Annotated in this window: 60 protein-coding genes and 1 pseudogene (1 of these 61 running past the window's edge); 8 read left to right on the forward strand and 53 right to left on the reverse strand. The window is 35.0% G+C overall.

Annotation, left to right across the window (positions count from 1 at the left end; all coding sequences use genetic code 11):
- From LDX58_RS17185 to LDX58_RS17250, 14 genes are all read right to left on the reverse strand, one after another.
- Positions 1 to 742, reverse strand: a 742-nt coding sequence (locus LDX58_RS17185; RefSeq protein ID WP_227938052.1) for an IS110 family transposase, incomplete at its 3' end; no start/stop codon positions are given.
- Between the two features lie 1003 nt (positions 743 to 1745).
- Positions 1746 to 2549 carry a DUF707 domain-containing protein gene (locus tag LDX58_RS17190; protein WP_227938053.1) on the reverse strand — a complete coding sequence of 268 codons (804 nt, stop codon included), beginning with the start codon at positions 2547 to 2549 and terminating at the stop codon, positions 1746 to 1748.
- A gap of 56 nt (positions 2550 to 2605) precedes the next feature.
- Positions 2606 to 3391 (reverse strand): glucose-1-phosphate cytidylyltransferase, encoded by a 786-nt coding sequence (gene rfbF / locus LDX58_RS17195; protein WP_227938054.1) that lies wholly within the window; start codon positions 3389 to 3391, stop codon positions 2606 to 2608.
- Between the two features lie 317 nt (positions 3392 to 3708).
- Positions 3709 to 4617, reverse strand: coding sequence for an NAD-dependent epimerase/dehydratase family protein (locus LDX58_RS17200; protein ID WP_227938055.1), 909 nt, complete (start codon positions 4615 to 4617; stop codon positions 3709 to 3711).
- An 11-nt stretch (positions 4618 to 4628) separates the two neighbouring features.
- Positions 4629 to 5153 (reverse strand): dTDP-4-dehydrorhamnose 3,5-epimerase family protein, encoded by a 525-nt coding sequence (locus LDX58_RS17205; RefSeq protein WP_227938056.1) that lies wholly within the window; start codon positions 5151 to 5153, stop codon positions 4629 to 4631.
- 43 nt (positions 5154 to 5196) lie between these two features.
- On the reverse strand, positions 5197 to 6267 hold the full coding sequence (gene rfbG / locus LDX58_RS17210; protein ID WP_227938057.1) for a CDP-glucose 4,6-dehydratase: 1071 nt from the start codon (positions 6265 to 6267) through the stop codon (positions 5197 to 5199).
- Between the two features lie 521 nt (positions 6268 to 6788).
- Positions 6789 to 8075, reverse strand: coding sequence for a glycosyltransferase family 2 protein (locus LDX58_RS17215; protein ID WP_227938058.1), 1287 nt, complete (start codon positions 8073 to 8075; stop codon positions 6789 to 6791).
- A 23-nt stretch (positions 8076 to 8098) separates the two neighbouring features.
- Complete coding sequence (locus LDX58_RS17220; protein ID WP_227938059.1) at positions 8099 to 8554, reverse strand: dTDP-4-dehydrorhamnose 3,5-epimerase family protein; 456 nt, start codon at positions 8552 to 8554, stop codon at positions 8099 to 8101.
- A complete protein-coding gene (rfbD, locus tag LDX58_RS17225) occupies positions 8547 to 9398 on the reverse strand; it encodes a dTDP-4-dehydrorhamnose reductase (RefSeq protein ID WP_227938060.1) in 852 nt (283 codons plus the stop codon). The genes LDX58_RS17220 and rfbD overlap by 8 nt, the downstream gene beginning before the upstream one ends.
- Before the next feature lie 11 nt (positions 9399 to 9409).
- A complete protein-coding gene (gene rfbB / locus LDX58_RS17230; protein WP_227938061.1) occupies positions 9410 to 10372 on the reverse strand; it encodes a dTDP-glucose 4,6-dehydratase in 963 nt (320 codons plus the stop codon).
- The gene (locus LDX58_RS17235) at positions 10369 to 11112 is read right to left on the reverse strand and encodes a sugar phosphate nucleotidyltransferase (protein WP_227938062.1); all 744 of its coding nucleotides are present in this window, start codon (positions 11110 to 11112) and stop codon (positions 10369 to 10371) included. Before LDX58_RS17235 ends, rfbB begins: the two co-directional genes overlap by 4 nt.
- A 33-nt stretch (positions 11113 to 11145) precedes the next feature.
- Entirely contained in the window at positions 11146 to 11496 is a 351-nt protein-coding gene (locus LDX58_RS17240) for a DUF1360 domain-containing protein (RefSeq protein WP_227938063.1), read from the reverse strand.
- Positions 11497 to 11820: 324 nt separating this feature from the next.
- On the reverse strand, positions 11821 to 12339 hold the full coding sequence (locus tag LDX58_RS17245) for a YonV C-terminus-related protein (RefSeq protein WP_227938064.1): 519 nt from the start codon (positions 12337 to 12339) through the stop codon (positions 11821 to 11823).
- A gap of 81 nt (positions 12340 to 12420) precedes the next feature.
- A complete protein-coding gene (locus LDX58_RS17250) occupies positions 12421 to 13080 on the reverse strand; it encodes a YonV family putative phage-derived protein (RefSeq protein ID WP_227938065.1) in 660 nt (219 codons plus the stop codon).
- Between the two features lie 751 nt (positions 13081 to 13831).
- On the opposite strand from LDX58_RS17250, the gene LDX58_RS17255 reads away from it, so the two are divergent.
- Positions 13832 to 14740, forward strand: coding sequence for a mechanosensitive ion channel family protein (locus tag LDX58_RS17255; RefSeq protein ID WP_227938066.1), 909 nt, complete (start codon positions 13832 to 13834; stop codon positions 14738 to 14740).
- Positions 14741 to 15559: 819 nt separating this feature from the next.
- On the opposite strand, the gene LDX58_RS17260 is transcribed toward LDX58_RS17255, so the two are convergent.
- From LDX58_RS17260 to LDX58_RS17315, 12 genes and pseudogenes are all read right to left on the reverse strand, one after another.
- On the reverse strand, positions 15560 to 16327 hold the full coding sequence (locus tag LDX58_RS17260; protein WP_227938067.1) for an NUDIX domain-containing protein: 768 nt from the start codon (positions 16325 to 16327) through the stop codon (positions 15560 to 15562).
- A gap of 130 nt (positions 16328 to 16457) precedes the next feature.
- A pseudogene (locus tag LDX58_RS17265) lies at positions 16458 to 16969 on the reverse strand (DUF3900 domain-containing protein).
- A gap of 33 nt (positions 16970 to 17002) precedes the next feature.
- Positions 17003 to 17431 carry a CotY/CotZ family spore coat protein gene (locus LDX58_RS17270; RefSeq protein WP_227938068.1) on the reverse strand — a complete coding sequence of 143 codons (429 nt, stop codon included), beginning with the start codon at positions 17429 to 17431 and terminating at the stop codon, positions 17003 to 17005.
- A gap of 24 nt (positions 17432 to 17455) precedes the next feature.
- The gene (locus LDX58_RS17275) at positions 17456 to 18472 is read right to left on the reverse strand and encodes a YheC/YheD family protein (protein ID WP_227938069.1); all 1017 of its coding nucleotides are present in this window, start codon (positions 18470 to 18472) and stop codon (positions 17456 to 17458) included.
- A gap of 3 nt (positions 18473 to 18475) precedes the next feature.
- On the reverse strand, positions 18476 to 19714 hold the full coding sequence (locus tag LDX58_RS17280; RefSeq protein ID WP_227938070.1) for an ATP-grasp domain-containing protein: 1239 nt from the start codon (positions 19712 to 19714) through the stop codon (positions 18476 to 18478).
- A gap of 924 nt (positions 19715 to 20638) precedes the next feature.
- Entirely contained in the window at positions 20639 to 21250 is a 612-nt protein-coding gene (locus LDX58_RS17285) for a hypothetical protein (RefSeq protein WP_227938071.1), read from the reverse strand.
- Between the two features lie 184 nt (positions 21251 to 21434).
- Entirely contained in the window at positions 21435 to 22574 is a 1140-nt protein-coding gene (locus LDX58_RS17290; RefSeq protein WP_227938072.1) for a hypothetical protein, read from the reverse strand.
- 569 nt (positions 22575 to 23143) lie between these two features.
- Entirely contained in the window at positions 23144 to 24157 is a 1014-nt protein-coding gene (locus LDX58_RS17295; RefSeq protein ID WP_227938073.1) for a YheC/YheD family endospore coat-associated protein, read from the reverse strand.
- Positions 24158 to 24186: 29 nt separating this feature from the next.
- Positions 24187 to 24525: a hypothetical protein gene (locus LDX58_RS17300; protein ID WP_227938074.1), complete on the reverse strand. Its 339-nt coding sequence runs from the start codon at positions 24523 to 24525 to the stop codon at positions 24187 to 24189.
- A 608-nt stretch (positions 24526 to 25133) separates the two neighbouring features.
- On the reverse strand, positions 25134 to 25796 hold the full coding sequence (locus LDX58_RS17305) for a hypothetical protein (protein WP_227938075.1): 663 nt from the start codon (positions 25794 to 25796) through the stop codon (positions 25134 to 25136).
- Positions 25797 to 25992: 196 nt separating this feature from the next.
- Complete coding sequence (locus LDX58_RS17310; RefSeq protein WP_227938076.1) at positions 25993 to 26604, reverse strand: hypothetical protein; 612 nt, start codon at positions 26602 to 26604, stop codon at positions 25993 to 25995.
- Between the two features lie 359 nt (positions 26605 to 26963).
- Positions 26964 to 27089 carry a DUF3900 domain-containing protein gene (locus LDX58_RS17315; RefSeq protein WP_372459236.1) on the reverse strand — a complete coding sequence of 42 codons (126 nt, stop codon included), beginning with the start codon at positions 27087 to 27089 and terminating at the stop codon, positions 26964 to 26966.
- Between the two features lie 202 nt (positions 27090 to 27291).
- On the opposite strand from LDX58_RS17315, the gene LDX58_RS17320 reads away from it, so the two are divergent.
- Positions 27292 to 28263, forward strand: a complete 972-nt coding sequence (locus LDX58_RS17320) for a cation diffusion facilitator family transporter (RefSeq protein ID WP_227938077.1) — start codon at positions 27292 to 27294, stop codon at positions 28261 to 28263.
- Positions 28264 to 28330: 67 nt separating this feature from the next.
- Here LDX58_RS17320 and LDX58_RS17325 read toward each other — a convergent pair whose 3' ends face one another.
- The 4 genes from LDX58_RS17325 to LDX58_RS17340 form a co-directional block, all read right to left on the reverse strand.
- Positions 28331 to 29386, reverse strand: coding sequence for a DUF3900 domain-containing protein (locus LDX58_RS17325; protein WP_227938078.1), 1056 nt, complete (start codon positions 29384 to 29386; stop codon positions 28331 to 28333).
- Positions 29387 to 29637: 251 nt separating this feature from the next.
- Positions 29638 to 30333, reverse strand: a complete 696-nt coding sequence (gene pssA / locus LDX58_RS17330; protein ID WP_227938152.1) for a CDP-diacylglycerol--serine O-phosphatidyltransferase — start codon at positions 30331 to 30333, stop codon at positions 29638 to 29640.
- A gap of 452 nt (positions 30334 to 30785) precedes the next feature.
- Positions 30786 to 30935, reverse strand: a complete 150-nt coding sequence (locus LDX58_RS17335) for a hypothetical protein (protein ID WP_227938079.1) — start codon at positions 30933 to 30935, stop codon at positions 30786 to 30788.
- A 28-nt stretch (positions 30936 to 30963) separates the two neighbouring features.
- The gene (locus tag LDX58_RS17340) at positions 30964 to 31110 is read right to left on the reverse strand and encodes a hypothetical protein (protein WP_227938080.1); all 147 of its coding nucleotides are present in this window, start codon (positions 31108 to 31110) and stop codon (positions 30964 to 30966) included.
- A gap of 113 nt (positions 31111 to 31223) precedes the next feature.
- On the opposite strand from LDX58_RS17340, the gene LDX58_RS17345 reads away from it, so the two are divergent.
- Positions 31224 to 31649, forward strand: coding sequence for a CBS domain-containing protein (locus tag LDX58_RS17345; protein ID WP_289623514.1), 426 nt, complete (start codon positions 31224 to 31226; stop codon positions 31647 to 31649).
- A 147-nt stretch (positions 31650 to 31796) separates the two neighbouring features.
- Here LDX58_RS17345 and LDX58_RS17350 read toward each other — a convergent pair whose 3' ends face one another.
- Both LDX58_RS17350 and LDX58_RS17355 read right to left on the reverse strand, forming a co-directional pair.
- The gene (locus tag LDX58_RS17350) at positions 31797 to 32000 is read right to left on the reverse strand and encodes an alpha/beta-type small acid-soluble spore protein (RefSeq protein WP_227938081.1); all 204 of its coding nucleotides are present in this window, start codon (positions 31998 to 32000) and stop codon (positions 31797 to 31799) included.
- 265 nt (positions 32001 to 32265) lie between these two features.
- Positions 32266 to 32469, reverse strand: coding sequence for a hypothetical protein (locus tag LDX58_RS17355; RefSeq protein WP_227938082.1), 204 nt, complete (start codon positions 32467 to 32469; stop codon positions 32266 to 32268).
- A gap of 321 nt (positions 32470 to 32790) precedes the next feature.
- Here LDX58_RS17355 and LDX58_RS17360 point away from each other — a divergent pair, with 321 nt between their 5' ends.
- Positions 32791 to 34026, forward strand: a complete 1236-nt coding sequence (locus tag LDX58_RS17360; RefSeq protein ID WP_227938083.1) for an MFS transporter — start codon at positions 32791 to 32793, stop codon at positions 34024 to 34026.
- Between the two features lie 147 nt (positions 34027 to 34173).
- Here LDX58_RS17360 and LDX58_RS17365 read toward each other — a convergent pair whose 3' ends face one another.
- The 4 genes from LDX58_RS17365 to LDX58_RS17380 all read right to left on the reverse strand — a co-directional run bounded on the left by LDX58_RS17365 (position 34174) and on the right by LDX58_RS17380 (position 38817).
- Positions 34174 to 34317: a small, acid-soluble spore protein, alpha/beta type gene (locus tag LDX58_RS17365; protein ID WP_227938154.1), complete on the reverse strand. Its 144-nt coding sequence runs from the start codon at positions 34315 to 34317 to the stop codon at positions 34174 to 34176.
- A 38-nt stretch (positions 34318 to 34355) separates the two neighbouring features.
- On the reverse strand, positions 34356 to 35267 hold the full coding sequence (locus tag LDX58_RS17370; RefSeq protein ID WP_227938155.1) for a 5'-3' exonuclease: 912 nt from the start codon (positions 35265 to 35267) through the stop codon (positions 34356 to 34358).
- Between the two features lie 448 nt (positions 35268 to 35715).
- Positions 35716 to 37200, reverse strand: coding sequence for a glucose-6-phosphate dehydrogenase (zwf, locus tag LDX58_RS17375; protein WP_227938084.1), 1485 nt, complete (start codon positions 37198 to 37200; stop codon positions 35716 to 35718).
- A 912-nt stretch (positions 37201 to 38112) separates the two neighbouring features.
- A complete protein-coding gene (locus LDX58_RS17380; protein WP_227938085.1) occupies positions 38113 to 38817 on the reverse strand; it encodes a class I SAM-dependent methyltransferase in 705 nt (234 codons plus the stop codon).
- Positions 38818 to 38988: 171 nt separating this feature from the next.
- Here LDX58_RS17380 and LDX58_RS17385 point away from each other — a divergent pair, with 171 nt between their 5' ends.
- Entirely contained in the window at positions 38989 to 39237 is a 249-nt protein-coding gene (locus LDX58_RS17385) for a hypothetical protein (protein WP_227938086.1), read from the forward strand.
- Positions 39238 to 39299: 62 nt separating this feature from the next.
- Here LDX58_RS17385 and LDX58_RS26800 read toward each other — a convergent pair whose 3' ends face one another.
- The 6 genes from LDX58_RS26800 to helD form a co-directional block, all read right to left on the reverse strand.
- Positions 39300 to 39446, reverse strand: a complete 147-nt coding sequence (locus LDX58_RS26800) for a YjcZ family sporulation protein (RefSeq protein ID WP_372459233.1) — start codon at positions 39444 to 39446, stop codon at positions 39300 to 39302.
- Positions 39447 to 39753: 307 nt separating this feature from the next.
- Positions 39754 to 40449 (reverse strand): MgtC/SapB family protein, encoded by a 696-nt coding sequence (locus tag LDX58_RS17395; protein WP_227938156.1) that lies wholly within the window; start codon positions 40447 to 40449, stop codon positions 39754 to 39756.
- Positions 40450 to 40554: 105 nt separating this feature from the next.
- Positions 40555 to 41181 (reverse strand): CAP domain-containing protein, encoded by a 627-nt coding sequence (locus tag LDX58_RS17400; protein ID WP_227938087.1) that lies wholly within the window; start codon positions 41179 to 41181, stop codon positions 40555 to 40557.
- 119 nt (positions 41182 to 41300) lie between these two features.
- On the reverse strand, positions 41301 to 41891 hold the full coding sequence (locus LDX58_RS17405) for a class I SAM-dependent methyltransferase (protein WP_227938088.1): 591 nt from the start codon (positions 41889 to 41891) through the stop codon (positions 41301 to 41303).
- A gap of 72 nt (positions 41892 to 41963) precedes the next feature.
- Complete coding sequence (locus LDX58_RS17410) at positions 41964 to 42794, reverse strand: aldo/keto reductase (protein ID WP_227938089.1); 831 nt, start codon at positions 42792 to 42794, stop codon at positions 41964 to 41966.
- A gap of 71 nt (positions 42795 to 42865) precedes the next feature.
- Positions 42866 to 45181, reverse strand: coding sequence for an RNA polymerase recycling motor HelD (gene helD / locus LDX58_RS17415; RefSeq protein ID WP_227938090.1), 2316 nt, complete (start codon positions 45179 to 45181; stop codon positions 42866 to 42868).
- Positions 45182 to 45328: 147 nt separating this feature from the next.
- Here helD and LDX58_RS17420 point away from each other — a divergent pair, with 147 nt between their 5' ends.
- Both LDX58_RS17420 and LDX58_RS17425 read left to right on the forward strand, forming a co-directional pair.
- Entirely contained in the window at positions 45329 to 45592 is a 264-nt protein-coding gene (locus LDX58_RS17420; RefSeq protein ID WP_227938091.1) for a DUF2524 family protein, read from the forward strand.
- A 149-nt stretch (positions 45593 to 45741) separates the two neighbouring features.
- On the forward strand, positions 45742 to 46146 hold the full coding sequence (locus tag LDX58_RS17425) for a hypothetical protein (RefSeq protein ID WP_227938092.1): 405 nt from the start codon (positions 45742 to 45744) through the stop codon (positions 46144 to 46146).
- An 88-nt stretch (positions 46147 to 46234) separates the two neighbouring features.
- On the opposite strand, the gene LDX58_RS17430 is transcribed toward LDX58_RS17425, so the two are convergent.
- The 9 genes from LDX58_RS17430 to LDX58_RS17470 all read right to left on the reverse strand — a co-directional run bounded on the left by LDX58_RS17430 (position 46235) and on the right by LDX58_RS17470 (position 54317).
- Positions 46235 to 46843: an alpha/beta hydrolase gene (locus LDX58_RS17430; RefSeq protein ID WP_227938093.1), complete on the reverse strand. Its 609-nt coding sequence runs from the start codon at positions 46841 to 46843 to the stop codon at positions 46235 to 46237.
- Positions 46844 to 46852: 9 nt separating this feature from the next.
- Positions 46853 to 47833 carry a ring-cleaving dioxygenase gene (locus LDX58_RS17435; RefSeq protein WP_227938094.1) on the reverse strand — a complete coding sequence of 327 codons (981 nt, stop codon included), beginning with the start codon at positions 47831 to 47833 and terminating at the stop codon, positions 46853 to 46855.
- A gap of 3 nt (positions 47834 to 47836) precedes the next feature.
- Positions 47837 to 48280 carry a MarR family winged helix-turn-helix transcriptional regulator gene (locus LDX58_RS17440; protein ID WP_227938157.1) on the reverse strand — a complete coding sequence of 148 codons (444 nt, stop codon included), beginning with the start codon at positions 48278 to 48280 and terminating at the stop codon, positions 47837 to 47839.
- Between the two features lie 388 nt (positions 48281 to 48668).
- Complete coding sequence (locus LDX58_RS17445; RefSeq protein ID WP_227938095.1) at positions 48669 to 49457, reverse strand: HAD family hydrolase; 789 nt, start codon at positions 49455 to 49457, stop codon at positions 48669 to 48671.
- 74 nt (positions 49458 to 49531) lie between these two features.
- Complete coding sequence (locus LDX58_RS17450) at positions 49532 to 51481, reverse strand: ATP-dependent DNA helicase (RefSeq protein WP_227938096.1); 1950 nt, start codon at positions 51479 to 51481, stop codon at positions 49532 to 49534.
- Between the two features lie 184 nt (positions 51482 to 51665).
- Entirely contained in the window at positions 51666 to 51923 is a 258-nt protein-coding gene (locus tag LDX58_RS17455; protein WP_227938097.1) for a YciI family protein, read from the reverse strand.
- 27 nt (positions 51924 to 51950) lie between these two features.
- Entirely contained in the window at positions 51951 to 52367 is a 417-nt protein-coding gene (locus tag LDX58_RS17460; protein WP_227938098.1) for a CBS domain-containing protein, read from the reverse strand.
- A 131-nt stretch (positions 52368 to 52498) separates the two neighbouring features.
- Positions 52499 to 52753, reverse strand: a complete 255-nt coding sequence (locus LDX58_RS17465) for a sigma-G-dependent sporulation-specific acid-soluble spore protein CsgA (protein WP_227938099.1) — start codon at positions 52751 to 52753, stop codon at positions 52499 to 52501.
- 190 nt (positions 52754 to 52943) lie between these two features.
- Complete coding sequence (locus tag LDX58_RS17470; protein WP_227938100.1) at positions 52944 to 54317, reverse strand: MFS transporter; 1374 nt, start codon at positions 54315 to 54317, stop codon at positions 52944 to 52946.
- A gap of 391 nt (positions 54318 to 54708) precedes the next feature.
- Here LDX58_RS17470 and LDX58_RS17475 point away from each other — a divergent pair, with 391 nt between their 5' ends.
- Positions 54709 to 55710: a DoxX family membrane protein gene (locus LDX58_RS17475; protein WP_227938101.1), complete on the forward strand. Its 1002-nt coding sequence runs from the start codon at positions 54709 to 54711 to the stop codon at positions 55708 to 55710.
- Positions 55711 to 56163: 453 nt separating this feature from the next.
- On the opposite strand, the gene LDX58_RS17480 is transcribed toward LDX58_RS17475, so the two are convergent.
- Both LDX58_RS17480 and LDX58_RS17485 read right to left on the reverse strand, forming a co-directional pair.
- Positions 56164 to 57234 carry a branched-chain amino acid aminotransferase gene (locus tag LDX58_RS17480; protein ID WP_227938102.1) on the reverse strand — a complete coding sequence of 357 codons (1071 nt, stop codon included), beginning with the start codon at positions 57232 to 57234 and terminating at the stop codon, positions 56164 to 56166.
- Positions 57235 to 57363: 129 nt separating this feature from the next.
- On the reverse strand, positions 57364 to 57671 hold the 3' portion of the coding sequence (locus LDX58_RS17485) for a hypothetical protein (RefSeq protein ID WP_227938103.1). It continues 187 nt past the right edge of the window; 308 of the gene's 495 nt are visible here — the last part of the coding sequence; its start codon lies beyond the right edge, outside the window — the gene reads right to left on this strand; it ends in the stop codon at positions 57364 to 57366.

Consider the following 57671-nt stretch of genomic DNA (forward strand, 5'->3'; position numbering starts at 1 on the left):
AACCCTCACGGATTCCAATTGAAACACTAGCTGCCTTCTTTAATTCTATTATTCTACTTATGCCCACTGCACGTTTCACAGCTTTTCTTAGATGAGTTAATATCTCTCGATCAGGGAGTTGAACTAACTCATGTGGTAGTAGATTTAGCTTTAATATTTGAAGAGCTGACTGCCCTTCCCAATCCTTAAACACTGTTAAGAATTCAGGAAAATATCGATCAATCCAATTGTGAATTTGTCCTTGTACTACTTGGAGATCAACGGATAATAGATCACGTATTTTTCTTGCGATTCGTAGATCAGCATATACTCCCTCTGGAATATTAGGTTCAGCGTATCTTCCGTCTTTCACTAATTGAGCAATAACCTTAGCGTCTTTCACATCATTTTTTGTGGGGGAATTATCATCTAATTCCTTCGTCTTCTTAACATGCATTGGATTAACAACGACAAGCTTAAGATTAAGTTCTTTAAGATAATGAGCTAAATTAAGCCAGTAGTGACCAGTAGGTTCAACACCGACAATTACTTTATTCATATCTTGTTGACCCTGAATCTCTCTAATCCATTCAACAAATACATCAAAACTATCTTTCGTATTTTCAAAGTGTAAAGGTTTTCCAAACTCCAAACCTCTGAAGTCTTGAGCACGAGCTACGTGCTTGAATTTCGCAATATCAACACCTATAATGAGTGTTTGAGAAGTAATTTGAGCAATTTTATTATTTTGGTTATAATTCATTTGAAGGCCTCCTGGTTTATATAATTTGTCCTTTCGCTGGCCAGCTTCGGACATTTATATCATACCAAGAGGTTATTTTTTTGTTCAAACTCCATTTTTTATCATTACAGGAATGCTCCCATTGATGATACCCGTTCCCAGTGTTTTACTGCATACTGTTCAACGCTTTGACATTGAGCAGATAACAATCTTTCTATTGCCAGCTGTATGAATTGACCATGCCTTCTAAATATACGAAGTCACTAACTGCTCTCCTGGTGTCATGATTAAATCCTTCTGCTCTTTACTGCCTTGAGGTCTTCCTTTAGGGTCGACCGGTCAGTATACGTTAAAAAGCTTTGGGATGGCATCCTTAAAGGTGATATCTTAGTGTATTATGATGATTTTTAGCTTGATTTGTCACAGTACATAGCGATGCAGGATTATATTCTTCGTTGAGATTATAAGTACCAGTATTAATTAATTAGAAATCCCTGAATTCATCAAAGGAGATATTTTTTTACGAACGATGAATTATAAGATAAGGTGTCCCAATTGCTTACGCTAATCCAGTGCATCGCCATAAAGAAGACCCAAGAAAATCCCCCCAAAAAAGAAACAAAATTCTCAGTTCCGTAATGCTATTCACCGTATGAAGGAGAAGCATCTTGTATTCACCTTTATTGCCCGCTCCTAAATTATTTATAACAAAGAAAAAGAAATTAGTACAAAATTGAGACGCTACTCCACGATGGTAAAGGTAACCGTTGCATAATTATGATACACCTTGAGATGGACCATTTCTTTTTACGACCAAGACTTATAACCTATTTTTTAAGTCAATTGTAAGATTGGTACATCTTAATCAGTATTAAAAAGAGAAACTAGTTTATTGGAAGAGTTCCCGGTATTACGTGGAAATAGCATGGTTCTTATTAACAACACAATTAATGTAAGGTATGTATAGCTGTCTTAATGTACTTAGTTCCATGATTAAGACAGCCTATTTTCTTGATACATCAACTTAGGGTAACCGACCATCATGATCTGAAAAGAAAAAATTTTTATATTTATTCCTTTTTTTTTCAGATAACATGACTGTACCATATATATTAGTATCAAAAGGTGTTACAACGTCATATTCTTGACAAAGTCGTTGTAATTCTTGATATGGGTCAACTGCCCCAATATCTTTATATATCGTTCCCCCACCTACAGGCCTAGTATGGGTTACAGGAACCTTGTCAATAACAGCTATCCTATCTTTCGGATACCCTAATATTTTTGGCCATATAGAGTCAAGTCCCCAACCTGATATGCTTTTATTAAATGTCGGCCAGAGTAATTGTAACGCTTCTCTTGAGAAAATCGGTACCATAACTTCAACCCAATTCGTATAACGCAAGGTATAACCATAATTTTCTAGTGTAATCCCATGCGAGTAATAAGAATCTCTTGTTAATGCTGGTTGCGCTAACGCTAAATTATGACTCATAAATATATGGAACATTTTATTTATAGCTGAACAATTTGTTCTAATATCATCATCTGGCATCCAGATTGCATCGTACTTTAAGATACTTTCTCCCCATTGTTCCATTATTTTATAAAATCTTGGCCATTTTGAATCTTTGGCTTCTGTATAGAAATCACAATCGCCTCGATAATCATTACTACCATCTCCATAATACTCAAGATATAAATCAAATATTTTGTATTCGTTTGGTTGTAACCACTCCTTATGAAGGGAGTTATCACCTACTCTTGCCATTACTAAAAAACGTTTGTCTCCTTTATTTCTAAAAGGATTTTCACCAAGTCCATTCATCTTATTCACCCCTAATATTCTCTTTTTACTCCACTGAACAAAGCGTTTATTTGAACTTACTGCTTTTCATTTTGGACCCAAGTTGCATTACCAGAATTCCATAGATCATCAAGGTACTTTTTGTCTCTTAATGTATCCATTGGGTACCAAAATCCCGAATGTTTAAAGGCCATTAATTGTCCATCTTTTGCAAGATTTTCTAATGGTTCTCTTTCGAAAATGGTTTCGTCACCATTACATATATAGTTAAATATATCTGGCTGCAATACAAAAAAACCAGCATTGATCCAGCCGCCATCTCCTTTTACTTTTTCTTGAAACTTCTTCACTGTCTGATTTTCTGATAAAGCCAATGCTCCAAATCTACCTTGTGGCTGAGTCGTCGTTAAAGTAGCAAGCTGCCCGTGTTCTTGATGAAACTTTACTAACTTTTTAATGTTAATATCACCGACACCATCACCATAAGTGAGCATGAATGTTTCATCACCTATATATTTCTGAATTTTTTTAATCCTGCCACCAGTCAACGTATTTAAACCTGTTTCAACTAAAGTTACTTTCCAAGGTTCTGTGGAATGATTGTGGATGGTACATTTATTATCTTTCGAAAAATCAAACGTTACATCAGAATGATAAAGAAGATAATTCGCAAAATATTCTTTAATCACATGACTTTTATACCCTAAACAAATAATAAAATCATTATAGCCGTACCTAGAATATAGTTGCATAATGTGCCATAAAATCGGTTTATCACCTATCTCAATCATTGGTTTAGGTTTTTGTTGCGTTTCTTCACTAATTCTTGTTCCAAACCCCCCTGCTAAAATTACAACTTTCAAATTAATTCCCTCCCATATCATTTAAAGCTTTTCGTGTTGTAAATTATTAACATGACTACTCAAAGCTAATGCAGCTAATGCAGCTACCACTACTATTCCTTTATAAATTATTTTATTAATAAAACTTAAATATGTTTGGACGAAACCTCTATAAATTAAAAAATCACCAAAAATAACTTTCATCAATCAGAAAGGTTAAGGTGCTTTTATTAATCAAAGTCGGTTTTCTACCAAAGTTAAACATTTTCTTGTTAAAAAATAACACCCCCAATGTTTAGAAGGTGTTGTCTTACAATATAGTCATATTATTAGTTTCGCTAGTTATTATATGTTTCTATCAGTTTTTGTAATCCTTTGACTAATGGCGTTTTTGCCCTCCACCCTAGTAATTCAATGTTTTTACTTATTGGAGCAACAGCGTACATGATATCGAACTTTCGATATGGTTTTGCTCCCCAGTGAATATTTGCTTTCTTATTAGTAATTGTTTCAATATAATTAGTTAGTTCTTTAATACTTGTACCTATCCCCGTTCCTAAGTGTAAGTCAAGACTATAATTGGTAAATTGGGATAATGTATTAATATTATTCAAAATTGTTATAAAAAAGTCTACTACATCATCAATATAAATTAAATCTAAAATTTGCTCACCAGCGGTCATATGAATACTTGAAGGAGAATCAAGAGCTTCTAGGAGATAATGAAATACTTTTTTTCTCGTATCATTTTCTCCATAGATGGTATAAGGAATTACGTTAATAACATTAAAACCAATTATTTTTTTATAATAATCTAATATACTCCTAAAGGCCGTTTTAGTGGCTGCATATAAATAAGCACTTTCAAGATTACCATCACTGTAATAATATTCTGCAAATGTCCCTGTATTAATAAATAGACGGACTTGACAATTTTTTAAGGCATCAAGGATCTCTGTACTATATAAAATATTAGTATTGATTAGTGACCTCATATTCTCATAATCATCACTACTTGTTGAATGAGTTGCGAGATGAATGACTACCTTTGGATTAAATTCTTCAATACTAGTTTTTAAAAGGTTGACATTTTGATCAATTAGTTTAATATTTTCATGTTCTCCAAATAAGTCATTTGCTTTTTCCATATCTCTTACTAATAAACCAATAGTATGGGACATTTTTGTAAGCGCAAATATTAAGTTTCTTCCAACATAACCCGTTGCTCCTGTAATTAATACATTCATAAAAGCACCACCTACCGTTTAAATTCTGGAAGACTTTTATCTTTATTAGATAATATAGGCTGTTTAATACCCCAATTAAATCCGAAACTATCCCATTTAACTCCTATATCATGAGGAGGGGAATGGATTTCTGTTGCCATATACATCATAATTGAATCTTCTTTCAAGACCTTATAGCCGTGGGCACAGTCAATAGGAATATATAAAGCTGTAGGGTCATCATCAGATAATTTGATTGAAAAATACTCTCCATACGTTGCTGAGTCGTTTCTTAAATCAAGAATAACATCTAAGACTTTTCCCTTAATACAAGAAACTAGCTTTTCACATGCTTTTTCTCCACTTTGGTAATGCATCCCTCTAATTACGTCTAGCTTTGAACTCGTAAACCATACTTCTTTAAAGATATTAGCATTTATAGTATTATTTTGAAACTCATCAAAACAATAAGGCTTTCTTAATTCGCCCCTTAAATCATCATACTTTTTGTATTTCAACACATAAAGACCCTCAATATTTGTTCTGTTAATTTCCATTGCTTTCTCCTTTCTTGTGACTACTAAATCCCTTAAACCTAGCTTATTTTCTTGAAAACTTGTTTATTTGATCAACACACAACTGGTAAATATCACTACTTCTGTATTCTTTATACCATTCAATAGTAAAATCTAATGTTTCATTGATATTTAATTTTGGAATCCATCCTAACCGGGACCTTACTTTATCAATGTTTAGCATAAGCAATTTTGCCTCGTGGGGTTGCTCTATACCTGATTCGTCTTTTATTTCACCTTTTCCATACCTTTCAACCACTTTCATCGCTACATCCCAGACACTTATTATTGAATCTTCATTTGGACCAAAATTCCAACCTTCACAATATTTTATTGGTTCTTCAAACATCTTTTGGCCTAACCGTAAATAACCACTTAATGGCTCTAAGACATGTTGCCATGGTCTAATTGCTTTTGGATTTCTTATCCTAATTGCCCTATTCAATTCAAGATCCCTAATACAGTCTGGGATAATTCTGTCCAAAGCCCAATCCCCCCCACCAATTACGTTTCCTGCCCTTACACTAGCAATTGATTTACCATGAACTTGATACTGTTTCGGGTTAAAAAATGAACGTAGCCATGATGAGATCGCTAGTTCAGCACATCCCTTTGAGGAACTGTACGGGTCATAACCACCCATTGGGTCACTTTCCTTATAACCTACTAGCTGTTCTTTATTTTCATAGCACTTATCGGTCGTAATCATAATACCAATTTTCGTTTGATCTGTTTTTCTAATACACTCTAGAATATTTAATGTTCCCATTATATTCGTCTCATAAGTTTCAATTGGTTTCTCGTAAGATGCCCTTACAAGTGGTTGAGCGGCTAAGTGAAAGACTATTTCCGGTTCGTATTTTTCAAATACTTCTTCTAACCTTTTATAATCTCTAATATCTCCTCTAACATCTATCATTTTAGAAGTTAATCTAGATAAGACAAAATTATCTTTATTTGTAGACGGATCAAGTGAATACCCAATAACATTTGCTCCTAACTGTTTTAACCATATACTGAGCCACGATCCTTTGAAACCTGTATGCCCAGTAACTAATACATTTTTCCCTTTGTAGCAATCATTGAAGTCTAACATGATTCATTCTCTACCCACCTTTTATAATTGTATTATTTTAAGATCACATACTCATTCAATGTCTTTCATTGCATAGTCTGTTTGTCTAAATCTTTCAAGCTATAACTCTCCATGTAATTTTTCACAAGAAGTAATTAATTGTCCATTTGCATTTATCAACACATATACAAATAATAAATTCTCACAAATTAAAATAGGAACTAATAGTGTCCAAATGGCGTACCCTTCGCCACCTACGATAACGCTCTCTCAAGTGGAAGCGATGCCGTGCCTTTGGTTTCTTTACCACGGTCTATCTGTTTAATCTATTATAACTTTTTTGTCTTTCTTCCTCATACGCCATTCCAAAACTCTTTATTAATAAATGACTCAAAACATTTGTTCCAGAATAAATGAATAAACTTACTTTCAGGACATCTTTCCACCTCTTCGTTGCTCACGCAAACCGATCAGGGGGATTTGTCCGGTTCTTTTTGTCCTTACTCTTCGTTTGGTTGTTCAGGACATTTGTCATCTATTTTTTAATTTTGAAAGATCTCGAATATAAGGGGTTTCCCTTTCTTAATAAAAAGTCGTTCTGTTTTAGTCAATTTAACAAATTGATTTACTGGTAGCTTCAATTTTTTTAATATATTACTATTAGTAGGTTGGAGAGTATTATTATTACTTAAAAAATAAGAAGACCCTTCTTTAAAAATTATCCCATCGGGTAAATTTTTTTTCGGTGATAGAATATGATCGATCAATGGACCCTCAGGAATATGCTCTAATTCTTTTTTTTTCAAATCTACAACATCCTCAAACTTGAAATTAAATTTCTTAAAGGTCCTCCGATCTAACAGTTTCCATTTTTTATTATTCTGTATATAAAAAATGTCCGAACTATTTTCAACCTTTACGAGAAGTTGATTTGGGATAGTTCCATTTTTGAAAATACTTACATCAATAAGAGGACCAGGAGGATACTTAAAAAGTACCGGATCTGGTACAGCAACAATTCTTTTACGATCATATTTGAGCCGCTTAAACATTTCCTCTGTAATTAGTCTTCGTTTTTGTTGATCAATCAAATATACCTCTGAAGCTAAACCTTTTACTAATATTCCATCTGGTACTTTTTGAGGTAAAAAAGCATTTAAGTTTTGAAATGAGGATGGAGTTTTATAACTGATATCTAATTCTTTTGGAATAGGATAAAATGGCTGAAACTCATTTAAACGGGACCAAAACGCAGCATCACCATTATGCCAGTACTTTGGATTATCATCCCAATAGCTTCTGTGCTTTTGAAAAACTTTTTCCACAATCTTTCTTGAATGCATCACAGAACAATGATCAACACGATTTGCAGCTTTTTTTAATATACCTTTTGTTTTTCTTGTTTTCTGAGATATTAATTTTAACTCACCATTTACTTGCCGAATAATTTGGCCTGAATAGGCAACATCTATATTAGAGTGGTTATCTAAAAAATTAGCCATTTCATTTAGTCTAGTAGGTAAATATTCTGTATCGTCTGTTAAATAGGAAAGATATTTACCTGTTGTTAGCGGTATCGCTTGATTAATTAATACAGCATATCTTGTTTTTCTGTAACGATCATGATCAGCAATATTACTATTGAAGTAATGAATTCGATTATCATCAGTATATTTTTTGATGATTGTATTTGTTTCCTCATTAGAAGCATCATCCATAATAAATAGTTCCCATTCTTGCATGGTTTGCCTCAAAACACTCTCGATCGCTTTCCCAACGGTTTGAGATTTATTATAACTCGTTAAAATAACTGAAACTTTCGGAGTCATATAAACACCTTCATTTCACACCTTTATCTATTTTTCGTCTCCCAATCAAATCCTATCTGGAGATCATTCCACGGAATCCTTTTCTCATCAGGATTAGAGACATTATATGATTGTGTTGTAAAATAAACAATTGTTGCTGATTGTTGCCCGAGAACACGGTATCCGTGAGCAACTCCTTTTGGAATTAATAATAATATAGGATTTTCTTCACCCATGTAATAAACTTCTGTTTCTCCATGTGTATCGGAATCTTTTCTTAAGTCATGTAAGACAACCTGTGCATTGCCAGAAGGGAAAAACCAAAGATCATCCTGACTATCATGATAATGAAAGGCTTTAATAACACCAGGATAGCTCATTGAGATCGACGCTTGCCCAAAACGTTCTAGTAAATTTTCATCTTCACGAACTAGCTCTGCAAAAAAACCACGATCATCACAAAATTTTTCTATTTTTTTCACTTTCACACCTTCAATCACTGGTTAACTCCTCCCTTAAAAAGTTTTCTAAAGCAATATCCCATGCTCGAGGTATCTCTAAACCTACATTTTGTAATTGTTGATGACTCATGACAGAATACGAAGGTCGTAAAGCTTTCGAACCAAACTTTTCTGTGGTTGTTGGTCGTATAAGATTTGAGTCATAGCCAGCATAATTAAAGATCTTTTTTGCGAAATTATACCAGCTGCAATACCCTGCATTACTAACATGATAAGTTCCATCCGGCTTATCAATTAACTTTAGTAGATAATCTACAAGGTCGTTTACGTATGTGGGACTACCGATTTGATCATTAACTACATTGATCGGTTGACCTTTTTTCGCTAAACGTAACATCGTTTTAACAAAATTATTCCCATAATGGCCGTATAGCCAAGAAGTACGCACAATCGTACAGTTTTCTGTATTTTTATTTACTAACTTTTCTCCAAGCCATTTACTCAGCCCATACGTACTTAAAGGATTAGGTTCATCACCTATCTGATAAGGTTCATTTTTACTTCCATCAAAAACGAAATCACTACTAATATATATTAATTTTGCTCCTATAAGATTTGCTGCATTTGCTACACATGAGGCTCCTAAAGCATTAACCTCAAATGCTTTCTTCTTTTCTATTTCGCACTGATCGACAGCCGTATATGCCGCTGCATGAATGATACAATCTGGTTTTAAAAACTTAATTGTTTCCTTCACAAGACTCGAGTTTGTTATATTTAACTCAACCCTGCCTAATGATGTCACTTTAAAATCGTCTTTCGCTTGTTTCGTTATTTCTTTTCCCAACTGACCAGCGGCCCCTGTTATCAAAAGGTGCTTCATCTTCGTCCTCCTTAACTTGTGCCATCTTTGAATTGTGTTTTATACCATTCAATTGTACGGACAAGTCCTTCATCAAAAGAGATGACCGGTTTCCAACCAAGTTCTTTATGAATCTTTGCCCAATTAATACCATAACGTCGGTCATGACCTTGTCTGTCTTTGACGTGACAAATCAAATTACAATTTTTACCTAAATAATCTAAAATGCGTTTTGCCACATCAAGATTAGAACGCTCATTTCCTCCACCAATATTGTATATTTCTCCGGCCTCTCCATGATCTAGCACCTTAGAAAGAGCTCGACAATGATCTGTCACAAACAACCAGTCTCTTATTTGTAAACCGTCTCCATAGACTGGAACTTTTTCATTATTAACAGCTCTTGCTATTATTTTTGGTATAAACTTTTCTTCGTCTTGTCTCGGACCGTAGTTATTACTGCAGCGTATTGTGATAACAGGAGCTTGATATGTTTTATAAAATGAACGAACTAATAAATCAGCCCCAGCTTTACTAGCAGAATATGGATTATTTGCTGCAAGCGGTGATTGTTCAGTAAACGGTAAATCATCCTTATCTAATGAACCGTACACTTCATCAGTTGAAATATAAATCATCTTTTTGGCACGACCTTCGATCAAGGCTAAAAGCAGATAATTGGTTCCAATAATATTTGTATTTAAAAAAACACTTGGATTTTCAATACTTCTGTCAACATGTGATTCAGCTGCAAAATGAACAATTGCATCGTAAGTACGATCAAACACTTTAGTTAATTGCTCTTTATTTGATATATCAACAGAAAAGAATCGGTAGTTTTCGTGATTTTCAAACTCTGCCATGTTCTCAAATTTACCTGCATACGTCATGGAATCTATATTGGTCACATACGAACTAGAAGTTTGTAATAAATGATGAATGAAGTTTGAACCGATAAACCCAGCCCCTCCAGTAACAAGTATTTGTTTTATCATAATGCCCTCCTAACATCCTCTTTTTTTGAGAACACAAAACAATTTGCTTTAAACAGAGAATCATGGGTTCCTGCATCGATCCACCAATTATCTAATATGTCATAACCCATCTTTTCTTCATTCACATAAAAATTATTCACATCAGTAATCTCTAATTCTCCGCGCTTTGACGGAGTAATTCTCTCAATATATGAAAAAACTGATTTATCATACATATAAATACCTGTTACACAATAAGCTGGTTCTTCTATATTTGGTTTTTCAAGAAGCTTAGTAACTTTTTTCGTTTCCTCATTTATTAAAGCAACACCGTACCTCTTGGGTTCAGCTACTTCTTTTAATAATATAAATGCACCTTGCTTCTGCTTCATAAATTGCTGAACAAATGGGGTTAACTTATCTTCAAATAAGTTATCTCCTAATAAAACAAGAAATTTCTCATCTCCTACAAAGTCTTTAGCCAGTGATAATGCATCTGCAATACCGCTAGCCTGCTCTTGTGTAGCAAATTTTAGACAAACTCCAAACTCTTTGCCCTCTCCTAACAATTCGATAAATGAACTTAAATGCTCTCTGGATGTTAAAATGAGTATCTCCCTTATACCTACCTCCTTTGCTTTGAAAATTGACCAATAAATCATCGGATATTGACCAACTGGTAACAAATGTTTATTTATAATTCGAGTAATAGGTGATAAACGTGACCCAGTTCCGCCTGCAAGAATGACAGCTTTTCTCATCTTTTCACTCCTAGCTAACATAAAAATTTAATGCTAAGACAATCGTTGAACAATCGTTTCGATTATGGAAGCAGCTGCTGCAACAGCGAAAACAATAATGATAGGTATAAAATATGATGGAAGTACCCAATATCCACCTAATAACAATATCGTGCTCCACATACCTGTACACCAATAACAGCTTAGTAATTCTCCTACCCAGCGTCTAAAACCACTTCCTTTTATATTTAAATAAATTTCATAGGTCCCATCTTGCAATTGTTCTTCTTTCTCCTCAAGAAAAGGGTTACGAATCCAATGCGTTATTCGATCGAATAAGATTAAACGAGTTAAACGAAAACTAGCTAATATCAGTAATAACAAATGAAAAACATCAATCGACAATGTCCTCCCCACCTTTTGCTATTATTCATTTTCTATATACTGTATGTGTTTCGCAAAAAATCGGCACAAAAAAAGTATCGTAATTAAAAAGTTTTCCTTTACACACTTACGCCAAAAAAGCAAAAGGAATGAATTCTTTTGCTTTTCTATAAGGAGAAAGTTACTAACTAATCCTTATTCATATTTCACTTTCATTTACAAATGAATAATTAAAAAATCGCGGAATCGAGCTAGTTTCTACTCAACTCAGTAAAAACTATAGTGACTCGGCTGTTTACGTATATTACTCTGTCAGAGGCTCTTGCTGAACCACCGTGTTTATTCTTAAATTTGGTTATTCAAATATCTTTCTAATAACGTCCTCATCCGTATAGATGGGTAAACATTTATTGGCTGGCTAGCACCAACACGACTATGAAAAAGCCATTGAAGAAGTTCGGACAACGCGTATAACTCACTATTTACTTTTACACCTTGTTCACTAAAGATATGTTTCGTCACTGGATTTACGTAAACGTTGGCAAGGTAAATACAAGTACTATTGTGCTGATACTCGTTCGTTACATGTGTATTTAAGTTTACGAAACGATCTTTTAACCCCCGTGGAGTTATTTTATCTTTAAAAGATTTAAATGTAGTCCACATTACTTCCTCAGTCTGTACCCTACATTTTTCACGGTAAAAATGATAACTGCAATCACGAATTACTTTTTTTATACTAGGGCTATTATCTTTTCTCTTTAAATCAGTAACGCTAAAGGAATTTATTTTGTTACCAATTTTATTCATATCTTTCCTATCCGTTTTTCTCGGATAATAAATATTAATTATTTCTTTCAGCAAGGAACGATCCTCCTGATCATAGGAAATGAATTCAACTAATTTAAAATCGTTGTCTTCATTTGTAACTGAATGCTTGTTAACTCAATCCATACAGGTCAAAGTAAGCACGCTGTATTTGTCCATCAAGCATGTATGTAAAATAAAAACGTCATCAAAATTTTTCAGTACCTCTATCGGAAATGTCCAATACATAAGCACTGGTTCACTTTCTTCATCTTTATACAACATAAGATTTCCTGAGTTTGCCAAATTTTTGATTTGCTCAAAAGAGCCTTCGCTGTAATCAGTTTTCTTCCAGTGAACGTTTCCTTTTCCACTCACCTCAATAACCTCGTTCTCTAAGAGTATTTTTAAATCGTCCCATGAAATATCAACTTCTTCAATTACGTTCTTAACTTCATCGAGTATTAATGTGTAGTGCTCCATTTCTAATAACTCAAAAAGTTCACAATCTATACATTTAAAAGGTTCAACAGTTGAGATAATATTCTCACCGTCTGCAATTAAACGTTTAATATCACCCAGCTTAATTTCACCTTTTGGATCAACTTCTAGTTGCTTGAATTCGCGGTTAACCGAAAGCATAATTCTTTCTACCTCGTTTTTAAATGGTGTGATATAAATAAACTTTTTGTATGTTGGTGCTTTCTTCATGTATTGAATAGCCCAACTCGTTTTACCACTACTTATAATTGAATCAACAACAGTAACTTTCATTTTGCTCGAATCTTGGTAAACCATTATAATCACCTTCTTTTGAACCTCTTAACATACAAACTATCCCTTCACCTAATACCTATTATTTGTATCTTCTAGTGTATGCCCTATTCCTTGTAGAGTGTTCAAAATATTCAACGTTTTTTTCTAACCTAAATACGTTAAATTGGCTAATATCCTTCTGCTTTTCAGGAATAATTTTAAAAGAGCCTTTCATTCTTGTTAGGATTAAGTCTAACCAAAAGTTGGAGTTTTCAACTTTTAAACGTCCCGACATTTTTTAGATTAACATAACGATTGGAGGCAGTTTTTAACTAGTTGAAATGGTGAAATTAGTATCCGTTTAGTGGATAATCGCTCTTATAAAAAAAGATTTTTGGTATCTTAAGGGTCTGTTGCAGCAGAATACCGAATGTTAGATTTATAGAAAGTACTGCTAATTTAACTAAAAAAACAGGCAACCGCTTATTATCGGTCAATGCCTCTTAATGGAAGCTTATTCAGAAAGATTTGTTCACAAGTTTTATAAGCAATGGATAAGTAAGATAGTTAAAAGGAAAAAGAAATGGTTGTGGAAACAACATCCATTTCTTAAATAAACGATACTGTTACTCCCCTTCCAATCTTTTTCAAACACACATCTCCTTTAAACACAATGGTGTCTTTTCCCCAAAGATCTTATCAAATGTTTATAGTGAACTTTTAAAGGTAATATAAATAAAGAGTAATTTACGTCTTTCTGCTATTGTAAAGCTGATCTGTTAGGAGGACTTTAATGGAAGATAGTATTGTGGCATTAATGTCTAATCTATTATTAACGAACGTAGTAATTGTTTTAATCGGGATCACATTTATTGTTGTCATTATAAAATTGTTGCAAAAAAGTACTAGTCGTTATGTGAAAGATCACGATAATCGCTATAAAACAAGAAAAATGATCAATGTCCTTGGCTATATCATCGCACTTATTTTTATTGCAATTGTTTATAATGACCAGCTTGGTGGGATCACAGTAGTACTTGGTGTAGCAAGTGCAGGTATAGCCTTTGCCTTGCAAGAAGTAATTATCAGTATCGCCGGGTGGATTTCCATTTTAGTAGGAAATATTTTTAAGACAGGCGATCGCATAAAAATGGGCGGCATTAAAGGAGATGTAATTGATCTTGGTATTTTACGAACAACAATAATGGAAGTAAATGAATGGGTAGATGGAGATTTATATAACGGTCGAATAGTTAGAGTAGCAAATAGCTTTGTTTTCAAAGAGCCTGTCTACAATTATTCAAATGAATTTCCATTCCTTTGGGATGAAATAAAAATTCCGATAAAATATGGTAGCAACTACAAAGCAGCAAAAGAAATTGTTTCAAAAGTTGGGCTAGAGATTACAGGTGATTATGCCAACAACGCTAGTCAGCATTGGAATGAAATGGTGAAAAATTTTTTAATTGAGGATGCTAGTACACAACCAATGGTCACCCTTATTGCAAATGACAATTGGGTCGAATATACACTTCGATATGTAACACACTACCGAGCACGTAGAACAACGAAAGACTTGTTATTCACAAAAATTTTAGAGGAGATAGATAATGCACCAGAAAAAATTCAATTTGCTTCAGCTACGTTTGATTTAGTGGACATACCAACTGTTGATGTTAATCTCAAAGGCAATAATAAGTAATGTATATCTACCGTAGTTATGGAAAAAAGAAAATCCACTAAAACCTATCCTTTACTACAAACACATCCATATAATCTACCAATCTATCCTTACAATTCTGAATCTTAAGAACACGAGATTTTCAAGAAAAGGGATACTCAACTGTCCCTTTTCTTAAATTATTTCAAATCCCTCTTTGAAATAAAAAAAGGTTCTCCTCACATTGTTATCTGAAAGAGAGCGGAGGACGTTTGCTTCTCCTCACTGCATTTATTATTAGCTTTGTATTAGAGTTTTTTGTTCTTTACAAAGCAATGAAATATGACATACATTCTAAATAAAATGGTGGTTTCTTTTTAAAAAGGCTATCTCTATTAGATAGCCTGAAACTTTTATTTTGCCTTGTTAAATTATTGCACCCATTGCTTCATAACTAAAACCAAGTCTAAATCATTTTTTGTCTAGATATAATACAGGTTTTGGTATAGTACAGCTTTTATTGTTACTTCTTCCACCAGCTATCACTAGAGAAGTACATGTTTTTGGAAAGAATAAAGACCATGATCCTGCTAAAGGGGTAACCGGATTAGTAGGTGGTTGTGACTCTCCTGCATAAGGAATCTCTGACCACCTCAAATAGTTCTTGCTCAAAATTATTACACCCCCAGTCCTTAATAACTAATTCATATTATGTAAGAAAATAAGATATGATTGGACTCTCTATCATACCTATGTTAAGAAATATATTTTCTAACGCTCTTCCTTCTATGCGTTCTTTAGGTTAATGTCCACTTAGCAATCTCAATCCATTTTCAATAGTTAGATCGGGGGTTTTATAAGTTAATCTTTTTTTAAAGTACCTTCTAGTCGTTTTATTAATCCATAAGGTCTGACTTTAAATGCTTCATGCGGTATACAATTTCCTTTCATAGCATCTAACACTCTTGGAATGAATTTTCCTCGTGTAATATAAGATAATACATTTGATGAGTCTATTTTCACAAAACGAACATACTGTGTTTCACTTGATGTTTTTAGATTTCCTCCGATATATTCCCCACGAAAAACAATTGAAACTGTATTCCCATTTGAATATACACCAGTAACACCATCCAACTTAACTTCAATCCCGGTCTCTTCTAGGATCTCTCTACAGAGGGCAATGTCGAGTGTTTCACCCTCATCTATTCCGCCCCCAGGAAGTTCCCATGTATCTGATCTCCAATATGTTTTAATTAACAAAGTTTCATTTTTATCGTTTGTAATGTATCCACTAACTGCAATATTCTGTTTTTGCGGAATATAGTCTCCTGTAGAAGTCAAGAAGTCTTGACGAGTTTCCAAAAAAGGTTTACCTAATTTAAAAAGTTGACTTTGTGCTTTTTCATGCTTTTCATCTTTTAACACTCGTTTTTCTATTTTTATAAATTCTTCATAACTAGGGTACTCCCACAATGCTAAAATTTCATTTTTGGTATCTGTTAACCAACATCCAATTAACTTCGCACCATTTTTTATTTGATTAGGTACCAAATATTCATTAAAATAGTCATTAAATTTCGTAACCTTTTCTGGTCTTATTTTAAAAGTTTCTCTCCTATAAAACATATCTTTCCTCTCTTCACAAATTAGTATAAATGAGTTACTACATTATACTTATACAAACTTCAATAAGTTACAAATTTTCATTAGTTTTAGTCGTCATAATACAGCCTAAAAACTAATAGTAAAGCCTTTTCTACCTTCCAATCTTCTTCAACACCTCATCCAAAGGCTCAGGCTTCAAAAACTCCACAGGCGAACCCCCCTTCTCAAACGTAAACGCATCCCCTTCAATCACGATCACATATCTTCCGTTCACCTTAGCAATATGCAGTGATTCACCGAAATCAGAAAACATCGCCTTCCATCAATATGGTCAAGCTTCAGCTTCAATGGTAACTCTGGCTGATGCTCCACAATCGGTGCAGATGCTTCTACGACTTGCTCTGGTGTCCATTTTTCTTGCATTTCACGTACAGGGGTGTTCGACCAAGACTCAATGTATTCTTCTTCTTGTTGACGTTCTGGACTTTCCTCTTGATACGTTTCCGCAATGTGCTGCTGAGCAATTTGCATCACTTGCGTTTTGACGATTTCAGGCATCGACTGGTGATATTCGACGAATTTTAAGAAGTCTTCGAAGTAACGGGCGTGAGAGGATTGATGAACCTTGAGCTCCCATTCCTCTGTCATTCCTTCTTCACGCATATAGGGGTAAGGAAAAAACCTCAGTACTAGATCTCAACACTTGTGTTCAATAAATGGTAAAGGTCTATTGACTAATGAGCGTGATAAATGTTGAATAGCACAAAAGCAATTAAAATCAACATCTACAGAAAATGGAGTTTTCTCTAGACGAAAAGTTTCACATATAGTGTTTGCTAAGCAACCATTTTCATCGATCGGTCTAAGCATTAGCAATTTTCCACAACCTGATGATTTACCAAACTCAATTATTTTGAAAATATTTGTTTTGAAACATCCATAGCAGTCATTTTGCAAATCTCCAATGTTCCCAAACGCTTCAAAAGGTTTTAAGTTTTTATTTAGTAAGATAATTGGAATAGTAATGTTACAGGAACAATATTTATGTTTTTTTTGAACTCTGTCTATCTTAAGTGCAGTCTTTAAAATACAATTAGACGACTTTAGACATTCTTCTTCGTACACAGTTCATTCCACCCTTCTTTTGTCTTAGATCGTTTCGACTAAATAACGTGCGTATCGAATCGTTTGCTTTGCAATATCTAACTCTAGAGAAAAAGTTGTGGGAGTACCTGGCCGCCAATTCACTTCAAATATCCAAATTCTATGGTTTGAATCCAAACCGATATCAATTCCTAACTCATCGAGCGATTGTTGATATAAACTGTCTATGTGTTCTGAAAAATAAATTGCAAATTGTTCCAAATATCTTTTTACATTGTAATATTCACTATCAAATTCTTGTTTTAAAAAAACTTCAAACATGGTTGTGTAGCCACCGTTAATTAAGTTAGCTACAATTCCTTCGCCAGCTATACATGGATAAATAGTCGTCAGCATCCATTTCCCTTCTCCATCTTTTTGAACATGCAATCGAAAGTGAGTTGATAATCCCGTTTTTGTTTTAGATTCTATAAAAGCTTGAGCAAAATATTTCGCTTTTTTTGTGAATTGTTTTGCGAACCCCTCAAATTGTATTTTATTCATCTCTACTTCCGTGTTCCCTTGTTGCGCAATAAAGATTTCTTTATTTCTCTGTACATAAACAATGTTATGTCCTTTATGCCCGTTAAGTGGTTTTAAGACGATGTTGCTATATTGATTAAGAAATCTAGACACATCCTGAGATTGCAAAATGTCAATAGAAGGGATTAAATAATGAGCAAACATTTTTGCATCCTTTATCTTTTGATAGGCATCTAATTTATCGCCTATAGAATGGCTAGTAATAGGAATACCTTTACTTAATTCTTCTACAATTTCTTCTTGCTTTTCCGTCATTGAAGGACTAGCGTTATAAATAACATCCGGGAAATGTCTCCTTTTTTGTACCCATTTCCCGTTTTCATAAACCCAAGCTAGGATACTTCGATCGTTCAAATTAACAAGTTCAGGCGAAAAAAAATAAAAATTAACATCCTCCAATTTTGCCGCGGCAGCATAGGCATAGGCTTTAAATACCGTTCTTGGATCTTTACGATGAGATAGCATCCCTACAGTTACCAATTTTCATATCTCCTTTCGTTCCATTGGATGCAAGTGAAATTGAATTTCTTTTGCTGCCTCTTTAGCAATTGATTTTGCTTTTAGTAGCGTATCGGCTGAAGCCAATACGTAACCGTACCGACGGCCCATCGACAACGGTGGTGTCAACAAAGCACCTTTACGAGGTTTGATGTATACTTCTTCTACACCTTCATAGCGTAAAGCTCGTTGCTTACCTGTTACTTTTTTCAGTCTTCCCGTTGAATTAACTGTTATATAGTGAGCATAAGCATATTTGTGATATTGTTTATCAATTAAAGCTTTCTGACCTGTATACAATTTAATCGTTTCTCGAACTAAATTAATACCAAACCCAACTTCAATTAGGCGGTTCATTACTCCTCCTGAAATCCTCGGATTAATCTCAATTAATTTCCATTGATCATTTACACGCTTTAATTCTAAGTGGAACGCACCATTTTCTATCTGCAAATTTTTTATAATAGTTTTAATGACCTCGTCAAGACTATTTTTCATTTCTTTTTCAACATTAGCTAGCAACCCATATCCCGTGACGATAAATCGTTCGTTTTTGGATATTTCTTGTTTAATTACAGCAACAAGATGGATCTCACCTTGTTGAACTAAAATTTCTAGCAAGTACTGTGGTCCATCTAAATACTCCTCAATTAGAACAGGTTGATCTCTAAATTTCTTTATAAAACTTTGAATTGCTGTTTTCAATTGTTCCCGATCTTCTACCAATAGGACATCCTTGGATCCTGTTGAAACTGGTGCTTTCACAATCAGAGGTAAATACCTTACATACTTTGTTAAAAAAAGATCGATCACGTCGATTTTTGGATCAAAGACTGTAAAAAAAGGGGAAATAACTGTACCCGTCAATATTTTTCGTGTTTGTATTTTATCTTCCATATTGGAAATAGCATATTTGTTTAGTTCGGTGTTACAAAAGTATTCCGATAACTGAGCTGCAATTTGAACATAAGGATCAATGAAACTTAATACAGCTTGAACTCGTTTCCCTTGTTGATTAAGAAAAGCAATCTTTTGTCTTAATTGTTGAACATTTAACTTATTTAAAAAGTACATTTGATGTACGTCAGGGAATTCACTTCGTTGTGTCAAAAATTTCTTTCGATTTGTTAAAAGCACGGTTAAATAGCCGAGGCGTTCTGCTTCTTTTATTGCTTCCCTACTGGATCCTGATTTATTTGTTTCAATAAATACAATCGTCTGCATAATTCATTCAACTCCAGTTTACAATTTTCCAAAAGTGAACAAAAGCCATAGGTTTAAGCCTTTCATGAGGACACGATATTGGTATTGTCGATTTTTATTTCATAAGATACAGGCGATTAGACCTTCAAAGTTTATGTTTTTCAACTAGTTACTTTAAATTATGTTTTCGTTAATAATTGGAGCCAGTACATTACATAAATTCATTAAATCTGATGAAAAAGGGATTATACTTAGTAATTCTTTGCAGATTTAAAATCAGTTACCCAAACCTTTATGTTTTATCAACACCACACTGATCGAAAACTATACTAATAAAAAATGAGTGTTCTTTGATCTTTAGTTATTCTGTAGCAATTGAACAGCCACTGCACCTTAAAAAAGCCTGCTATGAGTGATATAGCAGACTTACAGCGGGCTAAGCCATTGACCTTTTTGCGAAAGCATTCATTCGGTCTTCAGACTAAGAAACTAATTTTCTCCTTTATTATCCGTTATCATTAAAGAACGTAGTGGTTCTAGAAGTTGGCATTGGAGGTGGTAGTGTCGTACAACGATCCAGGTTCCTCTCATCATAATTGCATTAGGGGTTGCTGTGACATTGAAAAATGAGATCAAAGGCAGATCTATATTATCAAGTCTTAATTCCGCTACTTTTTGTACAGTTGTAACATTTTAGGTTAATTTTTTGCCAACATATTAGCGACATTACCATTGTGATTATTAAACGTGAAATCCAATATTCATCACTTAGCTAATTGATGAATCTATACAACGTATGAAATGGAATAGAAGCTTGTTCTAGTCATATTTTTCATTTTTAAGGACAAAAAAAAGGCGAGGAATGAGCCCGCCTCAACATGTCAAAACATGTGTAAATCATACAAATATTTTATTGGATTTTACTATAACGAAGATTATGTCTTTTTAATCTTTGAAATCTTCATCTAAACACGGAAAGTCCGTATCTATTTCTTGGTCATAACAATGTTCATCTTCGTCCTTTTCTTTTTCCTCATCACAAGAAACAACTAAAGTTTGATTAAGTGAGGATTTGCATCTATTTTCATTGACATCTCCCATGATTGTAACACTAATAGTACCTAATTTCTCTCTTATTACTGTTGCCTGTATACTCAAAATAACTTTAAAAACAATGTTGCTTCCTTCATGTCCTTCATTCGGTAGAACTTGTGGAGGCAATACTCCTTCCAAAAAAGGATTGGTATGTTTTAGAATATCACCTGGACAAATGCCTTCACAAAAAACCTCTTCCTGAAACGATAATGTAGTGTTTTTAACCCTTTTTCCATCAACAATAATACTACCTTTTATAAATCCCTGAATGACTATAAGTTCCTTTAAGAGTGTACCATTGATCTGAATACTTGATAACTCAGGAACAAATTGAATATTTGCACTTTTGATCCTTTTTAGACTTGTATTGGCATGAGCGATAAGTTTTACTTTTTTAGAACATATAACCGATTGAATGAGGACCGCTTCATTTGTCATACCAGCATCCTTTTTTGTATTCATTTACATACCTCCGCAAACAAATTTTTTAGGCATTGTTATCGTATGATATTTACCTAAAATGGTTACTAGAAAATTTATAATTATGGAAGTAATTAGCATCTCTATTCATACAATATAGACTCCCATTAATTCTATTCTCTTTATTAAAATACATACTAACCCTTAAGCACAATTGCCATCTTCGTTAACGAACAACGATTTGGTTAGCAGCTTTAATTTTAAACTGCTTTTTATTATAAAAAACAAATGCCTGGATGGTGATTGTTCCAGAGAGAGTCTTCAGGAGGATCTCAAAATTATCGATTGAAACGGATTCTCCAGGCAAAACTTTCACTTCATTGATTGGACAAACCCAAATCTCCCCCCGTTCTTTAGCCCTTGTTGCCCAACCTTTACTAACAAACATCCATTGTGAGTTTGATAATATTTCATTGTGTTTTCCTATTTTCTCATATAGTAATTGTTCTCCTTCTATATTCGCAGTGCCTGCAGGAGTAAAACGAAAACAAATATATGGTTGTTCTAATGGTTGCACTCCTATATTCTCCATATAAAATGATCCTTCTATTAAACCAACTTTATTCCCGTATTTAACAACTGAATAATCAAAATAAGCGATGCTTTTATAATCATTTTCTGATTTTTCCCTCTTAATGAAATTATTGTTTCTTGATTCAATCGAAGAAAGATGAGGACTTTTATTTTTCTGATATTCAATTGGGGATTCTCTTTCATCAATCTCTGAATGGTGAAGAGTCGATGTTCCTTCATGTTCGTTTATATGATAATCAGTCTCTATTTGTGTTTCTTTTTCACCACCTTCTATAAGAATTCCATCTACAATTTCCTCATAATCAGACTTTTGATCCTCATTATTTCTTGACTCTGTAAATTCAGAAGGTACTGAAGAATCGTCATCTAGTGGTTCTTGTTCTTGTTCTTGTTCTTGTTCTTGTTCTTGTTCTTGTTCTTGTTCTTGTTCTTGTTCTTGTTCTTGTTCTTGCTCTTGTTCTTGTTCTTGCTCTTGTTCTTGTTCTTGTTCTTGTTCTTGTTCTTGTTCTTGTTCTTGTTCTTGTTCTTGTTCTTGTTCTTGTTCTTGCTCTTGTTCTTGTTCTTGTTCTTGTTCTTGTTCTTGCTCTTGTTCTTGTTCTTGCTCTTGTTCTTGTTCTTCTTCTTTTGAAACGGATTTCAATTCGATTTCCAGACGTTTTATCTTTGCTTCTGCTTGAACAAGTTTTTTTTCGAGTTTACGTGAATGTTCCTGGTAGAAATCAATACGTGATACCAAACCATCATAGCTCATCTGTTCCTCTTGAAAACTCATTATATTCCTCCTCCCTATTATTACTATCAACAATATATGATTAAATGCTGTACTTATACAGACACCTTCAGTAACAAAAAAAAATTTGTATTAATAACTTTATTTATATAACTTTTTATCTTTAATTTTCAGCTAGACCAGTTCTTCTAATCATTTTGTCTCTTTTTCTCCTACAAAAAAAACCCCTTATAACAGATGGATAATTAAATCCCAGTCTGCTATAAGGGCAGCATTTAAAAAATGTGTAAATATTTTAATTATTTTCAATAGTATTCAAGCAAAACATATATAATTAAAGATCATTTCAAATAACATTGGGAAGTTGTGAAGTACTGATGGTGTCAAATCCTAGTTTTCCTTGAAGGTTTTCCTCATCTTTTAGTTTCATTGACAGATCAGTTAAACTTATAGGCGGTTTAATTTCTTCACGTATTATTAAATCACGTTAATTAGATTTAAAAAAGTATGTTCATCTATTTAAAGCGCCTGGTTGTTGAAGAGAGGTTTTCTCTATCTTTAGAATCATAAGATCAACTGTTCACAGCTCTCCTCGATCCTTTCCATTGGCTTTAGCTCATTTCGGCTAAATACCGTGCGTATCGAATCATTTGCTTTGCAACATCTAATTCTAGAGAAAAAATGGGAGGAGTACCTGGCCTCCAATTCACTTCATAAATCCAAATTCTATGGTTTGAATCCAAACCGATGTCAATTCCTAACTCATCAAGTGAATTATCATACAAACTGTCAAAATGTTCACAAAAATTGATTGAAAATTGCTCCATATATCTTTTAATATTGTAATATTCATCGTCAAACTCCTGTTTTAAAAAACATTCTAACATTGTTGTGTAACCACCGTTGCTTAAGTTAGCAACTAATCCCTCACTTGCTATACCAGGATAAAGCGTTGTTAATGCCCATTTCCCTATCCCATTTTTTTGAACATGTAATCGAAAGTGAGTCGCTAAACCAGTTCTCGTTGTTGATTCTATAAATGCTTGAGCAAGATAACTTACTTTTGTTAACTTTTTGGCGAACACCTCAAATTTTGTTTTACTCATCTCCACTGTTGTCTTGTCTTGTTGAACAATAAAGTTTTCTTTATTTCTCCATGCAAAAAGAATGTTTTGTCCTTTATGACCGTTAAGTGGTTTTAAGACAATTTTTTGATATTTATTAAGAAACTCAAACACATCTTGAGATTTCATAATTTCAATAGAAGGAATTAAATAATGCTCAAATATTTTTGCGTCCTTTATGTTTTGATAGACATCAATTTTATCGCCGATGGAATGGCTTGTAAAAGGAATAATTTCTTTTAATTCTTCAACAATTTCTTCCTGCTTTTCCGTCATAGGAGAACTTGAGTTATAAATGACATCAGGAAACTGCCTCCTTTTTTGTAGCCATTGTCCGTCTTCATAAATCCAACCTAGAATGCTTCGGTCATTAAAATTGACACATCCAGGCGAAAAAAAATAAAAGTCAACACCTTCCATTTTAGCGGTAGCTGCATATGCATAGGCTTTAAATACCGTTCTTGGGTCCTTACGGTGAGACAGCATCCCTACAGTAACCAATTTTCGTAACCTCCTCTTATTCTAGTGGATCAAATTGTAATTGGATTGCTTTTGATAGCGTACCGACGTCCCATCGATAACGGTGATGATAAAAATGCACATTTACGAGTTTTAATGTATATCCCTTCTACTCTTTCATAACGTAATGCCCGTCGTTTATCCATTACTTTTTTCAGCCTTCCTGTTGTATTCACTGTAATATAATGAACATAATCGTACTTTTGATAAGGTTGAACAAGCGAAGCTATTTGACTTGTATACAATTTAATCGTTTCTTGAACTAAATTGATACCAAATCCTATTTCAATCAGGCGGTTCACCAGAACTTCTAACAAATACTGTGGTCCATCTACATACTCATCAATCAATACTGGTTGATCATGAAACTTTCTTATAATCGTTTTGGATTGTTGGTTTTAGTTGTTGTTGATCATCTACATTAAAAAATATCGTCCTTCGATCCTGTCGGTAAGAAGCTTTCACAATTAGTGGTTAACGCCGAGCTTACTTGATATAAAGTGATTGATCACTTAGTTTTTTGGATTTAATACTATAAAAAAGGAAAAATAAGTATTCCCTTTAACGCTATTCGTGTTTAACTAGAACCTGATTTATTTGTCTCAATAAATACAATCGTCTGCATAATTTTACCCAACTCCTGTTATCGCCCAAACTGAACGAAAGCCATTAGATTAGGCTTTTAAATTAATGTTAGCTTTTTTATGTTTTAGGAATTACAGAATTAGATATAATTAAAATCGTTTTTCAACATTACAACCTGTACTTAAATATTTTTCACTTTAAACTATGTTGTTCATTAATAATAAGAGTAAGTACGAAATCGAATTTATCTATTCGGGTGTAGAAAAGCTATTAACCATGGAAATGCTCATACTTATTGAAAAGGTTAGGAAGGAAGCTATCAATTCCTTCCTAACCTTTTAGTCTGCAAACCTAGAAACCATTCTATCTATTATTATCCATTACCATTAAAGAATGTGACTGTTCTGGAAGTTGGCATTGTAGGTTGAAGTGTCGTACAACGATCTGGGTTGATATCACCTAGAACTGTTACTCCTGCTTGAACAAGCTTTTCTCTTGAAACAGTAATTTGTGTTCTGATAATTACCTTAAACGTAATAGTAGCTAATGATGCAGTCCCAGCAACTGTGATTCCTGGAGTAATGACTGGCTCTAGTACTGCCTCGATAACTGGAACCGTCTCTTGTAAATCATCTCCCACACATGCCCCAGGACATTCCGTTTCTGCCTGAAATGGAAGGTTTAATGAGATAAGTTCATCTACTATAGGGTCATCTATCCCTGCAACATTCAGGGTAGCTGTAACCGGAACAAACCCTGAATTAACAACCTTACCATCTATTAACGTTCCTCTCATTACAATTCCATTAGGATTTGCTGTTACATTTGAGAACGAGATTAAGGTTAGATCTACATCATCTCCAATACCTAATTCAGCAGTTGGTACTCTTAACTCAGCTACTTTTTGTACTGATTTAGTACAAATGACAGATAAAACCTTTAAACATTCCACGCTCGGTTGCGCCATTTTAGGTTGTTCTTTTGGACAACATAAATCAGAGACATTACGATTGTGGTTATTACATGAAAAATCCAAAATAAATCACTCCTTAGATTAAGTTTTATTTGATGAATCTATATATCGTATGAAATAAGGAAACGGCTCGTTCTAGTCATCTTATTCATTTCTTAAAGAAAAAAAAGGGGCACATGTTGTGAGATGTCATCACACCTAAAAGCCCGCTATGCTTGGATTCATAGCGGGCTTTAAACAAAGAAGGAAATTAATATCTTTAGTCTTTGCAATCTTCATTTAAACACGGAAAATCAGTATCTATTTCTTGCTCAGAGTAAAAATCATCTTCGCACGTTTCTTTTTCTCCATCACAAGAAACGATTAAACTTGGATTAAATGGAGATTTGCATCTGTTTTCATTGATATCTCCAATAATCGTAACATTAATAGTACCTAATTTTTCCCTTACTACTGTAGCTTGAATACTTAAGATAACTTTAAATACAATGTTGCACCCTTCATGTCCTTCGTGTGGTATAAATTGTGGAGGCAATACTCCTTCTAAAGAAGGACTCGTGTGTTTTAGTACATCACCTGGACAGATACCATCACAAAAGATTTCTTCCTGAAACGGTAATGTAGTGTTTTTAACAAGTTTTCCATCAACAATAATACTACCTTTTATAAATCCTTGAATGACAATAAGATCCTTTAGAAGTGTGGCATTGATTTGAATACTTGATACTTCAGGGATAAATTGACTGTTACCACTTTTAATCCTTTTTAAAGTTGTCTTGGTATGAGCGATCAGTTTTACTTTTTTAGAACATATCACGGATTGAATGAGGACGGCTTCATTTGTTAGACTAGCATCTTTTTTTGTATTCATTTACTATACCTCCGCAACCATATTTTTAGGCATTGTTATCTTATGACGCTTACCTAAAATGGTCACAATAGAGAATCGATAGCTACTTAGGATTTTCATTAATTTATTAAAGAAAGGTAGTAGTTTTTCTTGTTGATTATACGATTCCATTTGTGAGTACCCACAAAACGTTGATAAATCAATACTTCATGGCTGGCTGTGACACTTGTGTTCACCACGTATTCAAAACCTAACTAATAGAAAAATCTCTCCATGATGATTGGGGGTGCTTACTTATGTTTTGAAACCTAATATAGACAAGTATGAATTAAATTATTGGTCACACTTCTGGTCACAAATCCCACAAAAGGTTTTATAAACTACTCTACCTCCCAATTTTCCTTAACACCTCGTCTAGGCTCCGCCTTCAAAAACTCCACAGGCGATATCCCCTTCTCAAATGTAAACGCATCTCCTTCAATCACAATCACATACTTCCCATTCACTTTCGCAATATGTTGGTTGACTTTCAACAATCGGTGCAGATGCTTCAACGACTTGTTCGATCATCCATTTTTTGGAGATACCGTACTGGTGGCGAACAAACTTCGATGTACTCTTTTTCTTGGATCAGCCTGAATTTTTCTCTTCACTTTTAATATATAGTTCGAGTTAGGGAAAACTATAATTTTATAAGGGAGGTCTTTCATGTTAGAACTATTAAAAAAAGGGAACAAATCTTCTCTAATTGCGTCAATCGTTAACCTTTTTATTGCAGGCATTCGAGGTGGAGCATGGTTTGTCACAGGCAATACCGCCATGTTTGCCGAGTTTATGCACGCCTTAGCAGATTCAGCTAACCAAGGCTTTGTCTATATTGGGACAGCACTGTCAAAAAAACCACCGACTCCTCGATTTCCAAATGGTTTCGGTCGAGTTGTTCACCTTGTATGTCTTGCTGCGGTGTTAGTTGTTGCGATTATGTCTTATGAGACGGTAAAAGAAGGTGTTCATCACCTCCTTCACCCGACTGAGAGTGGAGGCCTTTTCCTTCTCCTCACTGTTTTTATCGTTGGTGTTATATTAGAATTTTTTGTTCTTTACAAAGCAATGAATTATGTTCTTAAAGAAGCTGGAGTCGAAAAGACAGGTTTTCAAGTTATTTTCTTAAGTTTCAAACACCTAAAAAAAGCCTCCCCCGCTACAAGACTTGTATTTATGGAAGATTTAGTTGCTTCTTGTGGTGGACTCTTGGCTATAATTGCTGTTCTTACTAGTCACTTTACTCCATTTAAACAAGCTGAAGGTGTAGCCTCAGTAATAATTGGCTTATCGATGTTTTACGTTGTAAGCCGAGTCTTTATGGATAATGTAACAGGTGCGATTGGTGAATCAGATCCAGAAATGGAAGCACGTATTGGAGAACTTGTCATGCAAGACTCGAGTGTCAAAGATGTACAAAAAATTGTTGTTATTCGCGAAGGAGAGGAACTGCATGTAGAACTCGAAGTTGAAGTAGATCCAAGCCTATCTATAGCCCAAGCAGATGATATTAAAGATCGTTTAGAGACTAAGATACTCACTCACGAAAGTGTTACAGATGTGATAATTGCGTTTGATGAGACAGATAAAGTTAATCACTGGGCGAAGAAAAAAGGTCAACTAGAAAAGAAGAAATAATACCATAATCAGATTCCTTTTTGAAATCTGATTATGGCAAACCCCGTTCTGTATTCAATAACTTAGCTTACCTCCCAATCTTCCTTAACACCGCGTCTAAGGGCTCCGGCTTCAAAAACTCAACCGGCGAAACCCCCTTCTCAAACGTAAACGCATCTCCTTCAATGACAATCACATATCTTCCGTTCACCTTAGCAATATGCAGTGATTCACCGAAATCAGACAACATCGCCTTCACATCAATATGGTCAAGCTTTAGCTTCAACTCGATTTCTGGCTGATGCTCGACGATTGGTGCAGATGCCTCCACGACTTGCTCTGGGGTCCATTTCTCCTGCATTTCTCTTACAGGTGTGTTTGACCAAGCTTCAATGTACTCTTCTTCTTTAATCCGCTCAGGACTCTCCTCCTGGTACGTTTCAGCAATGTGCTGCTGGGCGATTTGCATCACTTGGGTTTTGACGATTTCTGGCATTGACTGATGGTACTCGACGAATTTTAAAAAGTCTTCAAAATAGCGAGCGTGAGAGGATTGATGAATCTTTAGCTCCCACTCTTCCGTCATTCCTTCTTCAGGCATGTAAGGATATTGAATCGATTTCATATTCTTAGTTGTGATCGCTCTTTCAACTTGACGGATCATTGTTTTTTCATCTGTAATGGTCGCAACTTTTTGTTCGAAATCACATTTTAAAATAAAGACAAATGGATCATCAAAGTATTTGTTGAATTTAGCTCGTAATACCAATAGCGCTCCACCACGAATTGCGCTCGTGTCCATATAAGCTCGTACTAGTTCCTCACTATTTGTTTTAAATTCTTCTGATGACTCTGCCCTACGTATACGATTGAACATATTGTAATTGGGGTTTGTATTTAAATCATATCCTGGTTCCACAATAAAACGACCAATTTTTGTTGGTACTTGTTCTGATTTTGCGTTACGTTCTACTTTCCGCTTGGCGACTTTCATTAATTCACCATCTAAAAAGTCTTTAAGCGCACTATCAACATACTTAGCTTCATCTAATGTTTGATAATGCTTATATGTTTTATCGGCCTGTTCTCCTTGACCATCTACTTGAATAACAAAAAAAGATAAGTACTGTATTGCAAAATCCACCATATTCATCACCTTTTATCATATTTCTCAATTTAAAATAACTTTCGTATTATACATCGAATGATTACAATAACACAAAAGAGACACGCTTGTGCCTCCTTTCCTTTATAAGATTGATTTTCAACCTTTAGTGGGTGCGAACCCCAATTCATAATAATACATATTCATTTTACAACAGCAGGATGATAAGAATGACTAAAGATAGAAGCTACCTCACTCATACGTTTGCTAATTGGTAGACCCATATCACGTCAATTAAGGCTATTTTTATTTCTCCCTTTTACAAATCGATAGGCCAAATAAGTAATATAAAGTGGCGTAGCAATATAAATTAAATATGGAAATGAACCGTAAGTCCCCTTAAAAATGATGTATAAGGCACAACCAAGAAAAACAGTTACAATTGTTCCGTATTTGGGTAAAGGAACGTCTTTCAAACTTGGGATTCTAACCTTACTTACCATTAAAAAACATAAGGATGTGAATAGAACTGTCGTGATAATGTTTGGAATCCACTCCCCGAAAAGCGTTAGCAAAGCCAATATTCCACCAGCAGCGGTTATAGGGACACCAACAAAGTAATTCTGTGAAGATTTGTTCGAGCTTATATTAAACCTAGCTAATCGATAAGCACCAAACAAAGGAAACAGTCCTGCAATCATCATACCAATTAATCCAAATTGATAAAAATATGTATAATACACTAGAAATGAAGGGGCGACACCAAACGTAACAATATCTGCTAAGGAATCTAATTCCTTTCCTAATGCACTATCGGCTTTTAACATTCTAGCTAATCTACCGTCCATACTATCTAGCATCATACCGATCAAAATCAAAATGGCTGCGTTTTTGTATTGACCATTAGCCGCATACCCAATCGATAAAAACCCGCAAAATAAATTTCCTAAAGTGAAGATATTCGGGATACTCTTTGTAAACCGCAGAATCATCACGCTCCTTTTAATTGTTCTTATTAAAAAATTTCAAAAAACACAGTGAATCTTTGCAATCTCTATAGATGGATGTAAGCTTATTCAGGTTCTAAAATATTTATCGTTTTACCACCGGTTTATTTTCTCCATCTTGATCATTGTTATCATAATTGTACTTAATAATTATGTTAAATTCCCCAGAAAATCCTCGCCTGATATGATTGTCTGCCCTCCTCCTTGGACAAGGAACTCGTTTCCTTTACCTTCGTGCAAGCTTTTACAATTCTTTATAAGGTCGATTGACAAAAACTCTCTCATAGCTGAACCTTTTTGTAACAAATGTCTTGCTTCAAATGAAATAGGAGCTTATCTTCCATTTCCTCTAACTGTTTTTCTAAGTGCTTTTCACTCTGAAGAAGTCTTTTAATCGCTTTACTTATTTCGTTTTGTGGGGCGCTTACTAATTAAGTTAACTCTGTTAACACTTCTTGTTTTTGAGCAAACTGGGCTAACACTCGGTTGCCGCAAACGAATAGTCGAACATTCCCTTTTATTAGTACTTGATTTCCTTCTAACTGCAAATCTTGATTTATGTAATGTCGAATCTCCATCAACTTTTTGCATCCAATTCAGGTTCATTTGCTAATAAACCCTCATCATGCGACACGTCACCGCCTGTTGGATAAAAGGCAATACCACATGCCATTTTCCATCTAAGGTCGCTACCTTTTCAATTCTTGCCGTAAATTCTTTTATGTATTGATCTATGTAAAATAATGGTTGTTTCATGAATCCTCTCCATCCATTCTAAAAAAGATTGACTATCTACATAGTAGCATTAAATATCACATGAATAAATATTTAGTCTTTAAGAGATACTCTTCTTGAAAGGGGTGTTTTAATTGACACAAAACATTGGAGAAATTATGTCAAAAGACGTTATAACCATTAATTCTGATCAATCTATTCAAGAGGCAGCAACATTGATGAAGAACAATGATATTGGCTCAATTCCAGTTGTGAAAAATGGTGAACTTGTAGGGATTATTACAGATCGTGACATAACACTACGTTCAACTGCTATTGGTCAAGATACTCATGTTGCTGTTGAAGATTGCATGTCAACAAACCTAACTGTTGCATCACCATCAACGGATCCACATGAAGCTGCAAACATGATGGCACAGCATCAAATCCGTCGCTTACCGGTTGTTGAAAATGGTCAGATTGTTGGAATGATTGCGATTGGTGATTTAGCGGTTGAAAATATTTATGAGAATGAAGCTGGCGAAGCGCTGTCTGAAATCTCCGAGAGAGATCATAATTAAAAAGCAAATCAATACCTAGCCCCACTTCTGTAGTGGGGCTTTTTTCTAGTTTCATTTCAAACGACCTACAATATATTCCCTTACAATTATTCAATAACATGAGGAAAGCAGCTTGAACATTGTTCAAGCTGCTAAATCCATCCTTATTTATTTATTTAAACCACTAAATTGTTGTTCGGCTTGTTGAACAAGTCGTTTAGTAATTTCTCCACCAACAGAACCGTTAGAGCGAGCTGTTTCGTCTGAGCCTAAACGAACCCCGAATTCTTGTGCAATTTCATACTTCATTTGATCAAGAGCTTGTTCAACTCCTGGTACCAGAAGCTTATTGCTACTGTTGTTGTTTGCCATCCTGTATCACCTCACTTTAATATTGTATTACTATCTTTTGTAACAGGGGCATTCTTATGTAATGAAAAGACTGGTAATATAGTTAACTACTTCCTTTATTACGTAATAAGAAAACTGCAGGGGCAGTTTTCGATTAGCCTTCTTATACTTCATTAAAAAATCGATCAAATTTTAAAACTCATATCTTTTAAAATAAGACCCTAGCTAAGCTAGGATCTTATACACTGCAGACTTCCATTATGTGTAAAGCAGTTTGATACGTATGTTAGTTGTTGTTGTTGTTATTGTTGTTGTTGTTATTGTTGCGATTGTTACGGTTATTACGGTTGTTTAGATCTTGTGCGTCGTTTTCATTTGCAAATTCAACATTTGCATTTTCCAATTCAGCATTGTTGTTGTTGTTGTTATTATTATTGTTTCTGTTGTTGTTGTTGTTGTTGTTGTTATTGTTATTGTTTCTGTTAGCCATTAGTGGTCACCTCCTTTACCAAGCTTATTATTACCGAACTTCTTAATTCCATTCCTTTTTTTTTAGTGATTTTTGGAAATGACTATGAATATGGTTAGAAGCATGTTATTTTTTCTATGTCTTGTCTTTGCTTACATAGACTCTTATGCTCATTGAATCTTGTTGATCCTTTTTCAATCATCGAGATATACCACTCAATTAAGACTGCTTATCGATACACCCAAACTTTTATTTTAATGTTAATAAATGGCAATCTCTAAACATAAGACACATGATATAATTTGGTTATTATTATTTCGTATATAGAAAGAAGGAGTACTCATGCAAGCTCAGCAATCAGAACAAATAGCCACACGTTTACATGAACAAAAAACTGCTTATCGGATCTTACTAATTATTGGATTTGTTCACCTGCTCAATGATTCTATTCAAGCTCTAGTCCCTGCTATGTTCCCTATATTACAGCGATCAATGGGACTGTCATTTACTGAATTAGGACTTATTGCATTCGCATTGAACCTTACGTCATCGCTTATTCAACCTGTTGTTGGTACATATACAGACAAGAAACCAACACCTTATGCTTTACCAGTCGGATTATGCTTCACCTTCCTAGGAGTGCTTGGAATAGCTTTTGCTTCCTCGTTTTGGTTTATCGTTATCTCTGTTATTTTTATCGGACTAGGGTCCGCTACCTTCCATCCTGAAGGCTCGCGAGTTGCTTACATGGCCGCCGGAGGACGTCGTGGACTAGCTCAATCCATTTACCAAGTGGGCGGAAATGCCGGTCAGGCTTTGGCACCATTAATCACAGCTTTAATTCTTGTTCCTCTTGGTCAATTCGGTTCTATATGGTTTACATTCGTAGCAGCACTTGCCATCGGTCTTTTAGTTTACATTGCGCGCTGGTATGATGAGCAAGTTTCCATAACTGCGACACGTTCTATTAAAAAAGGGAAAACAACGCAACAAAAAGGTAAGCAAAAAAAGATCGTCTTTGCTATTTCTTTACTGATATTTTTAGTCTTCGCTCGTTCATGGTTTCATGCTGGTATGACAAACTTCTATGCTTTTTACGTTATTAATCAATACGAGACAACGATTGGGCAAGCGCAAATATATTTATTTATCTTTTTAGCTGCTGGGGCAATAGGAACATTTGCAGGTGGGCCTCTTGCAGATCGCTATGGCAAAAAAAACATCATCATGTTATCGATGCTAGGCTCAGCACCTTTAACACTAATACTGCCACATGTCGGTCCTATTCTTGCCTATCCATTCGTTTTCATAATCGGTTTTATTATTTTATCAAGCTTCTCTGTTTCTGTCGTATACGCTCAGGAACTTGTCCCAGGAAAAATTGGGATGGTATCAGGCCTTATTGTCGGGCTGGCCTTTGGTATGGGGGCAATCGGATCTGTTGCTCTTGGTATATTAGCAGACGTTATTGGGTTAAATAATACGATTCTTTTCACCGTTACACTTCCATTGATAGGAATATTAACCTTCTTTTTACCTTCAGATCGATGGATTGAGGAGAATAATAATTTATTATAAGGGAAACCGCAAAGCGTTCTTTTCTTCTAAACACATTAATGTACTCATTTAAACTTTCCTATCTTATTAAAAAACAGCTTGAACATTCCATAAGGGAAATGTTCAAGCTGTTTCATTATTTTAACTAAGAATCACCAAACTGTGTTCCTAATTTTGAACTAGACGCTTAGTGATTTTGCCACCAACAGAGCCGATTGAACGTCCTGTTGCATCGGCATCTAGTTGAACACCTAACTTATGTGCAACTTCACGCTTCAGCTGTTTGCCATTCTGCCCACAGCGCTTTCCTATTAATTATGTCTGAGTTTAGGATAATAATATACAAACAATCATAAGGTTGTTTTGTCATATTTCTCAGCAGGAAAAACGCAGTCTTGCTCAAGGACATTATCTAAGTTCTTTAACTCTAATTCTTGAAACTTGTTCACCATTTTCATACGATCAATCGTCAATATTGCTTCTTCTAATGAACAGCGTACATCGACTTGGCAATTAATTGCTGCAAGTTCTCTACATAAATGCAACATCTTTAAATCAGTTTCAATTTTTTGTCTTTGCGATTTCGTTAAACTAGATAAATTTTCTAAAATGCCCTCAATATTCTTATGTGTTTGAAGCAATCGTAACGCCGTCTTCTCACCGATTCCCTTTACACCCGGATAATTGTCACTGCTATCCCCCATCAATGCTTTTAAGTCAATCATTTGCATAGGGTTAATTCCTTTTTCTGTAAAAAAGACCTCTTCATTATAAACGGCATAATTTCCATATCCTTTTTTCAAAAGAATAACCGTCACATTTTTTGATAGGAGTTGTAAAATATCTTGATCACCTGTTAATATCATTACTTCTGAATGTTGACTTAATTCACTTGATAACGTTCCAATACAGTCATCAGCTTCAAAACCAACCAATCCAACATTAGGTATATTTAGCTCCTCAACAACTTCTTTAACTAAATCAAATTGTGGAATTAACTCTACAGGTGGTTCTCCTCTATTTGCTTTATAGTTAGGATACATTTCCGTTCGATAAGTGGTGCTTCCCATATCCCAACAACAAATTACATGTGTAGGTTTATGTGTATTTATGGCCGTGAATAAATGCTTTACAAATCCATGGATAGCATTGGTTGGAATACCTTTACTGTTTACCATATAATAACCACTCATAGCGGTAGCGAAAAAAGCTCGAAACAACAGAGCCATTCCATCTACTAACATCACTTTATTTTTTTTCATTCCAACAACCTCTCCCTTAAAAAGGAAAAGACATGTGACCACACATGCCTTTCCACCACTTTTTATTTTGTTAAATATCGACAACGGTACACCTAAATCTGCCAACATCCCTTGTCCATTTACCAGTACCTTTTTGACCAGCAGGAAATAGTGTTTTTCCTCTTTTAACGTCAATTTTAGAGAAAACATGCTGTGATTTCCACCTAAATAGTGTATTAATCTATTAGTAAAATTTCCCGAGGTGTTTTAAGTTCAACGAATTCTTCAATCATAAAAGTACCAACAAGGTTCCGATCTTGATTAGTATCATTAATGTTCTCAACAGTTTCAGCTTAAATGTCGAAGTTGGAAACAGACTATCCTTTACTTTCAAAATTCAAAGCTAAACTTCGTCCCATTACATCTAAAAACTCCGATCTGAATCTTGAGATAAACTGGTACTTCCCTTCTATACTCTAGTTGAAATTGGCCACCAATGGAATCCATCCTGCGCTAATAAATCGTCGGCTTCTTTCGGACCCATTGAGCCAGATTTATACGATGCTAAGGCTACGTCTTTACTTTCCCAGGCTTTTGAGATGGAATCAATAAATGTCCAAGATAAATCAACTTCGTCCCAGTGTGCAAAGTTCGTAGCATCTCCTTGAATGCAGTCATAAATCAACCGTTCGTATGCTTCAGGTGTATTAGACGTATCGACACAATCATGGCAATAATCCAATTGAACCGGTGTCGTTTCACCAGAAGTACCAATCTTCTTCCCATTCAAATGCAGAGTAATCCCTTCATCTGGCTGAATGGAGATGATTAATAAATTCGAGTTCATCTGTTCATTTTCACTATAGTAGAGATTCATCGGTCTATCTTTGAATTGAATCACAATTTTAGTAGACTTTTCACTTAGACGTTTTCCCGTTCTAATGTAAAAAGGTACTCCCGCCCATCGATGATTATCAATCAGTAACTTCCCTGCAACATAGGTCTCTGTAATCGATTCAGCATCAACATTTTTTTCTTCACGATAACCCTTGAGGTTATTTCCTTGAATCGTACCACCTTCATATTGACCTCTAACAAAATACTCAGGCGTTTGTTCAGGTGTGAAGTCTCTCAATGCACGTAGTACTTTAATTTTTTCACTTCTGATCTCATCCGTTGTTAATCTGATGGGAGGGTCCATTGCAAGTAAAGACACCATTTGCAACATATGATTTTGAACCATATCGCGCAATGCTCCAGATGTTTCATAGTATCCACCACGATCTTCAACCCCTAGAGTTTCACTAGAAGTGATTTGAATGTTAGATATATATTGGTTATTCCATAGTGGCTCAAAAATTGCATTAGCAAAACGAATGACTTCAATATTTTGAACCATGTCTTTGCCTAAATAATGATCAATTCGATAAATTTCATCTTCAGAGAAAGCTTGACGAATTTCATTATTTAACTTCTCTGCTGACTGTAGATCACGGCCAAATGGTTTTTCAATGATCAACCGTGTCCAACCGATTGTTTCGGTCACCTTTTCTTCCTTTAAACTTCGTGCAATTGTTCCAAAATACTCTGGAGACATTGCCATATAAAAAATTCGATTTCCAGGTATGTTATAATCGCGCTCTAGTTGTTGAAGTATCGAGTCTAAATCTCGATAGGAATCTTTATTTGTGACATCAAAAGGTAAATAATAGAAATGAGAAATGAATTTTGAAACTAAATCCTCACTTTCTTCTTTTGGTAAAGAGTTACTAACTGCCTCTCTTAAGACTTCATTTGTCCAGTCTCTTCTAGCAACCCCTACAACAGCGAATCTGTCGGAAAGTTTTCCAGCTTTATATAACTTGAAGATAGATGGGAATAATTTTCTTTTGGCTAAATCCCCCGTTACACCAAAAATAACTAAAGTTGTTTCAGGTTTGTATGTGGTTTTCATTTTATTCCGGCCTCTCTTTTTGCTTAGTTCCTTTTTTATTAATATAAAAAAAGTAACTCAAATCGACATATAAAGTCAAATTTCTTAACTTCACCTTACTTTACTGTTATTAATCGCTCGTTTCAACCTATATTTCTCATCTTTTATTTGAGATAACTAAATTAAACGTATTCATTTCAGTATTTAAGACACCATTTTATAGAGATTTAGTTTAATTTAGAAGCAAGTAATCATCTATTTGATTCTTGATAAGATTAAAAGAAATCATCCTATTTTGTGATTACATTTTCCGCTAACTCTTATAGAGCTTGTTCAAAAAGGGCGGTCTTCCCTTTTTGAACAAGCTCGAAGCAATGAGCGAAGCCACTGCAATGTTTTAAGTCGATCCGAGTGGTTTTCTTGGATAGACGCGCAGTGAGTGAAGCCATTGCAACTCCGCATTAGGAGAGAGGATATTAAAGGCTCAAAAAGGGCGGTCTTCCCTTTTTTAACCAAGCTCTTATAGATAATTCTTCACCAAAAAGTGTAGCTTCAGTCTTATTTCTCAATAAATTAAGAAACACTTTCTGAATTATCCTAACTACCCTTAAATTTTTATTGAGTATTGAATACTTGATTAACAATAAATTATTATTTCATTATACCGTTAAATTAAATGATTATGTATAACCATTTAATTTTTTGCATAATAAGAATAGTTATCCGAAGAATTAATCGATAGGAAAAAAGTCAGTTCTAGAGGCCACTAAAACGACTTTCACCTTTTTCAGTGGCCTTTAGTTTTATACCTTTTCTGCTCATAGCAATCAACACAGTCATTGCCATTGGAGTGAGAAGTGTCTTACTCCTTAAAGCCAATTCAGTTGCGGTTTTTTTCTATACACTAATGCCTTTGTCGCAGGAAATATCGTTTTATTTTTGACATCGAAGAACGATGTTTCCCATTCTTCCTTTAAACTCTGTTAATAAACGTTCATGTTCATCAAGAATATCAAATAATTGTGGATCCATATCAATACTAAGTTCTAACTCATTCACTTTACTTATCTCTTGAACAGTAAGATTCAGTTTCTCTATCTGTTTGAAACCTGCTTGATCAAGATAGACTTTCCAATCGTTTTCTACATTGCATTCAATAAAACCGTAAAATGCTTTTAGTGTATCAATTTCCCAATCAGCTAATTTCTCTAGTAATATCAGTTCATTTAATATAAGAGTTCCACCTTTTTTTAAAACTCTGTTACATTCATTTAATGCTTTTTTAATGCTTACAAATGCAAGAACGGATTCTATTAGAACATAATCAAATGAATCACTTTTATATGGCAATTGTTCAATCGATCCCTCAACTAACTTAATAGAGGATGACTTTTTCCCAATCCTCTCCCTCGCTTTTTCCAACATTATAGGATGTCGTTCAATAGCGAATACTTTACAATTAAATGCTTTAGATAGATAAGAAGCTGTTTCTCCCGTACCGCAACCAACATCTAAGATTTTCGTTTTAGAGTCTATGACCTCCCTATTAAAAATCGCTTCTGTCGTTGCTTTTCCTCCTGGGTGAGCACTATTAATCGTAAACTCGGCTAAAAAGTCGATATAGCTAAGATTATTCATCCCATCATTCCCACTTTCATTCTTTTCCACATTCTATGTTCATTTTTTTAGCTGGTTCCTTCGTGACTATTGCTGAATTCAAGAAAAACTAGGTAAATTCACAAACAAATCACTCTTTATAAAAATACAATGATCATGAACGTCTAGATATTGCAGAAGGGAGAGAATGCTTTGTCTTACTATGATCTTTGTTGCCTTTATCGAGGAAAAGTTGTAACAATTACTTGTGTTGATGGCAAAACGTATTCAGGAACCATTACAAATGTAACGAAAACTCATGTTTACCTCCAACCGACTGGTGGAAGCCACTTTGGTGGATTCGGCTATGGCTGGGGTTACGGTCGCTGGGGCTGGGGCTTTCCAATCGCATTAGCTGCAATCGGTGGTTTTGCTTTAGGTGCTGCTTTATGGTGGATCTAGAATGAACCTTTAATCTAAAAAGCTTGTCGAGTGAATAACTCGACAAGCTTCAACCTATAACTTTAGTATCCGTATCCACCATATTCGTATCCAGGTGCGTAATCAGCGCTATATTCCGTTCCTAACCAACTAGCCCCGACAATTACTAATAAAATAAACAAAACTACAATCAATGAGAAACCACCTGTATAACCTGCTCCTGTTGACATAAAAACACTCCTTTCAATTCGCGAAGCTAACCTTCACAATTCCTAGCCTATGCAAAAAGTCATTTCTCGTTTGGGCTCTTTCCTACTTTCTTCAATAATTCCTTTACTAATAACTGATACTGCTATAGCTATATGAGAAGGAATTATATTTCATAAACATTCAAAATCGATAATCCATACAAAAACACTTTGAGAAATCCACCTATTCTTTTGTACTTCTATAGAAATTCAAAATTAATTATATGCTGAAATGACGATATGTAAAATTAATTAAATGGAAATAAGGATACACCTATGTCGCATCCTCTTACATGGATTCTATATCGACACTGTCTATGTATTCCATTTGCTTGAGTGCATAGTAAACATCGGTTGTATAAGTTTTCTCATTTACTAAAAGCAGCAAATCCATTTGCTTTGCTGTTGAATCTTTTAGATCTTTCACTCTTACTTTTCTAGCTTTCATATCTTGACGTTTCATGTTCTTTAAAATCTCAGTTAATTGATGTTCAGATTGGACAATAACTCTCGCTTTAAGCTCTTTTTGTCGAAGTGCTTTTGGACCAATAAATTTAAATAAAAACGGTAGAAATTCCACACTTATTAATAATAATACAGTTGCTATAACAGCCTCTAACCAAAAACCTGCACCACAAGCAATACCAATACCACCTGCACCCCATATCATGGCAGCCGTTGTCAATCCAGAAATCATATCATTGTTTCGTCTCAAGATAACACCTGCACCCAAGAACCCGATACCAGAAACGATCTGCGCTGCAAGTCTAAGCGGATCCATTGGTTTACTATAAGCAACTGCATATTGTTCCGCTCCTAGGATCGAAACATGCGTAAGCAGACAACTCATGATCCCAATAACTAAACAAGTCTTTAACCCTAATGGCTTTCTTTTAAGTTCTCTTTCTAACCCGATAATAATACAAAGAAATATTGCAATAGCTAATTTAAACAAAAAACTATTTAGTTCAATTTCAACAAACATTTGATTCCCCCAACCTTTTTCTATAAATAATTTATTCTCCATTTTATAATCCATTTCCTCTATATTAAGGAAAAAAGTCCTACTCACATGAGCAGGACCTCCTCTTTATCTAGCCTGAATAAACATTTGTACCCAAGCACCATGATAGAAACCGACACCAATCGTATCATATTCTGGTTTCAAAATATTTTGTCTATGACCTGGTGAATTCATCCAGTCTTTCATTACTTGCTCAGGGGTTGTTTGTCCTTTTGCGATATTTTCACCAGCTGTCCGGTAACTTATGCCGAATGAACGAAGCATATCAAATGGCGATCCGTAGTTTGGACTATTGTGAGAGAAATAATTAGAGTTAATTAAATCCTGTGCTTTTTTGTGTGCAACATTTTTCACATCAGCTCGATGTTGAAGCGGATTTAATCCACGTTGACGTCTTTCTTGGTTAACAAGAGCCACCACTTGGTCTTCAAATGCACTATGATGAGAAGCTTCTGGTTTTAAACGAATGACCTCACCAACTTGCATATTTGTTGGGACAACATCAGGATTTAAACGCATTAACTCCTTGTAATCCAACCCATACCGCTTCGCAATAAACCAAAATGAATCACCTTTTGATACCTTATAATGTGAAAAAGGTGGTTCGTTGAACATTTTAATTGCCGCATCTGCTGTTGGTTGTAAAGAGAGAATGGACATCACAAGAACAACTGCAATCATTAATCTTTTCATTTTGTTACCTCCGCATAATGTTTTGTTCAAGCTTATTTTCTCTAGCTTGCTCAAAACGATACACGTAATAGCAAAGTTTTTTAGTGATACTAGTTATTTTGATCTTGTATAAGATGCCACTACCGTTTCGTGACAACTAAAGAAATAGCAAATCCCTTTAAATAGCTCTTCTTAGATATTATACGTAAATCAGCTTGTTCAATGGAATGTTGCGTCTTTCGGTTAAGTTGACAGCCATCACAAATTTTGCTCCAAAAAGGGGTTAACCACTTTTGTAGTTTTGAATAAAAGGCCCCTTCCATTTGAACATGTTCTAAAACTAATATTGTTCCATTCGGCTTTAAAACTCTCTTCATTTCTCGTAATACTTGCTCTTGATTGTCCACCGAACAAAGCACGAGTGTAATCACAATCGTATCAAAGTATTCATCAGGGAATGGAATTGCTTCAGCTTTCTTCTCGATAATTTTTATAGGGACTTGAGCTAAATTCCTTCTTCTTTCTGCTCGTTGAATCATATAGTGATTAGGTTCAACAGCAATCACTTCAATACATTCACGATAAATCGGAAAATTAATTCCCGTTCCTGATCCAATTTCCAAGACCATCCCTTTTGCATGTTGAAGCAGGTCTTTTCTCCAGCTATTAATAAGTTTTCGTTCCAGTAAATCCATCATTAAATCATAATAACTTGCAAATAATCTTTTCATCTTTCTCCTAACTGGACTGTTTTAGGCAGTGCTCAATATTCAAAGAAGGTGACTCTATGTCACCTTCTTTGATTAGAAATTAAAATGATCTGGGTCCGGTCCGACTCGCTCATTTTTATTTAGAGAACTAATTACTTCCATGTCCTTTGTTGATAGAGAAAAGTCAAAAATTGCAGCATTATCAATAATACGTTGTTCTTTTACTGATTTAGGAATTGTAACAACTTCATTTTGAAGATCCCATCTTAAAATAACTTGAGCAGCAGACTTGTTATATTTCGCTGCAATTTTTAAAATCTTATCTTCCGTTAAAAGCTCTCCTCGTTTTAATGGGGACCAGGCTTCTAATTGAATTCCTGCATTTTTACAAAAAGCCAAGAGCTCTTGTTGAGCTAAATGTGGATGATACTCGACTTGATTGACCATCGGCTTAATCTCAGCGTCTTTTAAAAGATCTTCTAAATGGTGCACATGAAAATTACTTACACCAATAGCTTTCACTCTTCCATCTTTATAAAGTTTCTCCAGAGCTTTCCAAGTCTCTTTATACTTCCCTGCAACTGGCCAATGGATTAAATATAGGTCTAAGTAATCAAGTCCTAATTTATCTAAACTTAAATCAAAAGCTTGTAATGTCGTTTCATACCCTTGGTCTGTATTCCAAACTTTGGATGTAATAAATAATTCTTCTCGAGCAATTTCTGCTGCTTTTACTGCTTGTCCAACGCCTTCTTCATTTTGATAGACCGCAGCCGTATCAATACTACGATATCCTGCTCTTATAGCCGAAGTAACAGCATCAATTACTTCTTCACCGTTATCGGCTTTATAAACGCCCAATCCGAACCAAGGCATCTTTACACCATTATGTAATGTAGTTGTCTCTTGTAAACTTGTTAACATTGTCTTTCCTCCTCTTATGTTCGTCTTTTACATTATCTACTATATTTAATTAAAATCAAAACGATACGCTCTTATCTTGCAGTATACGTCTCATTTGAAACATTCGACAACAACGGACTTAATCGATTAAGGTAAATTAAATCCAGTGAATGCATCGCTCTTGTACAAATCGTATATAGCAATTTTCGTTCGCTCTCATCATAATATTCCAATTCAGAGACGTTATAAATAATAACGGCGTCGAATTCTACTCCTTTAGCAAGGTATGAAGGAATAATTAAGATCCCTGATTCATAACCAGTTGAATCTTTTCTCATTAAACGGACGTTAAGATGGTCTATCATTTCTGCATAAACATGTTCACTTTCTTTTGCTGTTTTACATATGACGGCAATAGTACGGTACTCGCTACGTAATTCAATCAAGCGTGATAGCAAAATTTTCGTAAGTTCATTTGAGTTGGCTGCTTTTGCAACGGTTGGCCTCTTTCCATTTCGATTAAAGGGATCAATTTCAGTACTAAGAATCTGTCTAGCAAAATGAATAATTTGACGAGTTGACCGATAACTTTGTGTTAACTCGTATTTCTCAATGTCTTCATGCTTGTATAAAGATTCTAACGCAGGAAAACTACTGATGGTGGAATGAGGGTAAATGGATTGATTAAAATCACCAAGAACCGTCATTTTAGCACGCGGAAACATGTTCTTTATAAAAGCAAATTGAAAAGGTGAGTAATCTTGTGCTTCATCAATAAATACATGCTTAATCGTTGTATTCACATGGAAACCTTCAAGTTTCCCTTTTAAATATAAATAAGGCGTTGCATCCTCATATGGAAAAATAAACTGGTTAATTTGCTGGATAGTTATTAAGCAAATTTCCGGCCACTGATCCGTTGAGAACAAGCTATTTTGCTTTGTTTTAAACAGGTTTAAATAAATCGATGTTGCGTCCAGAAATTGAAGGTGATTAATGATACGTCTAACCTTTTTTAATCTCCGCTTTACAACAAGAGCACGCAATAACTCATGCGCTCGGTCATATTCATAAAAGTCATCTGATTCTTTCTTTTTTTCCTTCTCAACTTTTTGATGAACTTTTAGCAAAATCTCATCGTCTAATAGATCAACTTCTTGATCAACCCACTCTTTTTTCTCCTCTTCGATTTCAAATGACCTGACTTCTTTTAACAAGCGTTCTGCTAACATATTCATCCGGTTTGGAATCGTTATTGAATGATCCAATTCATAGAAATATTGATAAAGTTTTTCTTTAGAAAATAAGGTATTTCCACGGAAGATGATGTCCTTAAAGATCAATCCTTCAACATGTAATGAACGAATGACTTGATCGATAAAATGAATATAATCCAAAGAAGACTTTACTTTTATAGCTTCTAAGCGCGCTGAATAGAAAGAATCTGTTTTTTCTGTTAATACATATTCCATCTGGCTAAATGGATCTTCAAGTTGCCACTCTTCACCAAGACGATGTTCTAAGTATGCTTGAAAAGTTGTCTGTTGCATGTTCTCCTCTCCTAACTCTGGTAGGACAGTGGAGATATAACTGTTAAATAATGGATTCGGTGAAAATAAAACAATTTCATCCGCTAAAAGCGTATCGCGGTACCGATAAAGTAAGTAAGCCACTCTCTGTAAGGCAGCTGACGTTTTTCCACTACCAGCCACTCCTTGAACCATTAAAAGGCGACCGCGTTCATTTCGGATAATCTGATTTTGTTCTTTTTGAATGGTGGCAACAATGTTCTTCATTTGCGAATCTGACTCATTCCCTAATACCTCTTGCAGAAGTTCATCGCCTATTGTAATACCAGTATTAAACATATGTTTTATTTGACCATCTCTTATGATAAATTGCTTTTTGATCTCTATTTCACCAGAGATGATTCCAGATGGTGTTTCATAACTTCCCTGTCCCGGACCGTAGTCATAATACAAACTTGAAATAGGAGCGCGCCAATCATACACATAAAAGTCAACACCTTCTTTATCAGCAAAAGACGCAATTCCTATGTAGATCGCCTCTGAGTCCTTTTCTTCCTTTTCTAAAAAGTCAATTCTCCCGAAATATGGCGAGTATTTTAATTTATGTAAGTTTTTTAATTGATTAAGATCATGACGATGACTTCTTTCTCTTTCGGACATTAATTCAGTCTGCTGTTTTATACTTGCAAACGTCTCAGCAGCTTCTTCAGCGTTATCAAAATTAACAGTTACATCTTCCCAAAACTTTTTTCTTATATCGATAACATCTTCTTTAATATCACCAAGTTTTTGTCTTAACTCTTTTCCTCTCTTTTGAATTTCAGCTACAACTAGATCAACTCGTTGTTGTTCCCGATACCAGTCAGAATGATTTTTCATTCGCCCACTCCTATCTATGGAATGTTTCTTTCTCCTTGTGGTATATACAAATTTCAATAAAGATATGCATAGTTCCTTCTTCTAGTGGTTTTTTCTATGAATAAAAGCTTCCTTCTCGTACACGATAAGAAAAAAAGGAGACTTCTGATGAAGACTGACAATTATGTAGAAGACTGTCTTAAACGTGTACAATCAACTGTTGATCAAGCGCTTACCGAATTAATGGAAGTAAAGATGATTCGCGAAAATGACCCTACGGAATTTCCTTACCTACAAAATAAACTAAATGAGCTTGAAGTTGAGGTCTCTTCTCTTTTAGAGAATAACCAGGACGATAGCCATCTATCAAGATTGCAAGAAGCACAAAAAAAGCTCAATGAAGTCCAAGACATAATGGTAAGAGGGATATAAAAGAATATAGTGACACTTCCTTGTCATTTAGGCAGGTAGGTGTCCTTTTATTTTTTATTATGCACCATAGTACGGGGTGAGCGAGTGATGAGGCCTGAACTAGTCTGGTGTTCAAAATAAGGGATTGACGTCCGAACTTACCCTTTTGGGTGTCAAAGCGGAGATTAACGACCGAACCTGCCTTTTTGGTGTGTATTGGGCGTTCATACGGGGGATTAACGACCGAATCTGTCTTTTCGGTGTGCAATGGGCGTTCATACGGGGGATTAACGACCGAATCTGCCTTTTTGGTGTGTATTGGGCGTTCATGCGGGGGATTAACGACTGAATCTGTCTTTTTGGTGTGTATTGGGCGTTCATACGGGGGATTAACGACTGAATCTGTCTTTTTGGTGTGTATTGGGCATTCATACGGGGGATTAACGACCGAATCTGTCTTTTTGGTGTATATCGGCGTTCATGCGGGGGATTTAAGCCTAATTTGTCTTTTGTGTGTAGATCCGCTAAATAACCATAAAAAATCAAGTATAAAACCTATGCAGTTTTACACTTGATTTCATCATTCAACTGACTACTTGCTCTTATATCCTTCTGTGTATTACATACTCTTATCTTATACCAACCTGTTAACCGTTCATCATCCTACTTATAATACTGATCAAACCATTCCTTCGCTTGATCCACTTCTTCTCTCACAAGCTGATGACCGCCATTCACCCAAAATTCAGTGACAATTGCATTCGCTTCTTGTAAATTTATAACCAATTCTTGCGTTTCTTTTAAGGGAATCAGTGGATCTTGTTTACCAGCACCAATGAAAACAGGTGTGTTGGTGAGATCAGGTAGGGCAACTCCGCGACGTGGAACCATTGCATGAAATAAAATAGCACCATTTAAAGCTTGTTCATGATGATACATCATACTAGCTGCTATGTTCGCACCATTTGAGTACCCGATTGCCACAACTTTATTGCGTTCAAACTGATATTTTTCAGCACTGTCATTCACGAACTCATTTAACTCTTTTGTTCTGAAAATGAGATCCTCCTCATCAAATACACCCTCGGTTAAACGACGGAAAAAACGTGGCATCCCATTTTCTAATACATTTCCTCTTACACTCAAAATGGCTGCTTCAGGGGCAATCATTTCCGCTAGAGGCAAGAGATCCTGTTCATTTCCACCTGTACCATGAAGTAATAGAAGAATAGGTGCATCCTTTTTCTTTCCTTCAATAAATAAATGCTTCATTGTAAATTCTCACTCCTTTGTGTCTAATAGTTTTAATTTCGCTTCTATTTCCGCCCTTTGATTTTCAAAATATGGTGGTAATGCAAGGTTCTGTCCGAGTGTTTCGAAAGGCTCATCTCCTTCAAACCCAGGACCATCTGTAGCAAGCTCAAATAAAATGCCATTTGGTTCACGAAAATAAAGCGAACGGAAATAATATCTCTCAACAAAACCAGAATTAGCTAAGCGAGAATTCTTTAAATGTTCAACCCATTTTCTAAGTTCTTCCTCAGTCTCTACACGAAAGGCTACGTGATGAACACTGCCACGACCTGGACGCTCTCTTTGAACATCTGCTTTTTCTTCAAGGTGGATTTCTGCCCCAGTCCCACCTTCCCCCGTTTCAAATACTCGGATTGGGCTCTCGCCTTCAATATCGGAGTTATAGGATTCTTTTTCACGGTATCCCATAACATCAGTCAAAACTTTTGCTGTACTATCAGGACGAGCAATGGTTAATCTCACTGGACCCAATCCTATAATTCCGTGTTCAACCGGTACTGGGCTATTTTCCCATGGTTTTCCTCCGGCTACTCCGTCATTTGTTTCATCAGAAACTAACTCAAGTCTTTGGCCTTCAAAATCACGAAAGAAAAGTGTTCTTCGACCGTACTTTGTTTTAATTTCATCATGTTCAACCTGATGTTCTTCTAAACGATTTTTCCAATACGCCAATGATTCATCCGTTGCAACGCGTAAAGATGTTAGAGAAATACTATTTGCGCCATGGTACGTTTGTCCAGCATGTGGGATTTCAAAAAAAGTTAAATCCGTACCTGGATTTCCTCTTTCATCTGCATAAAATAAATGATACACAGATGTATCATCTTGATTGACTGTTTTTTTTACAAGTCGAAGCCCAAGCACCTTTGTATAAAAACGATAATTTTCTTTGGCATTTGCTGTAATAGCTGAGACGTGATGCTGACCTAGCAATGGTTTTAAGTTCACAGATCATTCCCCTTTCGTATTGTGTTGAAGTTTTTTTAATAGTCCAAGAAGCTGTTTTTGTTCTTCTTTATTGAGTGTTTTAAATTGTGATGCTTGAAATTGTTCTTGTTCGGGGACAACTTCCTCGTATAACTGTTGTCCAGCAGCAGTTAAAGAAATGTGCTTAGTACGCCACTCCTGCTTTCTCTCAATCAAACCAGATTTCTCCATCTTCACAAGCATTTGAGTAATGTTCCCCTTACTAACAAGTAACTTGTCGGCAAGTTCTTGTTGTGACAACGGTTGATGTACACCAACTTGCACAAGTAAATCAAATTGGGCAATGCTTAGCCCCCACTTTTTTAAATGTTGATTGGATAAGCGATTACTCCCGTTATAAAACCGTGCTAAACGAAACCACAAAAGTAGGCCTAACCGAATTTCTTGTAATTTTCCGGGATCTTTGATCAAGGGCCTATCACTCCTTTATGAATCTGCTATCAGTTTATAACTAAACTGATAAAAAGTAAAGTTATTCAACTAACTTTCTAAAAGTAACTATAATAAAGTGTTGGAAACATCTATGTATTTGTAACCTTAATAAATATTTTCCCAATTCAACCATTGATAAACCTTTCTGAGATAAGGACTTAAAGCTAGGGTAAACCCAAAATCAGGGGGCAGGTCATGTTCTAACATTTTGTCAAAATTTCCTTATGGCTGATAATTTTATCGGATAGAACGTTCCTTGAATCAACTTACAATTAAAGCAAGGTTAGAAGAGTAAGACGCTTGACCGTTAAATTAGACAGAAAAAGAAGGTAAGCACCTACTAGTGGCTCACCTTCTTTTTCCGTTATTTGTTTAACTCTGAGAGAATCGGATATAACTCTTCTAAATGGCTTATTTCATAAGTAGGGATCACTTCGTTACGCTCTTTGTCATGGCGATTAATCCATACAGATTTCATCCCGACCCGTGATGATCCTAGAATATCTGTCATCAAATTATCTCCAACCATAAGCGCTTCATCTTTATTTAAAGACATTTTTTCTAGAGCATGTTCAAAAATAGATGGATCAGGCTTACCTTTTCCAAATGCACCAGAAATCACGATATGATCAAAATACGGCACTAGCTCAGGTGTTATTTCTAATTTTGTATTTTGTAAATCAGGTGATCCATTTGTTAAAAGTAACAATTGGTATTTTCCCTTTAACTCATCAAGCACTCGGAAGGACTCTTCATAGACAAATGGATGCTTCCTACGCTCTAATGGAAAACGCTCCGCTAATTCTGCTCCAAAATCAACGTCATCAATCCCTAAAGCTTTTAATCCTCTTGTCCAAGCTTCTTTGCGATAACCTGGAACAATATCTTTCATTTTTCGAAAATGATCATCATCATCTAAGAAATTCCCCCATAATCCTTCAAACGGGTTGATCCCAATCATTTGAGTAAATGAGTAAGTTTCATATGTTGAATATAGTTCTCTGGCTTCCTGACGAACTGCTTCTTCTAATGCAACTGGATCCAAATCATATTTTTTTGCAGCTACTTCGCAAGTTGCTGCAAATGCCTTTTCTACACTCTTTTGGTCCCAAAGCAGTGTATCATCAAGGTCAAAAAAGATGGCTTTTATCATGAGCGAACTCTCCCCTATAACAATTTATTCCTCTATTAGATTATCTCTTTAGCAGAAAGAAGTAAACTGGATTCTTATCGTTCTTTTTGCATGTCTACCCCTTCAGGTAATACATCCTTAATCATGTTTAGTAATTTTTCATCCTGATAAAGTCGTTTATCTAAAATAGATACTAGTCCATGATCTTGATGTGTTCGTATTAAGCGCCCGATTCCTTGGCGTAATCGTAGCATCATATAAGGTACGTCTACATCCCAGAATGCATCATTCGCTGATTTTCTTTTCGCTGCAAAAACAGGATCGTTAGGCGGGAAAGGCAGTGACCAGATCACCACATTGGAAAGGGACTCTCCTGGAATATCTAATCCTTCCCACAAGCTTACTGCACATAAAACGGAATCAGTATCCTCCTGAAAGGTTGAAATTAACTGACTAACTTCTTGATCTCCTTCGAAAAGAAAATTCCATTTATAATAGGATGCATCTTTCTTCGTTTCTTCTTTGAATGTCTGAAGTTCTTCATCGCTTGTAAATAGAAGAAGGGCTTTCCCATTTGTTTCTTCAATAACTTTTTTCGTTTCATGCAGTTTGTCAGCATATTGATTAACAACGGGTGCATAGATTTGCATTTGCTTTTTATAGTCAAAAGGAGACGAAACGGAAAATGATAAATAATCTTCAATTCCTATGCTACCAGCTAAATAGTTAAACGACCCGTTCGTTGACAGCGTTGCAGACGTAAAAATAAACGGTACTTTCTTATTAAAGACCTGTTCTTTTAATACCTCTTCTACTAACCGCGGCATGATGACAAGCTTAATGCCAACATCATCTTCTTCCACCCATGTAATCAAATTGTTTTGTCCAACAAATAGCTTAAGTGCATGATGAATCATATCAAGATGCTCTTCTACAATTTTTAATTGATATTGATCAATGGTGTACATTTCACTTTCAACAACAATTTCATCTTCTAGTTTTGCAATTAAATGAACTAATTTTTTTGCTTCCTGAGTAAGGATTAAACTTAATTCAAGTTCTCTTCGGCTTGAACCCTCAACTTTTTTTGCATGTTCACGCAAAACAAAAGAAAAGTGTAGGCTTTGTGAGATTAGTTCATCAACGAGAACTGCAAACTCTTCACGTACATCATTTTCTAGCAAACGTGTTAACAATTCTTCAATAATATCATGACGCAATTGATAGGTAAGTGCTTTTTGAGCAGCGACTTCAAGTAAATGTCCTTCATCAAAGATGACGGTACTGGCCTCGGGTAAAAGTGGCAACTGTCCTTCGCGCTTTCTTGAGTCATATGTCCACACATGTTCCATGTAAAAGTCATGAGAACAGATTAATAAATCAGATGATTTGCGATAATGATCTCGCGATAAAGTTTGGCCGCAGCGATGGCGTTGGTCACAGACAAAACAGTCTTGAAAAGCATCCCAACCAATCTTTTCCCACTGTTCATCATTTAAGTGAGAATACTCTTTTCGATCCCCATAATGGTAAAATGATTGCAAGGTCTGATTTCCATTAACAAAAGGTGGTAAATCAAAATAAATGTCGTCATATTGTTCCTCATACTGATCGCTCGAACGTTCCTTATCTAGCTTCTGTAAACAAAGATATTGGCTTTTTGACTTCGCTAACCTCGCATCAATGTTGATTCCAAGAATACTTGAAAGCTTGTCAATATCTCCACCTTTTTTCACTAACTGTTCAATCAGTGATTCATCTGCACATGCAATAATGGCAGGCTTCCTCATATACCGTGCATAACAGATCGCGTATAACAAGTAAACAATTGTCTTACCCGTTCCTACCCCTGCTTCTGCTAACATAATCTTTTTATCGATAAATGCTTTTTCTAGTTGAAATGCCATGTAAATTTGTTCATCTCTAAGTTCTAACCCTGCTTCAGGTAAAATATCATAGAAAACATCACCAATCCAATCATTCAATTGGTCAAAAAAAGATTGGCTTGGGTCAAAAGTAAACGGTAAACGATTATGTGTATTCAAGAATAGACCTCCGTATCATTCTAGATCAATAGGTAATTATCTAAGAAATTCAATCATTTGTCAAAAAAATAAAAGAGATGACTGAAAAAGGTCATATTTTGACCTTTTTCAGTCACCCTCTTTTTAAAGTAAATGTATGTATACAGTAATTTAGAAAAAGTTCGATCGTTCCTTATACATAACCTTACATCTTACCCCACTCATGTAATTTCAAACTTCGTACCCCGTGAACAATATAAGGATCCTTTTCAGCTAATTTTAGTGCTTCCTCATAAGAGTCACTTTGATAAATAACCATTCCACCTGTTCCATCTAGAAAAGGTCCTCTAGCAAAAATTTTCCCTTCTTTATCTAGTCCCTCAAGAAATGCCAAGTGATCTGGACGATAAGTAGCATTCAATTCTTCATCTTTCATGTATAACATTGCCGCGAAAAAAGCCATTAATAATCTCTCCTTTTATCAAAAGTATTAACTTACATTTCCTTTGTCAATTGAATTTGCGTAAAATTCAATAATTTCTCTTCTTCTAATAATTCCAATAAAAATACCATGATCATCAACAACTGGAATGAAATTTTGAGAAATCGCAAGGGTGAGCAAGCCTTTCATCTCAGAATCGATTCGTACGGGCACGTTCTTCATTCTTCTCTTAATATCTTTCAACTGAATTTGTTCAGCCATTTCAAGAGAAAAAGAATGAGTATTTTTTATTTGCCAAAGCAAATCACCCTCAGTTATAGTTCCTATGTATTTACCATGTCGATCGATGATGGGGACAGCTGAATATTTGTGATGTTCCATTTTTTCTAGCGTTTGTCTCATCGTTGATTCAAGTTCTAAGTAAGCGACCTCTGCTTTTGGCAGTAAGAAAAATGAGATATTCATAGACGATCTTCCCTTTCACAACAGTTTCATCTCCCACTCTATTATACTCGAAAAAAAGAAAAATTACCAAAAACTGTTGAGTGAAAAAAAGATGACTCAAAAATTTTAACTTGAGTCACCCCCAAATTTATTTAGATTAAAAGAAGCTCATATACACCGTTTAACTGTTGCACTCGTTCTTCATCCTGCTCACTTCTTGCATAATCCAATTCATATTGAAGCACTAAATTAAGAATCGTTGCTTCATTTTCCTCAAGATCTCTAACAAACTCATCTTCATTTGCGTAATTATTTTGCTCCAACTTGTTATAAATTCTTTGACAAATTTTATGATTTTCAATGTGATTTGAAAGTGATTCGCGTAGAAAACCTAAATTAGAATCCAAAATGGTCACCCTTTCTGTTTAAGGTTGCTAACTTCCATTAGGATGTGGCATTTCATGAAATTAATTCATGTCTTTGCCTCTGCCCAATTTTTTAAACAGAAGACCCTTTTGCGCAGGCGGCTTATTACAATTAGACTATATCCATTACTGAAACAGCTACACCTATGCATTTCCCTCTCCAACAATCTGTTTACTGTCTTCTCCATTTAAACCGACCTGGTATAAACTCTTTGCTAAACAATAATAAAGATAATACTAATAAAACAGCAAAGCTAAGAAAAATATTTCGATAACTTTCTGTTGGAAGTAATGTTGATTGCCAAACAAGTAGTAGTCCTGATAAAGCAACGCCTAACGCTCCTCCAAAGAATTGTATTAATTGTATCATTCCCATGCCTGCTCCTATCTCTGGTCTTGGTAATAGTCTAGTCACTTCATTCGTCGTACTTGAAGTCAAAGCAGAAAAGCCTACACTCATAAACATATAGGTAACCATAATCGCATAAGGCGTTACACTAGAGAAAAACGCAAATAAAATCGTTGCAACTAAAAGGAGTAGATGACCTAACACGATAATAGGTCTGTTCCCAAATCGATCAATCATACGTCCAATAAATGGGGCGGCAATGGCCGACAAAATCGCGCCAGGGAAAATGATCATTCCTATCGCAGCAGCCTCTTTATAAAAAATATTGAAAAGAATAATTGGCATTAAAAACAACGAAGAGAAGTGAATAATAAAAGCTATAAAAGCTACGAATAATAACTTCACGTAAGAACGATTTCTCAATAAACTAGGCTGAATAAATGGGCTATAGATTTTATTAATATGTTTCCATAACCAAATTAAACTAACCAGGCTCCCAAGAAAAAAATAGATGGACAGGGTTGATAAGAATAACAATAATCCAGTTACACTAACACCTGTAAGAACTGCACCGACAAAATCAAATTTAACCCTTTTTACTGCTTCATTTGGAAGCAATTTCAAAAATACAGGAGTTAATAAAATAACCATTAAGGTTATAAGAAACAGATAATTCCATCCTAAAAATTGAGTAATCGCCCCTCCAATTACTGGCCCTAAACCAAAGCCTAACGACGCAGCTGAGGCTATAAACGACATAGCTCTCCCTCGTCTTGATATTGGAATGTATCGACTAGCAAGAACCATCGCTAAACCTGGAACAGCACCCGCACCAAAAGCCTGTAAAGTTCTTGCCACAAGGAGCCAACTGTATTGATTAGCAAACAAGCCAATCAGAGAAGCCATCCCGAGTATGGATAAACCTATTAATAAAAGACGTTTAATCGGTATAAAGTCAGATAAGCGACTATAAGTAACAGTTGCTATCGCAAACGCAATTGAATAACCTGATACGATCCATGAAGCAGCCGCAGATGTTAACAAGAAATCACCTGCAACAGTTGGGAGGGCTACATTAAACATCGTTGTATTCATTACAACCAGCCAAACTGTTAAACTCCATAATAGAACAATTTTATTTTCATGCTCAAGGATTAGTTCCTTATCCTTAGAAAGACTAGATGCTTCTGTTGACATTGTTTACACCAGATTTCATTAATATTTTTCACTTAAAAATACGCACGATTTATTTTATCGAATCAATTTGCTTTAACCCTCATGTATTTACTCAAGTTTTATAATTCTTATCTTGAAAAACTCAAGAAACCCCAGCTGTTTAGAGACCTCTAACCCCTCCTCCTTCATGTATTAACCCAACTTGATTCATACTCTCTTAATTTAAACGATATCACCTTCATTCTCTTATCTAATTATCTCATCTGTATTTAAAATTGTGACAAAAATATGAGTTTTCATGAAAAATAACTCTAAAAATCTTTGTTAAATGTTTCACAAAGTAAGTTGTTCATGATATTATATGAAAAATCCATCATAACAAAGTTACAAACATTAAAAATAGAGGTGTATTATGAGAAAAAAATTATTGCTTTCATTATTTTTAGTTCTCGGTATTCTGCTGACCCCTTTTTTTGCAGACGCCCATGTGAAATGGTTCACAGAGTTAGAGCCGCAAAAAGAGTCGATTGAGCAAATCATCAATCCACAATTCCTATTTATCACTTTTATCGCTGCTATTATTTTAGCTATTCTCCCTCAAGTACTACCAAAACTAATGATTTGGGTAACTCTAAAAAAAATAGATTCGAAGTTAGAAAGTTATCGTTCGTTCTCTACACTGATTCTAAAATATGGAACAGCGTTCGCTCTTATTTTACAAGTTCTAACAGGATCTTTGTTTGCGCCAGAATTAAGTCATTATTCTACCCTATTAACTGTTCTTAGTTGGCTAGCGATTGCATTTTTACTTGTCCCAAACCAATATGCGACAAAAATCGGAGCTCTTGTCTTATTAGCTTTGTTTGGTATTATGATCGCTGATTATGGTATTTTCCACATGCTTGATTATGCATTTTATTTAGCCATTATTTTTGTTTTACTTATGACGAAAACGAAATATGAAAAATGGAGTTTCCCATTTTTATATTTAGCTACGGGACTATCTCTCTGCTGGGTAGCGGTTGAAAAGTGGGTTTACCCTAAGATGTCAGTTGATATTGTCAGCAATCATCAAGTCCCAACTTTCTTTTTTTCACCAGAAACCTTTGTGTCTATAAGTGCCTTCATTGAATTTATCGTTGGCTATTTATTAATTGTTGGTATTTTAAATCGTCTTCTCTCTTTTGTATTAACCGGTGTTTTTGTTATGACGACGATGTTATTTGGTTGGGTTGAGGTAGTCGGTCATTTCATGATCCATATCATTCTCATTATTTTCATTATTGAAGGAGTCTCTTTTTACAATCCTCCTATCAAGATTCACAAAACGGTCTTTGATCAAATGATTTTCGTGTTCTTAAACTTCATTTTCGTTTTGGCAACCATCTTATTAATTTATTACCGATTTGCTTAAAGTGATTCTAATAATAACGGTTATTCTTAACAAATAACGGCTCCTGTGTTCTTTAAAATTGTGAACTAGTAGGACTTCAAAAACATAACGAAACACTTGTCCGTTAACAAAGTGCAGGCGTTTTCTCAGTGAGAAAACGCCTCTTATAGAGCTTGTTCAAACCCCCATGTTTTAGCAAACACCACGATGAATGAAAACTAGGACTTACGCCTTAGTTTTCGTATAAAAAGGGAAGACCGCCCTTTTTGAACCTTTAATATCCTCTCTCCTAATGCGGCGTTGCAATGGCTTCTCTCACTGCGCGTCTATCCGAGAAAACCACTCGGATCGACTTAAAACATTGCAGTGGCTTCGCTCATTGCTTCGAGCTTTTTCAAAAAGGGAAGACCGCCCTTTTTGAAAAAGCTCTTATATATAAATTTTATTATGTTCAAACAAATATTCCTTATTTGTCTATTGGACTTCTAGGGTCCAGTCATATGGATCTGCCATTTTCCCTGTTTGAATGCCTGTTAGTGTATCATACAATTTTTTCGATAATTCCCCAATTTCTTTGTTGTTAATAACCATATTGCGGTGACCCCAATTTAGTTCACCTACTGGAGAAATAACTGCTGCTGTTCCGGTACCAAATGCTTCTTCTAATTCTCCTTGATCATATGCTTGATAAAGCTCTTCTAGAGAGATTTTTCTTTCAGTAACTGGTACACCCCAGTCTTTTAATAGTTCTATAATGGATATGCGCGTAACTCCCTCTAAAATACTTCCGCTTAACTCCGGCGTAATGACTTCTCCATTTATTTTAAAGAAGACATTCATGCTTCCTACTTCTTCAATAAACTTCTTCTCCATCCCATCCAACCAAAGAACTTGTGAATAGCCTTCTTTTGTCGCTCGTTCCTGAGCTTTATAGGCCGCAGCATAATTTCCTGCAGTCTTAGCCGTACCTGTACCACCTTTGACTGCTCTTGTATATTGATCTTCAACATGAATACCTACAGGCTTAATTCCTTCTTTGTAATAAGATCCTACTGGAGATAAGATCATCATAAATTGATAAGTCTTTGACGGTGTAAGGTTAATGTTTGGCTCTGTTGCAATAATAAAAGGTCTGATATAAAGAGAATTACCCTCTAAAGAAGGTACCCACTCTTTCTCAATGTCAATTAATTTTTTTAAAGCTGTTAAAGCAAGCTCTTCATCGATGGTTGGAATGCTGATTCGTTCACTTGACTGATTTAATCTACGGAAATTTTTCTCAGGTCTAAATAATAAAATACGGTCATCAGCTGTACGATATGCTTTTAACCCTTCAAATACAGTTTGCCCATAATGAAAAATCATGGCTGACGGATCAAGCGTAATTGGCGCATAAGGAACAATACGAGGGCCATACCATCCCTTCTCTTCTGAATAATCCATGACAAACATGTGATCTGAAAAATATTTACCAAATACAATATTATCAGCATTCGGTTTTTCCTTTTTGTTCTTAGTATGTACAACTTCAATCGTTCTTGTCATGTCTTTCACTCCTATGTAACTGATATGTAGTTATTGTAAATAGTTCCTCCTAAGATTACAAGAAAATCCATTCAACTTGTAACAAACAGAGAAAGAGAGCGATTCTAAATCACTCTCTTTTACAACCTCTTATTTAGTTGATCTTTTATCTAATTCTACTTTCACATCAGCTTGAAAGGACGCCAAAACATCAGGTGTTAGATTTACTGAATGGTTTTCAACCACATTTTCTAATAATTTTTTATTTTTATAGAATTCTTCTTTATCTGCATTATAATAGAACCTTACTGCCTCTTCTTCTTTTAGGTATTTTTTTCCTAGTTTCAAAAGAAATGTTACCGGTAAACCACGGACAGACAATGTTTCCTTTTCTTCTATCTGTTCTTGTTTATCAACTGGTTTACTTTTTTGATTATCCCCTTGAACCATCAATAAAA

The sequence above is a fragment of the Alkalihalobacillus deserti genome (assembly GCF_020734105.1).
GTDB lineage: Bacteria > Bacillota > Bacilli > Bacillales > Bacillaceae_D > Halalkalibacter > Halalkalibacter deserti.

Excerpts from the sequence above, each read along its gene's own strand:
- LDX58_RS17395 (WP_227938156.1), bottom strand. The coding sequence starts at position 40,449 with ATGTTTGTTGAAATTGAACTAAATAGTTTTTTGTTTAAATTAGCTATT.
- rfbG (WP_227938057.1), bottom strand. The coding sequence starts at position 6,267 with ATGTTAGACTTCAATGATTGCTACAAAGGGAAAAATGTATTAGTTACT.
- LDX58_RS17410 (WP_227938089.1), bottom strand. The coding sequence starts at position 42,794 with ATGTTAACAAGTTTACAAGAGACAACTACATTACATAATGGTGTAAAG.
- LDX58_RS17310 (WP_227938076.1), bottom strand. The coding sequence starts at position 26,604 with ATGAATACAAAAAAAGATGCTAGTCTAACAAATGAAGCCGTCCTCATT.
- LDX58_RS17380 (WP_227938085.1), bottom strand. The coding sequence starts at position 38,817 with ATGAATAATCTTAGCTATATCGACTTTTTAGCCGAGTTTACGATTAAT.
- LDX58_RS17235 (WP_227938062.1), bottom strand. The coding sequence starts at position 11,112 with ATGAGAAAAGCTGTCATTCTTGCAGGCGGAACTGGGTCACGTTTATCA.
- LDX58_RS17290 (WP_227938072.1), bottom strand. The coding sequence starts at position 22,574 with ATGAGTTTTCAAGAGGAACAGATGAGCTATGATGGTTTGGTATCACGT.
- LDX58_RS26800 (WP_372459233.1), bottom strand. The coding sequence starts at position 39,446 with ATGTCAACAGGAGCAGGTTATACAGGTGGTTTCTCATTGATTGTAGTT.
- LDX58_RS17480 (WP_227938102.1), bottom strand. The coding sequence starts at position 57,234 with ATGACAAGAACGATTGAAGTTGTACATACTAAGAACAAAAAGGAAAAA.
- LDX58_RS17350 (WP_227938081.1), bottom strand. The coding sequence starts at position 32,000 with ATGGCAAACAACAACAGTAGCAATAAGCTTCTGGTACCAGGAGTTGAA.
- LDX58_RS17400 (WP_227938087.1), bottom strand. The coding sequence starts at position 41,181 with ATGAAAAGATTAATGATTGCAGTTGTTCTTGTGATGTCCATTCTCTCT.
- helD (WP_227938090.1), bottom strand. The coding sequence starts at position 45,181 with ATGAAAAATCATTCTGACTGGTATCGGGAACAACAACGAGTTGATCTA.
- LDX58_RS17460 (WP_227938098.1), bottom strand. The coding sequence starts at position 52,367 with ATGAATATCTCATTTTTCTTACTGCCAAAAGCAGAGGTCGCTTACTTA.
- LDX58_RS17200 (WP_227938055.1), bottom strand. The coding sequence starts at position 4,617 with ATGAATGTATTAATTACAGGAGCAACGGGTTATGTTGGAAGAAACTTA.
- LDX58_RS17250 (WP_227938065.1), bottom strand. The coding sequence starts at position 13,080 with ATGGTTTACCAAGATTCGAGCAAAATGAAAGTTACTGTTGTTGATTCA.
- rfbD (WP_227938060.1), bottom strand. The coding sequence starts at position 9,398 with ATGAAGCACCTTTTGATAACAGGGGCCGCTGGTCAGTTGGGAAAAGAA.
- LDX58_RS17340 (WP_227938080.1), bottom strand. The coding sequence starts at position 31,110 with ATGAAACAACCATTATTTTACATAGATCAATACATAAAAGAATTTACG.
- LDX58_RS17445 (WP_227938095.1), bottom strand. The coding sequence starts at position 49,457 with ATGATAAAAGCCATCTTTTTTGACCTTGATGATACACTGCTTTGGGAC.
- LDX58_RS17405 (WP_227938088.1), bottom strand. The coding sequence starts at position 41,891 with ATGAAAAGATTATTTGCAAGTTATTATGATTTAATGATGGATTTACTG.
- LDX58_RS17455 (WP_227938097.1), bottom strand. The coding sequence starts at position 51,923 with ATGGCTTTTTTCGCGGCAATGTTATACATGAAAGATGAAGAATTGAAT.
- LDX58_RS17360 (WP_227938083.1), top strand. The coding sequence starts at position 32,791 with ATGCAAGCTCAGCAATCAGAACAAATAGCCACACGTTTACATGAACAA.
- LDX58_RS17430 (WP_227938093.1), bottom strand. The coding sequence starts at position 46,843 with ATGAAGCATTTATTTATTGAAGGAAAGAAAAAGGATGCACCTATTCTT.
- LDX58_RS17470 (WP_227938100.1), bottom strand. The coding sequence starts at position 54,317 with ATGTCAACAGAAGCATCTAGTCTTTCTAAGGATAAGGAACTAATCCTT.
- LDX58_RS17190 (WP_227938053.1), bottom strand. The coding sequence starts at position 2,549 with ATGAATGGACTTGGTGAAAATCCTTTTAGAAATAAAGGAGACAAACGT.
- LDX58_RS17260 (WP_227938067.1), bottom strand. The coding sequence starts at position 16,327 with ATGTTTTATAGGAGAGAAACTTTTAAAATAAGACCAGAAAAGGTTACG.
- LDX58_RS17280 (WP_227938070.1), bottom strand. The coding sequence starts at position 19,714 with ATGCAGACGATTGTATTTATTGAAACAAATAAATCAGGATCCAGTAGG.
- LDX58_RS17255 (WP_227938066.1), top strand. The coding sequence starts at position 13,832 with ATGGAAGATAGTATTGTGGCATTAATGTCTAATCTATTATTAACGAAC.
- LDX58_RS17285 (WP_227938071.1), bottom strand. The coding sequence starts at position 21,250 with ATGAATACAAAAAAGGATGCTGGTATGACAAATGAAGCGGTCCTCATT.
- LDX58_RS17215 (WP_227938058.1), bottom strand. The coding sequence starts at position 8,075 with ATGACTCCGAAAGTTTCAGTTATTTTAACGAGTTATAATAAATCTCAA.
- rfbB (WP_227938061.1), bottom strand. The coding sequence starts at position 10,372 with ATGATAAAACAAATACTTGTTACTGGAGGGGCTGGGTTTATCGGTTCA.
- LDX58_RS17475 (WP_227938101.1), top strand. The coding sequence starts at position 54,709 with ATGAGAAAAAAATTATTGCTTTCATTATTTTTAGTTCTCGGTATTCTG.
- LDX58_RS17355 (WP_227938082.1), bottom strand. The coding sequence starts at position 32,469 with ATGGCTAACAGAAACAATAACAATAACAACAACAACAACAACAACAAC.
- zwf (WP_227938084.1), bottom strand. The coding sequence starts at position 37,200 with ATGAAAACCACATACAAACCTGAAACAACTTTAGTTATTTTTGGTGTA.
- LDX58_RS17205 (WP_227938056.1), bottom strand. The coding sequence starts at position 5,153 with ATGGAAATTAACAGAACAAATATTGAGGGTCTTTATGTGTTGAAATAC.
- LDX58_RS17320 (WP_227938077.1), top strand. The coding sequence starts at position 27,292 with ATGTTAGAACTATTAAAAAAAGGGAACAAATCTTCTCTAATTGCGTCA.
- LDX58_RS17420 (WP_227938091.1), top strand. The coding sequence starts at position 45,329 with ATGAAGACTGACAATTATGTAGAAGACTGTCTTAAACGTGTACAATCA.
- LDX58_RS17370 (WP_227938155.1), bottom strand. The coding sequence starts at position 35,267 with ATGAAAAAAAATAAAGTGATGTTAGTAGATGGAATGGCTCTGTTGTTT.